Source organism: Tropicibacter sp. S64 (assembly GCF_049803835.1).
GTDB lineage: Bacteria > Pseudomonadota > Alphaproteobacteria > Rhodobacterales > Rhodobacteraceae > Pacificoceanicola.
Window position 1 is genome coordinate 1 of the sequence record NZ_JBNAGK010000021.1, and the last position, 56,968, is coordinate 56,968.

Sequence of the window (56,968 nt, forward strand, 5' to 3'; positions counted from 1 at the left end):
GGTTGCGACAAATGCCCTATCTTGCTGGAAAGCAAGGAGAACGGACATGGCCCACACAGAGCTGGATTTGCGTGAGAGACGCGCCATCGAAGACATGCTGAATGCAAAAGTACCGGTCAGCAAGATCGCCGCAGAGATCGGTCGGCATCGTTCGACCGTCTATCGCGAGATCAAACGGAACTTTTTCACCGACGAAGAGCTGCCGTATCTGAACGGCTACTATGGCATGGTCGCGCAGCGTGAAGCATCAAAGCGCCGTGCTCGCAGACGCAAATTGATCCGCCTGGAAGCATTGCGCACGCACGTCGTCGGTCGGCTCATCGAAGGCTGGACGCCAGAACAGATCGCGGGCCGTCTCGGTTTCGAAGACCAGCCTGTTCGGGTCAGCCACGAAACGATTTACGCCTATGTCTACAGCAAGGAGGGGCAGTCGGAAGACCTGGCACGCCACCTTCCCAGCCGACGCAGGAAACGCAGGCTACGCTATGCCAGGCGACCCAGAGGCCAGGTTTTCCCGCCGGATCGGTCCATCCATCAACGCCCTGAGTACGTCGCCACCCGTGAAACCTTTGGCGAATGGGAAGGCGATCTGATGATCTTCGAGCGGTCTCAGGGCAAGATGAACGTCGCCTCGCTGGTCGAGCGGAAGACCCGGTTTGCCGTCTTGTTCCGCAACAACGACCGCAGTTCGACACACTTCATTAACAAGCTGATGGATGTGATGGAGCCCCTTCCCCAACCCGCGCGGAAGTCGATCACTTTCGACCGGGGCTTCGAGTTCCGCGAATGGCGCAAGTTGAAATCCGGCATTGGAACGGAAAGCTGGTTTTGCGATCCGCAAGCGCCCTGGCAAAAAGGATCAGTTGAGAATTTGAACAAACGCGCCCGCAGGTATCTGCCGCGTGATACCCAACTCGCGGCGCTGTCAAATCGCAAGATGAAGGCGATTTGCGACCGCCTGAACGGTACGCCCAGAAAGTGCCTTGGTTGGCGCACCCCCACCGAGGCCTTCAGAGCCGAGATGATGAAACTGAGATAGCGGAAAACGTCGCAACGACCCTTGAGCCTTCATTAGACTGTCCCACATCTGCAAATCAGAAGTGTGAGGTGCTCCCGACAGTGTTTCAACGCAGATGGTTCCGCCAGCCTCTCACTTCCTGCACGAGGGATAGTCCTGCGAGCAGAGCCGCGGGCAGGAGTGTGACTGCCGCTGAAATGGGAAACATGTTCCGGGCCCATATGTCCGGAATATATCGACACTGTGAAAACCGCTCGTCGATATGCCCCACGAGACAGCGCGTTTGCAAAAGGGCATACAAGCCTGCCGAGAAAATCGGATAGAGAATCAGGAGAGCGCTGGTGATGTTCAGCTTTTTGCGAACACGGGATTGCTTGGTGAAATAGGCCCAAAACGCTGATATGACCGCAGGCGTTGAAAAGACAAAGCCTGTGATGAATACGAAGAAGACTTCATCTGTTTGAACCGGGTACATTTCCACGACGTCTCGCTTGAGATTTCAGTGCCCCGGCAGCGGCTCTTCAATCCTGCTGCCGGGATGCGTTGACGACGCCCCTCACCCTTCTTTCCGCTCCGCAACGACCTTGCAGAAGTTGTCGATCATCGTATGGCCGAAGTTCGTGCCAAACGACTCCGGGTGGAACTGGACGCCGAAGATCGGCAGGTCGCGGTGGCGGAAGGCCATGAGCTCGGCGCCGTTGGCGGCGAATTCGTCGGTTTCCTCGGCGTAGGCCGTGGCTTCGAGCACGTCCGGAATGCCGCCCGCCGGGTCCGCGATGATCGAGTGATAGCGCATCACCTTCGAGCCGTTCGGCACGTTCGTCAGGATCTCGTCCACCACGCGGATGTCGAGGCCGCTGACCTTGCCGTGCACCGGCAGCGCCGCCTGGCGCAATTTGCCGCCGAAGAGGTGGAAGATCCCCTGGAAGCCAAGGCAGACACCCAGGATTGGTAGCCCCTTGGTACCATGGTTGAGGATCACCTCGGCGTTGCGTCCGAAGTAGGCTTCATCCTCGGCGCTGCCCGGTCCCGGACCGATCAGCGCGCCGTCGAACTCCCCGGCCTCGAGGCGCGGCAGGAAGTCGTCGTCGTTGCGCACGAGGGTGAGCTCCACCTCGGGCTTTTCCTCGAGCATGTGCAACAGGTTGAAGGTGAAGCTGTCGTAGTTGTCGATCAGCAGGATGCGCAGTGTGTCGGTCATTTCCCCTGCCCCTCGAATTTGGCCAGCGTCTTGCGCATGCCGTCGAGCTTGCGCTGCACTTCCTGGTATTCATGCGCCGGGCGGCTGTCATATACCACCCCGGCGGATGTCTGGGCGAAGCACTGGTCGCCGTCGCAGAACAGGCTGCGGATCGGCAGGCAGAAGTCGCAGTCGCCGTTGAAGCCGAAGCGCCCGACCGCGCCGCCGTAGGGTCCGCGCGGCTGGCCTTCGTTGTGGTCGATGATCTTGACCGTCTCGATCTTCGGCGCGCCGGTGACGACGCCGCCGGGCAGGATGCAGCGCAGCACGTCGAAGCCGGTCTTGTCCCGCGCCTTCACGCCGACGACGTTGGAGACGATGTGCTGCACATGGCTGAACTTGATGAGATACATCAGGTCCTCGACCACCACGGTCCCCGGCTGGCAGACCATGGAGATGTCGTTGCGGTGCAGGTCCACGAGCATGTTGTGCTCGGCGATTTCCTTCGGATCGGAGAGCAGCTGGCGGGCGAGCTTCACGTCCTCCGCATCGTCGACCCCGCGCCGGATGGTGCCGGCGGTGGGCGTGGTCAGGATGCGGCCGCTCTTGCAGCTGATGAGGATTTCCGGGCTGGCGCCGAAAAGCTCCTGATCGCCGAACTGGAGATAATACATGTAGGGGCTGGGGTTCACCTCGCGCAGGTGCTTGTAGGCGGTGAACTTGTCGCCCTTCACCTCGAAGTAGGACTTCATGCCCACTTCCGCCTGGAAGGAGTAGCCCTCGCAGATCTTCTTCTGCGTATCGGCGACCTTCTTGGTGAAGCTCTCTTCCGTCTCGGAGCAGCCGAGATAACGCGTCTCGACCGGCCCGCCGGAATTCTCCAGCGGCAGCCTGGCGAGCAGGGCACGGACCATGTCCGAACGGTCCTCGTCATAGCTGTAATAGCTCAGCGATTGCGTCACCGTGTCGAGGATCAGCCCGTCGAGGTAGAGGCCGAGGCGGAAGGGCTCGAACACCGGGTGTTCGGCCAGCTTCATGCTCGGCTCGAAATAGTTCATCGCCTCGTGGCAGAAGAGGCCGATCAGCCCCCCCTCATGCGAGCGCCCGCCGCGGTTCATGTCGAGATTGTCCGACAGATACTCGTAGGGGTTGATCCCCGTGATCTCGAGCTTGTCCGTGGCTGTGCCGAAGCAGCGCTCCATGATCTCCGGCTTGCCGGTGACGGTGAGCGTATCGCCCCGGGCGCTGAGCAGCAGCGCGGGCGAGAAGCCGAGGACGTGGAAACGGTCCTGATGGCGCGGATGCGAGATGCTTTCCAGAAGGTAGCAGGTCTCATGCTCCTGCTTGATGAGCCAGAACAGGTCGAGCAGGGATACATCGTGCCCGAGGGTCACATCCTTGGGGGTAAAGGGGACCCAGTCCAGGGTCATCTTCGCCGTGCTCGCGTTGGTCATGGTCTCGTCTCTCTTTGGAGGGTCGAGGTGTTATTCGAGGCGGGCGGTGGGATGTCAAGGAGCGGGGGGTGGGGGGCGAGAAAGCAGTTCCACTCCTTGAAGATAAATGCGGTATTGGACTGAGAACAATCCAAACCTAAGCGAGCGTTTAGGTAGTCTATACTTAGCGCAGACCTTTGCGCCGCAGCACATTAGACACAGTCGATTGCGAGACGTTGAGACGTCCAGCAATGTCGACCTGAGTTAAACCACGATCATATAGAGCGACGATATTCTCATCCCTCGCTGCTCTCCCATCACGGGCCTTGGGCATATAGGTCGTTGTGGCTATTAAGCCCGGCCCAACAATCTCCTGCATGGAGGTCTGGCCACGGTGTCCAACGGCAGTTGCCTTGGCGATACCTGTTTCTTTGTTGACCGTAACCGTAAATTTTTTCACTCTGGGATCTTCCCAAAGGCGATCCGTCAACGCCTCAAATTCGGACGCCAGCCCCGCACTGCTGGCAATTGGGACGAGGGATTTTCCAGACTTTTTTACTTTGGCTAGATGGCGAGCTTTGGCCATGAGAATCACCTGCTTGCTGAAAGTAATATCTCGATACCATTTTTACCAAAGTTAGCCAATGGAGTTTACGCCCAAAGTTGCCGAGCGAGCATTTGAGAACTAGTGGAAGTGCCCCTTGACCTCTCCCCCCCAAGCTGCGTTCAAGGGACAGCCCCTTTTTAGTCCCTGATCCCTTGTCCGAGCCTGCCTTGACCCTGTCCCCGCCCCCTGCCCTGACCGGACAACCCGGCGCTCCGGCCGAGTTGACGGTCATCATTGTCAGCTACAACACCCGTGCCCTGACACTGACATGTCTCGAGACGCTCTTTGCCAACACCCACGAGGCGCGGGCGCATGTGGTGGTGCTGGACAATGCCTCCAACGATGGGTCGGCGGAGGCCATCGGGGAAGCCTTCCCGCAGGTGGAGCTGATCGCCAGCCCGGAGAACCACGGCTTTGCCAAGGCGAACAATATCGTCGCGGAGCAGGCGCAAACCGAGTGGCTGCTCCTTCTGAACCCCGACACGGAGGTGCATCCCGGCGCGATCGACAATCTTCTCCGCTTTGCCAGGGCCAACCCGCAGGCCGGCATCACCGGGGGGCGGACGGTGTTCCCGGGTGGCGCGCTCAACATCGCGTCCTGCTGGATGCGCCTCACGCCCTGGTCGGCCTTCTGCATGGCGACGGGGCTGACGGCGGCGTTTCGCGGCTCGGCGGTCTTCAACCCCGAGGCCATGGGGAGCTGGCAGCGCGACAGCGTGCGCGAGGTCGACATCGTCGTCGGCTGCTTCCTGATGATCCCGAAGACGCTTTGGGATGCCCTCGGCGGCTTCGATCTCAAGTACTTCATGTATGGCGAGGAGGCGGACCTGTGCCTCAGGGCCAGGGCCATGGGCTACAAGCCCGCCATCACCCCGGAGGCGGAAATCATGCACCTCGTCGGCGCCGCCTCGGGCAAGGTGGCGCGGAAGATGCAGATGGTGGCCAAGGCCCGCACCACGCTGATCCGCGATCACTGGCCGCGCTGGCAGGTGCCGTTCGGTCTGGCGCTGTACTGGCTCTGGGCGGCGCTGCGGCGGGTGGCGAGCGGGCTCATGGCGCTGTCGGGCAAGCCGAAGCACCGGGAGGCGGCGGAGAAATGGCGCGAGATCTGGGCGGCGCGGCGGGACTGGCTGGCCGGTTACGGGAGAGGCACATGAGCGGCACCTACGACACCCCGGCGCACAAGCTGCGCCTGACCAGGCGGCAGCGGCTCTGGCGGCTGATCAGGGCCGTGCTCGACCCGCGGGCCTGGGCGCATCTGGTCAAGCTGGTGAACTATTACAACTATATCCATGTCTCGCCGCTGCGGGTGATGGAACTGGGGCCGAACCCGGCGATCAGCCCGACGGCGGAGTTCTTCAACCCCGAGCGCATCACCATCGGGGCGCGGGTGCGCATCGGCACGCGCTCGGTGATCTGGGCCGGGCCGGCGCAGGGGCGGGTGATCATCGGTGACGACGTGCTGTTCGGGCCGGAGGTGATGATCACCGCGGCGGGCTATCGCTACAACGACGGCCAGCCGGTGAGTGACCAGGCCAGCGACGAGGCCGACGTGGTGATCGGCAACGACGTCTGGCTCGGCACGCGGGTGACGCTGCTGCCGGGCACGCGCATCGGCGACGGCGCCATCATCGGCGCGCATTCGGTGGTGCGGGGCGAGATCCCGGCCATGGCGGTGGCGGTGGGCAGCCCGGCGAAGGTGGTCGGCCAGCGGCAGATCGCCTCCTCGTGACCAGGCCCGGCCTGCCCGTTCTGGCGGGCAGGGGTCGAATCCTCTAGGCTTGCGTCCATGCCATTTCAAAGCGAATGCCCATCCGCCATGTCGTTTTCCGATTTCGCCTCCGATCCCGCGCGTCCGACGCGGCGCCAGGTCCTCGCGGCCGGCGCGGGTTTCGCGCTGCTGCCCGCCCCCCTGCGGGCCGGGGCGCCGGAGCGGACGGTGGTCGATGTCGACGGCGAGGCGGCGCTCAAGGCGGCGCTGGCGAAGGCCGGGCCGGGCACCACGCTGCGCCTTGCCCCGGGGGTCTATCCCCGGGTCGGCTTCAAGGGGGTGCGCGGTGCGGCCGGGGCGCCGATCGTGCTGACCTCGGCCGATCCGGAGAACCCGGCCCGCATCGAGCGGCTGCGGGTCTCCGAAGGCGCCTTCCTCGGCTTCGAGCGGCTGGTCTTCGACTACAGCTACGCGTCGGACCACGATTACAACTTCAAGGCCTTCTCCCTGACCAATGTCACGGACACGGTCGTCACCGACTGCACCTTCGAGGGCGACACCGCCAGGGGCACGGGCACATCCGCGGACGGCTACGGCTGGGCGTTCTGCCTCGGGCTGACGCGCTGCCAGCGCACGGTGGTGCAGCGCAACCTGTTCCACGGCTTCACCACCGGTCTGATCTGCGCCGACTGCAGGCACATCCAGGTGCTGGCCAACCGCATCCACTCGATGCGCGTCGACGGCATGAACTTCTCCCAGACCCCGGACCTGCGCATCGAGGGCAATCACATCTCCGATTTCCTGACGAGCCCGGAGGACAAGGGCCACCGCGACATGATCCAGTTCTGGACCATGCGCACCAAGCGTCCGACGGAGCGGGTGGTGATCCGCCGGAACCTGCTGAACTCCGGCCACGGGCCCTGGAGCCAGACCATCTTCTTCGGCAACGAGGAGGTGGACCAGAAGCGCGCCGGGCGCGAGATGTTCTACCGCGATGTGCTGATCGAGGAGAATGTCATCATCAACGCCCATATCCACGGCGTCCGGATGACCCATGCCATCGGCGTGACGATCCGCAACAACACGCTGATCCGCAACCGGCTCTCGGTGGGCCGGGAGAAAAAGCCCGGCCTCTACGTCCCGACGATCTGGGTCAACAAGCGCTGCGAGAACATCGAGGTCCTGCGCAATGTCGCGGCCGAGGTGCCCGGGGCCCGGCGCGAGGGCGGCTGGGACGTGCGCGACAACGCCCTGATCCAGGACCGGCGGCGGGGCGTGGCGAACCACTACGACGCGCTGTTCGTCAATGCGATCGAGGGCGATCCGGACGATCTGCGCAACTTCTTCTACCGCAAGGGCGGCGCGCTCGACGGGGCCGGGCTCGGCGCCAGCTGGCTGCAGCCCGAAAGGTGAGACCGCGATGACCCTCGCCGATACCCGCATGCCCGGCGCCCTGCCCCTGCGCGGCCCGGGCGCCGCCGCACCGGACCGGACCCCGGACCGGGAGCGTCTGTCGATCTTCGTCGTGCTCTATCTGGTCTGCGTCGCGCTGCCGCTGTTCTTCCCGCTCGGCCCGCTGTCGATGAGCAATCTCAAGCTGCTCCTGCTGATCCTGACCGCGCCGTTGATGCTGCGCACCTGGATGGGCCATTTCGGGCGCGTGCGCCTGCCCGACATCCTGTTCCCCGCCTTCATCTTCTGGACCTTCCTCGCGGTGCTGAAGAACAACCCGTCGATGGCGGTCGAGAGCACCGGGTCGGCCGGCACGGAAATGCTCGGCGGCTATTTCGTCGGGCGGGCCTTCATCCGCACGCCGGGACAGTTCCTCGCCTTTGCCCGGGGCCTGATGGTCACGGTGCTCTTCCTGATGCCCTTCGCCATCCACGAGGCGCTGACCGGGCGGCTGCTGCTGGGCGAGATCCTCGCGATGGTGCCCGGCATGAAATCGGTCACCACCAACGTCAGCAACATGCGGTTCGGCCTCGACCGGGCGCAAACGGTCTTCGTCCACCCCATCCACTTCGGCCTGTTCTGCTCGATGGCGCTCTCCCTCGCCTTCGTCTCCCTGAAGGACGAGATGCCGAAGATGCGGCGCTACGTCCTCTCGCTCGTCATGGCGATCACCGGCTGCCTGTCGCTGTCGAGCGGCGCCCTGCTGGCGATCCTGCTGTTCGCCGGCCTCGTCACCTGGCGGTGGATGCTGGACCGTGTGAAGGCGCGCTGGTGGGTGCTGATCGGGCTGTTCGCGCTGGCCTATGTGGTCGTCGACCTGCTGTCCAACCGCACGCCGCTGCGGGTCTTCATGAGCTATGCGACCTTCTCGCCCGAAACCGCCTACTGGCGCGGGCTGATCCTGCAGTACGGCATGGAAAACGTCTGGGCCAATCCGCTCTTCGGCCTCGGCTTCAACGACTGGGCACGCCCGGGCTTCATGATCACCAGCTCCGTCGACAACTTCTGGCTGCTGACCGCCATGCGCTACGGCATCCCGGCCTTCGTGATGCTGGTGATCGGCATGCTGGTGCCCCTGCTGCGGATCATGTTCCGCACCTTCGACGCCGACCCGCGGCTGATGAACATCCGGCTGGCCTGGGTCTTCACCTTCGTCGGGCTGAGCTTCACCCTCTCGACGGTGCACGTCTGGGGCACGGCCTTTTCGCTGGTCTTCGTCATGTTCGGCGCGGGACTCTGGCTGATCTCGGCAGAGCCGGCGGCGCCGCGGGAGGAGGGAGACGGCGCCGGGGCGGAGCCGGCCGGGACCCGCACCACCCGCTTCTCCCGCTTCGCGCCCGCCGCGATCCGCCGCACAAGCGGGCAGACAGAGCGCAAACCGGACCGCTTCCGGCGCTGATCCGGCCCCGTTCCCCGGATTTCGGGTTGAGCCGCGGGGGGGCGCAGGCTATCGACCTGTGCAAGGGACCGACCGGGCCGAGCCTGCCCTTCGACCAGACTGACGTAATGGAGACGCATCGCGGCACAGGGCCCCGCGCTGGCCCCGTGCCAAGCCGCCCCGGACCGCCCCCGGATGTCCGAGCATGACCAGCATTGCCTCCCCCGCCCCCCTGACCTTCGACGTCGTGATCGCCACCCGCAACCGTCCGGATGCGCTGGCGCTGACCATCCCGCTGTTGCTGGCGCAGTCGCGCAGGCCGGAGCAGCTGATCGTCATCGACAGCTCCGACGACCACGCGCCGGTGGCGCAGGTGGTGGCGCAGACCACCGCCGGCCATGACGCTGTCCGCGTCACCGTGGTGCACTCGGAAAAGGGCCTGACCCGGCAGCGCAACATCGGGCTGGGCTACGTGACCGCCGATGTCGTCTTCCTGCCGGACGACGACACGCTGTTCTTCCCGGGCACCAGTGCCGCCATCATGGAGATCTACGAGCGGGACACCGAAGGCAAGGTCGCGGCGGTGAACCCCGCGGTCTCGCTGACCCCGCCGGAGGGCGCGCTCGACGGGGCGGGCTATGCCATGTCGGACGCCCATGTGGCGGAGGCGAAGACCGTGCCCTGGCGCACCGCCATCGGCCGGCTGATGCCCGACATCAACCCGCGCATGGTCATCGGCAAGGCGCTGGTGGACCGCGCCCCGGCGCTGCCCTGGCTGACGGAACTGGATGCCCTTCACGTCGAGTGGATGACCGGCTTCCGCATGACCTTCCGCACCGCCGCCATCAAGACGGAGGGTTTCGAGCCGGTGTTCGGCGGCTACTCGCTGTTCGAGGACACGGACGCCTCCTGGGCGGTCACCGATCATGGCTGCGTCATCGGGGCGAACCGGGGCAAGGTCTACCACCACCGCTTCCCCGGCGGACGGGCGGATCGCTATGGCCTCGGCGCCATGGGCCTCGCCAACCTCGCCTATCTCATGGCCAAGCACGTCGCCGACCGCAAGCTGAGCCCGGCGCAGCGCGCCGAGGCGATCCGCAAGACCAAGAGCTACTCGCGCCTGCGCATGGTGCTGGCCTGGGCGCGGTCGCTGAAGGGCGATGCCGGCGCGGCGGAGGACCTGCGCGGCATGAAGGCGGCGCATCCCGCCATCGACCGGCTCTTCGGCACGCCGCGGGAGCGGCTGGCGGAGACCTACCTCGACATCAAGCGCGGGCTGGGGATCGACTGAACCATGCAGAAGACCCTGCTCATCAAGGCCAAGGGCGGCCTCGGCAACCGCATGCTCTCCGCCGTCACCGGGCTGATCTTCGCCGACCTGACCGGGCGGGTGCCGGTGATCGACTGGCGCGACGGCAACTACGCGCCGGAGGGCGAGAACGCCTATCCGCTGCTCTTCGACACGCCGCTGACCGCGCCGGTGGCGCGGCTTGACGACCACGCCGGGCCGATCGACCCGCCGATCTGGCAGGGGCACCTGCGCGAAAGCCCCGTCGACCTGATCGACCGCATCGACCCGAGGCTGCACGCCGGGGCGCGGGTCTACCGCCGCTTCTGCACCGACCTGACCCGGCTCGACGCGCCGGAGGACCTCGCGGTGTTCTGGTGCTACCTGCCGAAGTTCGGACGGCTGGCCCGGCACATGAAGGCCGACGCGCGCTTTGCCGGCAAGTCCGAGGACAGTCTCATCAGGGACTACCTGAGCCGCTACTTCACCCCCAACGCCCGCGTGCGCGAGGCGGTGGCCGCATACAAGGCGCGCTTCGGTCGCCCGCTGATCGGCGTGCACGTGCGCTACACCGACCGCAAGATCGCGGTGGAGCCGCTGGAGGCGGCGCTCGACGCGGCGCTGAAGACAAGGCCGGGGGCGCAGATCTTCCTCGCCACCGACAACGTCGAGATCCAGCGCCGCTTCGCCGCGCGCTACGGCAACATCCACTTCACCGACAAGTACCTGCCGGAGGACGGCGCGCGGCTGCACCTGCCGCAGGCGCAGATCGAGAAGCAGCGCGAGGCAGAGAACGCGCTGATCGACATCCTGCTGCTGTCGCAGTGCGATCACCTCGTCTGCTCGCGCTATTCGACCTTCGCGGAAACGGCGATCCTCTATGGCGACCTGCGGACCCGGATGACCGACGTGGACCGCCGCAACCCGCTGGTCGTCGCCAAGCGGCTGCTGCAGCGCTACGTCTGAGGGCCGGGGAGTGACCGCCGCCGCCGCCGTCCTGATCCCGCATTACAACGACCACGCGCGCCTCGCCCGCTGCCTCGATGCCCTCGTGCCGCAGCTGGACGCCGCGCCAAGGCCGGTGGAGGTCATCGTGGTCGACAACCGCTCCGATCCGGCGCTCGGCGCGGCCTTCACCGACCGCTGGCCGCAGGTGCGATTCGTCCTGGAGACGGAAAAGGGCGCCGCCCCGGCGCGCAACCGGGGCGTGGCGGAGAGCACCGCCGAATCCCTGTTCTTCCTCGATTGCGACTGTGTCCCGGCGGAGGACTGGCTGGCCTCGGCCTTTGCCGTGGCGGGGCGCGCGGCGCTGGTCGGGGGGCGGATCGACGTCTTCGACGAGACCCCGCCGCCGCGCTCCGGGGCCGAGGCCTTCGAGGCGGTCTTTGCCTTCGACAACCGGCAGTACATTGAGAAGAAGGGCTTTTCCGTCACCGCCAACCTCGTCACCCGGCGCGCGGTCTTCGAGCGCATCGGCGGCTTCCGGGCCGGGATGTCCGAGGATCTCGACTGGTGCCACCGCGCCACCGCCGCCGGGTTCGACCTCGTCTTCGCCGAAGCGCTGCGCGTCGGCCATCCGGCACGCGCCGACTGGCCGGCGCTGCGCCGCAAGTGGCTGCGCCTGACCGAGGAAACCTGGGGGTTGCAGCAGCACGGCCCGGTGCAGCGGCTGCGCTGGGGCCTGCGGGCGCTGGTCCTGCCGCTCTCGGCGCTGGTCCATACGCCGCGGGTGCTGCGCTCGGACCGGCTCGCTTCGGGGCGGGAGCGCCGCGCGGCGCTCGCCACCCTGGTCCGGCTGCGCCTGGCGCGGGGGGCCTGGATGCTGGGCCAGGTATTTTCGCGCTGAACTTCTGAGCACAGCCGCGACCCGAGGCTGCAATTGGAAGGCAAATGCCGCATCCCTGTGCAGCATTTGCGCAGCGACCCGCCAAAACCGGAAAAATTATAAAAAACCGGGTGCATATGCGGTTAAGGAATGCTATCAAATCGTTAAGACTTGTCCCGTTGCCTTATGCGCCGGGATGTGACCCGTTGAGAGGGATTAGGACCATGGCTGTTGGTTTTGCTAAATTTCTTGGAGTTCTGGGCCTTTCTGCCCTGGCTGCCGGTGGCGCTCAGGCGTTGACGACAATCGATTCGGTTGCGGTCAGCGGGGGCGGTGCAGTTTCCACCCAGACTGGCGCAAACTTCGTCAACGTGATCTTCGACTGGACGAGCAACCCGGCATCGGGCTACGCGAAGTTCACGTCCGACACCACGTTCAACATCTACCTGGCGAGCTACACCGATCCGACCCCGGGACAGCTCACCGGCTTCATCATCCTGCAGGACGGCGGCACCCGCTACACCACGCAGCACACCGCGTGCAACAACACGAACGTGCTCCTGCCGATCCGTGGCAAGTGTAACTTGGTGACCAACGATCCGGGCGCGTCGCTGACCTCGCACCTGCCCACGACCGCAACGCCCTACATCACGCTGGCGGCCGGCACCTATTACCTCGGTGGCTATGACGGCAACGATGCCGCGGGCACCGTGGAGTTCCAGATCACCGAAGGCGCCTACCAGGAAATCTCCCCGGTTCCGCTGCCGGCGGGTGGTCTGCTTCTGGCCGGTGCGCTGGGTGGCATCGCCGCCCTGCGCCGCCGCAAGGCCAGGAAAGCCGCCTGATCCGGGCGACAGCCTCGAGACCATCATGAAAAAGGCGCCCGTCGGGGCGCCTTTTGCGTTTCCGGGGTTCCGGGCGCGGGGGCCGCGCCCTGTCTTCAGTAATAATCGTAGCCGTAGCTGCCGCTGGAGAACTTGCACTTGTTGAGAACCACCCCGAGGACGTTGGTGTGCGAGGCGATCTCGCGCTCGCATTCGTCGATCTCCTTGATCGAGGTGTGTTCCGCCGCCGCCACCAGCATGGCGCAGTCGACGTGGCTGAGGAAGCCGATGGTGTCGTCGTTGACCAGCAGCGGCGGCATATCGAAGAGCGTCAGCGTCGGGGCATAGGTCGCCTCGATCTGCCGCAGCACGTCGCCGACCTGCGGTGCCTGCAGCAGGTCCGAGGAATTCGGCACGGCCTTCTCGTTGGTGGCCACCGCGAAGCGGTCGGCGATCCGGCAGGCGTTGTCCGCGAAGGACTCCGCCCCGCGCAGCACCTCCGCGATGTGGTAGTTGCGCCGGATGCCGAGCTTGTCGGCCAGGCTCGGCCGCCGCATGTCGGCCTCGATCAGGATGGCGGAGACGTCGTTGCGCCGGGTCAGGCTGAGCCCGAGGTTGAGCGCCACGGTGCTCTTGCCGCAGCCCGCGGTCGGCGAGGTGATCGCCAGCCGCTTCCAGCCGTTCTCCAGCATCATCTTCAGCGTCCGGGTGCGCATCAGGTCGAAGGCGGCGCTCTCCGAGCCCTTGCCGGTCTCGACGATGCGGTTGCGCTCCGCGGTCTTGGGGTCGAGCGCATGCCGGGGCAGCGCCTCCCAGTTGGCGGTGATGTCATGCCGGACCGCCTGCCCCAGCACCGGGTGCGGGGCAGCGCCGTCCTTGGTGCCCTGCCGCTCGGCACGGGCCTTGGCGATGGCGGCTTGAATGCGTTCCATCCGGGGGCCTCTTGGTTCAGGAGAAGACTGCGAGCTTCAGGGAGTTGATCTGGCTCAGGATGCGCTGGATCAGGTCGCCGCCGAAGGACACCCCCGGCCCCATCACCACCCAGGCCCCGCCGAGCCCGATCAGCACCACCACGGCCAGCGCCGAGACGCGCACCATGCGGCGGCGGCGGAGCTGCGCCCTGGTCTCGATGTAGGGTACGGTGGCCAGCGCCGCGATGCCGAGCTTGTCGCCGAGTTCCGACGGCCTCCGGATCGCGCTGTTCATCATCTCCAGCAGCACGATCAAGCCGAGCGCCAGCATCAGGCCGCCGCCGACCCCGCCAGCCAGCAACAGCGGGCGGTTCGGGCTGACCGGGTCCTGCGGCGCGATCGCCTGTTCGACGAGGGAGATGCGCTGGCCCTTGGACAGCGCCTCGATCATGTCGCCGGTCTCGGCGCGGGCCTTGTTGGCCACCGCCTGATTATACTGGGTCTGCAGGTTGCTGTAGTCGCGGCGCATGGCGTCGAGCGTCACGGTGTTGCCCGGCGTCGACTGGATGGTCTGGACGAGGTCGGCCATCTGCTTTTCCAGCTCGATGCGCTGGCGCTGGATCGCCGCGATCTGGGCGTCGATGTCCGCGAGCTGCAGCTCGAAGGGCGTCGGCGGGGCCACCGCATCCGCAACCGCGCCGCCGGTTTCCCGGGCCATCTGGCTGTGCTGCTCGGCCACCACCTTCTCGAGCGCGTCGATGCGCGCGCGCAGCACCGCCACCTTCGGATTGTCGAGCGAGAGCACGGCCACGGAGTTGGCGTATTCGCGCTGCAGCGCCTGCAGCTGCCGCTCCTCCACGGTCAGCTGCGGGCCGGCTTCGGCCAGCGGCACGGTGCCGGTGTTCTCGAACAGCTCGACCAGCCGGTCGCGGCGATCCTTCAGGGCGGCCTCGCTCCGGTCCAGCGTCGCGAGGCGCTCCTGCACCGAGGCCTGCTGCGAGCGGCGGAAGTCGAGGCTGTCCGGCAGGCTGTCGAGGTTCTCTTCCTGGAAGGCCAGCATCCGCGCCGAAAGCCGCGACATCTCCTGCCCGAGGCGGTCCACCTCCTGGGTGAAGAAGTCCAGCGTCTGGCCGGAGACCGTGGTCCGCATCGACACGTTTTCCTTCAGGATCAGCGTGACGATCTCGTTGGTCACCGTCGCCGCCTGCTGGGCGCCGGAGGCGCGGAAACTGACGTTGACCAGCGTGGCCTGGCCGCGGGCGCCGCCCTGCAGGTTGATCCGGATGCGCTTGCGCAGGTCCTCGACCTTGTCGCTCGCCGCCATCTGCGTCACGCCGGCATAGAGGCCCAGCCGGTTGGCCATCTCCAGCAGCACCTCGCGGGTCAGGATGCGCTGCTCGATGATCTGGATCTGTTCGGTCGCGGCGGTCTGCACCGTGGAGGCGGCCAGCTCGTCCGGGATCTGCTCGGATTCCACCAGCAGGCGGGCGTTGGCCTCGTAGACCGGCGGCAGGGTCTTGGCGAAATACAGGCCGACGCCTCCCCCGATGGCGACCAGGATGATCAGCCAGGGAAGCCTGCGCAGCAGGATGCGCCAATAGTACCCAAGATCCATCACTCGGCCCTCTTACCGATACTCGCTTCCCGCTCTTCGGCGGTCGGGACCAGCCGCGGCGAGGAGCCGGCGCCAAAGAATACACCGTCGTCCAGCACCGCCTGAACACTTTTTTCCGACACCGCGTCCTCGCCGGAGCCGAAGGAATAGAGCAGCGACAGCTCGGCGAGCTGGTTGACCAGCCGCGGCACGCCGTCGGTCATGCGGTAGATCAGCGCCACCGCGGTATCGGAGAACAGGTCGGGCTTGCCGCCCGCGACCTCCACCCGGTGGGCGATGTAGCCGCGGATCTCGTCGGCGGACATCGGCCCGAGGTGGAAGGACACCGCCACCCGCTGCGCGAACTGCGCCATGTCCGGGCGCCGCACGATGTCGCGCAACTCCGGCTGACCGGCCAGCACCAGCTGCATCAGCTCGTCCGCGCCGGAGTTGATGTTGGTCAGCATGCGCAGCTCCTCGAGGGACTCGCGCGTGAGGTTCTGCGCCTCGTCGAAGACCAGCACCACCCGGCGCCCGGCGGCATATTCGGCGATCAGGAACTGTTGCAGCCGGTCGAACTGGGCGACGTAGCCCTCTCCGGGGAGAATCTCCAGCCCCAGCGCCTGCAGCACCCATTGCATCAGCTCGCCGCGGGTGCCGTGGGCATTGGCGACGAGGCCGATGCTCAGGTGCGGATCGGCGGAATTGAGGAAGTGGCGCAGGAGCGTGGTCTTGCCCGCCCCCACCTCGCCGGTGATCAGGGTGATCGGCGCGCAGGTCAGCAGCCCGTATTCCAGCAGCGTCCAGGCGCGTTTGTGCGCCGGCGTCCAGAAGAGGTAGTCCGGGTCCGGGGTGAGCGAGAAAGGTCGTGAGTGAAGCCCGAAATGATTGAGGTAAAGCTGCAGGTTATTCATGAAACGGTCGGTTCCGGGCTACGCGTAATGAAAGGTCAGGCTCATCGAGGACGGTGCCCGGGGATGCAAGGTTTTTCCAGTCCGGTATGACATACATTCTGGACCCGGTACAGGCAATGCGGCATGACCCCGCCCCCGCCAGGGACCACCCCGCCGCGCATCCGGCGTGGTTCCGCCCAAAAATCCGGCACCCTGCCCGGACCGGCCCGGCGGCGCCGGACCCGGCGGCACCCGGAGCAAAGCCCCGGAAAACGGAGATTTGATGCCGCCCGGAGCCGGTTCGTTGTCGACAACAGGGGCCGATTGCCCATAGTTAGGGCCGCAAGATCAGGGCCGTTTCCGCAAATTGAATGACTGTAAAAATGCTTAGACTTTTCAAACTTCTTCCCGTGCTGCTCGTTTCGGTGACCCTGCTTTCCGGTTGTGAAAGCGACGAGGAGAAGGCCGAGCGCTTCTACCAGTCCGCGCTGACCTACCTCGAGGAACAGGACGTCGACCGCGCCCTGATCGAGCTGCGCAACGTGTTCAACCACAACGGCTTCCACAAGGAGGCCCGGCTGCTCTATGCCGGTCTGAACTACGAGCGCGGCAATTACCCGGAGGCTTACGGCCAGTACCTGCGGCTGGTCGAGCAGTACCCCGACACCGTCGAGGCCCGCGAGCGGCTGGCGCTGATGGCCCTGGAGCGGCGCAACTGGGACGAAGCGATCCGCCACGGCGAGCAGGCCATCGCGCTTGGCCCGGACCGGGTGGATTCCCGCGCCATCGCCACGGCGCTGAGCTACCGCACCGCCGTCCTGGCCCGCAACGAGGACGGCCAGGCCACCGCCGCCGAGGCCGCCCGGACGCTGCTGGAGGAGGCCCCGGACGCCATCGCGGCCCGGCGCGTGGTGATCGACGACCTGTTGCGCCGCGAGGACTCGGCGGCGGCGTTGGAGCAGGTCGACCTGGCGCTGAAGACCGTCCCCGCCTCGCTCGAGTTCAACATGATGCGGGCGCAGCTGCTGGCCAACCTGGGCCGGATCGAGGAGATCGGGCCGCATCTGCAGTCCATGTACGCGCTGTTCCCCGGCAACGAGGACATCCGCACCTCGCTGATCCGCTGGTACATCGCGCAGCAGGACTTCGCCGGGGCCGAGGCCTTCCTGCGCGCCGAGGCCGGCACCCCGGCGGAGGACCCGGAGGGCAACATGGCGATCGTCGAGCTGCTGCAGCGCACGCAGGGCCCGGACGCCGCCAAGACCGAGCTCGACCGTCTGATCGCGGAAGCCGGAGAGGGCGCCCCGGGCGAGCTCTACCGCGCCGCCCGCGCCTCGGCGGATTTCGCCACCGGCAAGCAGAGCGAGGGCATCGCCGCGATGCAGGCGGTGATCGAGGGCGCGCAGCCTTCCGACCAGACCCGCCGCATCCGCGTGATGCTGGCCCAGATGCTGGTCTCCACCGGCAACGTGGTCGGCGCCCGCGAGCAGGTCGAGACCGTGCTGCAGGAGGACCCGACCCATGTCGGCGGCCTGAAGCTGCGCGCCGCCTGGATGATCCAGGACGACAAGCCCGGCGAGGCGATCTCCGACCTGCGCACCGCGCTCGACCAGAGCCCGCGCGACACCGACATCCTGGCGCTGATGGCCGAGGCGCACCTGCGCGACGGCAGCCCGGAACTGGCGCAGGAGCGCCTGTCCATGGCGGTGCAGATCTCCAACAACGGCCCGGTGGAATCGGTGCGTTATGCCCGTTACCTGGTCAGCCGCAACCGCCTGCAACAGGCGGAAAGCGTGCTGATCGCGGCCCGCAAGAATGCCGAAGGGAACGTGGAAATCCTTGGTCTGCTTGGGGAAATCTACCTGCGCCAGCAGAAATGGCCGCAGGCGCAGTCGATCATCGACACCCTGCGCCAGATCGACACGCCACAGGCGAGCCAGCTTGCGCGGGTCTACCAGAGCTCCATCCTGCTCGGGCAGAACCGCATCGAGGAAAGCCTCGACTACCTGCGCTCGCAGATCGACGCGGACAATGGCGCGGATCTCTCGGCGGTGATCCAGCTGGTGCGCACCCAGGTGCTGACCGGGCGGCTCGACGAGGCCCGCGCCTATGTCGACGAGCAGCTCGAGGCGAACCCGGACAGCATCCCGCTCGAACTGCTGAGCGCCAACGTGCACGCGCTGCAGGGCCAGCTGAAGGAGGCCGAGGACATCTACCGCGACCTGCTCTCGCGGCAGCCCGACATCGAACCGGCGATCCTGCAACTGCAGGTGCTGCTGCGCGCCACCGACCGCGAAGACGAGGCCGAACAGCTGGTCAGCCGCAGCCTGGAGCTGCTGCCGAAGTCCCGCCGCCTGCGGCTTCTTGAGGCCTACCGCCTTGAAAAGCGTGGGAAATATGAGGATGCCATCGCGATCTACGAAATCCTCTACGAGGAACAGACCTCGGATGTGGTGGTGGCCAACAACCTTGCCTCGATGCTCTCGAACCACCGCGACGACCCGCAGGACCTGAACCGCGCCTATGCCATCGCCCGCCGCCTGACCGGCTCCGAGGTGCCCGCCTTCCAGGACACGCTGGGCTGGATCCTGTTCCAGCGCGGCGAGGTCGAGGAGGCCATCGTGCAGCTCGAGGCCGCGGCCAAGGCGCTGCCCGAGGAGGCAAGCGTCGCCGCGCACCTCGGCCTCGCCTATGCCGAGGCGGGCCGGACCGAGGAGGCGAAGACCGAGCTGCAACGCAGCCTCGACCTCGGCGGCGGCGAGGGCGCGCCCTGGCGCAAGCAGGCCGAGGAGGCGCTGAGCGCGCTCTGACGCAAGGCTTCGCGCCACGCCGGACCCACGCAGGACCCGGCCGCCACAATTTCGCCACATTTCCGGGCCGCGCGCGGCCCGGGACATTGTACGCCGGGGGCGTTCCCGGCATACAGGGTGCGATTTCTGCCCGTCGCGGTCCGGCCCGTGACGTCTGCCACAGTCCCGGGGGACCCATCATGACGATTTTCCGCGCCTGTCTCGCGCTCTGCCTCGCGCTGCTTGCCCTTGGCACGACAGCCGAGGCCCAGGGCACCTACCGCATCCAGCGCGGCGACGTGCTGCGGGTCGAGGTGCTGGAGGACGAGGGATTGAACCGCGAGCTGCTGGTGCTGCCGGACGGCCGTGTCTCGATGCCGCTGGCGGGCAACATCCTCGCCGCCGGACGCACCGTCACCCAGGTGCAGCGGGCCATCACCGCGGGCCTTGCGAACAACTTCTCGATCACGCCGACGGTCTATGTCGGGGTCAGCAGGATCAAGGAGCCGGAGCCGCAGCAGGAAGAGGCGCCGGAACTGTACCGCATCTACGTGCTGGGCGAGACCGGCAAGACCGGGCTGATCGAGGTCGAGCCGGGCACCACGGTGCTGCAGCTCTTTGCGCAGATGGGCGGCTTCACCAACTTCGCCGCGAAGAAGCGCATCCAGCTGCGCCGCCGCACCGAGACCGGCGAGCGCATCTACACGCTGAACTACAAGCACATCGAGCGCGGCCAGAGCGGCGCCGGGCTGGCCACGGTACAGGACGGCGACGTCTTCGTGGTGCCGCAGCGCCGCCTGTTCGAATGACGGCCTGACGGCGCACCATGGCCGCGCTGCGTGCCCTCCCTGCCGTCGGCCTTGTCCTGGGGCTGGCCCCCCTGCCCCTTGCGGCGCAGGACGCCGCGGATTCGGGTGGCGTCTGGCTGCGCTTCGCCGTCAGCCAGCGCCTGGAGGCGACGCGGAACGCCGACCTCACGCCGGGCGCGGATGGCACCACGCTCACCTCGAACACCGGGCTGGCCTTCAGCCTGTCGAGCGAGACCCGCACCGATTTCATCGGCCTGACCGTCGGCGGCACGCTGCGCCACGTCTCCTCGCCCGATCCGGACAAGGATGTGGAGTTCGCGCTGAAGGCACCGCGGGCGGAGCTGACCTATGCCCGGATCGGGGCGGGCTCGCGCTTCGAGACCGGGCTGAGCGCACGGGTCGAGGATGTTTCCTACCTGCGCAGCCTGTTCGACTTCCTCGACGAGGACGGCACCCTGCCCGATGGCATCGACACCGTCGAGCAGCTGATCGACAGCGTCGACCGCGAGGAGAACGGCACCCGCCGCAGGCTCGCCGCCCATGCCATGCTGCGTTTCGGCATCGACGGGCCGGTGGAGGGCGGACTGCGCCTCGCCGCCACCCAGGTGGACCACTTCCAGACCGACCCGACGCTGTTCTTCGACAACCGCAGCTATGCGCTGAACGGCGATGTGAAGCTGGCGCTGACCGAAACGCTGACGATGACCGGCACCCTCGGCTACACGCTCTACGAGGAGGACGGCAGCCCGGCGCGGGAGACGATCGCGCTCGGGGTGGGCCTCACGCAGCAGCGGCCCCGGGGCAAGCTCACGCTGGGCCTCTCGGCGCGGCAGGTGGAGGAAGGCACGGGCTTCACGCTGAACACCGGCTGGTCCGGGGACCTGCCGCTCGGCTCCTTCGGCATCACGCTGGGGGCCAGCCGCAGCGCCGAAGGGTCGGACTCGCTGACCGGCACCCTCAGCTATACCCGCCCCCTGCCCCGCGGCTCCCTCTCCGCGCGGCTGCAACGCGGGCTGACCAGCGGCACGACGGACAGCGAGGCCCTCTTCACGCAGGCCTCGCTCGGCTACAGCCACGACATCGGCCCGCTGACCGGGGTTCAGGTGAACCTGTCGTGGCTGGACAGCGAAACCCTCGCGACCGGCGAGACCAAGACCCGCGGCGAATTCGGCCTCGCGGTGACGCACAAGCTGCCGCAGGACTGGTCGCTGAACGCCGGGTATCGCCGGGTGATGCTGCGCGAGACCACGGCGGGCAGCGGCTGGGCGGAAAGCGACAGCGTCTATGTGTCCATCGCGAAGGTCTTCGCGCACCGGTTCTGAGCCGGCCTGCGAGGGTCCGCTCCGCCAGCGAGGCGGCGGCACCGCCGATCCCCCGCGTTTTGACAGGAACCGGCCCGAACCCTAGGCTTGGCCCCATGGCTCCGGCGGGTGCGGACCTTTGATTTCAGGGACACTTGGCCGCCCGGCCCCGCGCGGGCGGCGGGAGATTTGATCGGATGGATTTGACACGGCTCGCCGCCTGCGGCCTCTTCGCGCTTGCCCTCGCCCCGCCCGCCGCCGCGCAGGACGTTTTCACCGGCGGGGTGACGATCTCCGATGGCAACGCCGCCGAGGCGGACCTCTTTGTCACGGATGTCAGCGTGCTGGGCGGGGACGTCTGTATCGGGGACGGTTGCGCCAGCACCGAGACCTTCGGCAGCGATGTGACGCTGAAGCTGCGCGATCCGACCCCCTCGATCACCTTTGTCGACACCTCCGACCCGCCTTTCCCGGACCGCGAATGGAAGCTTCTGGTCAATGAGCCCGACAGCGGCGGGCTTGAGCGGTTCTCGATCAAGGACGGCGAGACCGGCAACATCCCCTTCACGGTGCAGGGCAATGCGCCGGAGAATGCGCTTTGGGTCGCCTACAACGGCCATCTCGGCAATGGCACCAGCCTGCCGCAGTCGAATCTGCATATCGTCAGCGGCAGCGGCCCGTCGATCCGGCTGGAACAGGACGGCACGCAGGGCGCGGCGCAGAACTTCGAGATGTATGTGGCGGCGGGCGGCTTCGTGATGCATGACGATCTGGCGAACACCTTTCCGTTCCGGGTGAATGCCGGGGCGCGGAGTTTTGCGCTGTCGGTCTTCGACGATGGCGATATCGGGATCGGCCCCTCAAGCGCCGCCGCCCCGCTGCATGTGCAGCGCGACGATGGCACCGCCCGGGTGCTGGTCGAGAACACCTACCTGAGCCCCGTCGCCGTGCGCGAGATGTTCAAGATGTCGAACAACGGCGGGTCTTACTTTACCCTCGACAACACCGACAGCGGCACCACCTGGTATTTCACTCACGAACAGGCCCCGCCCAACCGCTTCATCATCACCGATGGCGTGGCCGACGGGCCGGAGATGACGCTGACGGCGGAAGGCGATCTGACCATTCAGGGCCAGCTCTTCACCGCCGGGAGCTGCGCGGCCGGGTGTGACCGGGTGTTCGACGCGGGTTATCCGCTGCCGAGCATTGCCGAGCAGGCGGCGATGATGAAGACGCTGAAACACTTGCCGAACGTTGGCCCTACCCCCGAGGACGGCCCGTTCAACCTGACGCAGATGACCGGCGGGATGCTGAACGAGCTGGAGAAGGCGCATCTCTACATTGCCGAGCTGGAAGAGCGCGACCGGATGCGCACCGCAGAGGCCGAACGGATGAACGCCCGCATCGCGCGGCTCGAGGCGCTGGTGGAGACACTCGCGGCCCGCTGACGGGGGCAAGGGTTTGACAGGGCGGACCCGCACCTTGTTAACTGGCCGGATCAGATCGCGGGTGTCCGGCCCTTTCGAATTCCGATCACCGTGCCAGCACCTCCGGACGTCAGGCAGGCACATCATTTCCGGGAGCCTGACGTGACATTTCGCCAAAGCGCCTTTTCCGCCCTCTGCATCGGTGCGGCCCTCGCTGCCCCTGCCTTTGCGCAGGACATCTTCAACAGCGGCGTCGAAATTCAGGATGGCAATTTTGGAGTGGCCGATCTCTTCGTCAACGATGTCAGCGTCCTCGACGGCTATACCTGCGTCGGTGAAGACTGCTCGGCCTCCGAGCCCTTCCTCTCCGCATACGTTCTGAAGCTCAGCAGTACCCAGCCCGGCATCCAATTCAACGACACCTCCACGTCAACCAGCCCCGACAACGAATGGCGCCTCCGGATCAACGATCCCGACCCCCTGACCAATGGCGGGATCGACCGCTTTGCCATCGAGGATGCCACCGCCGGAACCATTCCTTTTACCATCGAGGCAGGGGCGCCCGACAATGCCTTCTGGATGAACAGCGCGGGCAGTATCGGCCTCGGTACTCTGCTGCCGCAGGACCGGGTACACGCGGTCGACACTTTCGGCCCCAGCTTTCGCTTCGAGCAGATCGGCACCTGGCTGGTGCCGCCGCAGACATGGCGGCTGATCGGGCAAACCGCGTTCAGCATTGCGGACGTGACTGCAGGCACCACGCCGATCCGACTCGAACGGGCGGCGCCGGACAATGCGCTGTACGTCGATGATGCGGGCGGCGTGGGGCTTGGCACCGGAACGCCCGCCGTGCCGCTGCATATCGCGCGCGACGACGGCACCGCCAGCCTGACGGTCGAAAACACCGGCGGCGATGCGGGTGTGGCGCGCGAGATGTTCAAGATGGCCAGCAACGGCGGGTCTTATTTCACGCTCGACAACACTGGCAGCGGCACGACGTGGTATTTCGTGCATGAAAACGCCAGCCCCAACCGCTTTATCATCACCGACGCCGTCGCGGACGGGCCGGAGATGACCCTGACCGCGGAGGGGGTCCTGACGGTGCCCGGCGGGTTTGTCGTCGGCTCCACGACGCTCAACGTGCCCGATTACGTGTTTGCGGAGGATTACGCGCTCCGGCCCCTGTCCGAGGTCTCCCGCTTCATCACCGAGAACGGACACCTGCCGGATGTCCCCTCGGCGTCGGATGTGACCGAGCACGGGCTGGATCTGACCCGGATGCAGCTGGCGCAGCTGCAAAAGATCGAGGAGCTGACGCTTTATATTCTCAAGCAGCAGGCGCTCATCGACGCGCAGGCCGAACGGCTGGCCCGGCTTGAAGGGCTGTTGCCGCGGGACTGACCCGGCGGCGACCCGCGATCCCCTTTCGTGCTATGGTTGCCGCATTGGGAGGCCGGTGACGGCCTCTGCACCCCCCCGATTGCCCGCTCAAAGGAAATTGCCATGCCCCGGATTTTGCAAAGCCCCTGCATCGCCGTCCTCGCCGCACTCCCCTGCTCCGGTCTTGCCGAAGTGCTCTCGACCACCAATCCCAGCATCCTGGACAACCTGTGCGTCGGTGCGAATTGCGCCATCAGCGAAGCCTTCAACAGCAATTACAACCAGATCGAGATCAAGGCCAACAACACGCGGCTCCTCTTTGACGATACCTCGAACTTTGGCGGCTTTCCGTCGCGCGACTGGGCGATACAGGCCAATGACACGACCTCGGGCGGCGAAGACCAGCTGATGTTCATCGACGCGTCGACCGGGCTGGAAGTCATGACGATCAAGGCCGCCGCGTCTTCTTCGACCCTGGTGCTGGGCGCGGATCGCAAGGTCGGCATCGGCACCGAGTTGCCGCAGGCCGATCTGCACATCGTGACGGCCAGCGCCAACAAGATCCGGATGCAGGATACCTTTGGCGGCTCGGAATGGATGATCACCTTCGCCAATGGCGGCTTCCACCTGCAGGACAGGGGCACCCTGAATTACCCGTTCCGCATCGCCGACAATGCGCCGGAAGGGGCATTGTGGGTCAGGTTCGACGGCAGGATCGGCATGGGCACGACCAACCCGCAATCCCCGCTGCAGATCAACTCCGCCGACACGGCCACCGACGGCCAGCAGGGGATCATCGTGCAGAACGTCAGCGGTGTCCCCGGCCCCCGGGGCCTGTTCACCATGCGCAACAATGGCGGCTCGTATTTCTCGCTGGAGAACACGGGGGCCGGAACCACGTGGTATTTCACCCATGAGGACAGGACCCCGCACCGCTTCATCATCGCCGATGCGGTGCCGGATGGGCCGGAGATGACGCTGAGCGCCGATGGCGTGCTGACGGTGCCGGGCGGGTTCGTGGTGGGGGCCACGGCGCTGACCGTGCCGGATTACGTCTTCGATGCGGATTACGCGCTGCGCCCGCTCTCCGAGGTCTCGGGCTTCATCGCCGAAAATGGCCACCTGCCCGAGGTGCCCTCGGCGGCGGAGGTGACCCGCGAGGGACTCGACATGGCGCGGATGCAGCTGGCGCAGCTGAAGAAGATCGAGGAGCTGACGCTCTATACGCTGGAGCAGCAGGCCATCATCGAGGCACAGGCGCGGGAGAATGCCGCCCTCGCCGACCGGCTGGCGCGGATCGAGGCGCGTCTGGCGCGGGACTGAGCCGGCGCAGGGCGGCCGTGCTCGCGGTCTTGTCAGGCAAAGGGCGGCGAAAAGCGGTTCCCACTTGCCCCGATGCCCTTTAATATCGCGTGGATCTTCGAAATTTCCGGCCCCCGCCGGGCGCAGCTTTTGCGGCTCACCACATACCCGAGGTGCTGATGTCCTTTTCCGAAAGTCTTTCCCGGTCCCCCGTGCAGGGGCTGAACCCCGCCGGGCTGCTCTGGTTCGTCCTGCTCTGCCTCGTCGCCCTGCCGGTGTTCTGGCTCGGCTTCGTCTCGCTCGGCAAGGCCTGGATGACGCCGGAGTACAGCCATGGACCGCTGATCCCGCTGATCTCGCTCTACCTGTTCCTGCGCGAGCTGCGCAACGCGCCGCCCGCCGATCCGCTCCAGCCCGTGAACCGGCTGCCCGGGGTGATCGTGGTCGGCCTCGCGCTGCTGCTCGGCATCTTCGGCAACCTCGTGCGCATTCCGGACGTGGTGACCTATGCCTTCATCATCTGGGTCGGCGGCGTGGTGCTGACCTGCATGGGCTGGCAGCGCGGCAGGACCCACCAGCTGCCCGTCCTGCATCTGATCTTCATGCTGCAGCTGCCGCAATTCCTGTACTGGAAGCTGACGATCGCACTGCAGCTGATCTCCTCCGAACTGGGCGTGATGTTCATCCGCATGGTCGGCATCCCGGTCTTCCTCGAGGGCAACGTGATCGACCTCGGGGTCTACAAGCTGCAGGTGGCCGAGGCCTGCTCCGGCCTGCGCTACCTCTTCCCGATCCTGTCGTTCAGCTACCTGACCGCGATCCTCTATCGCGGCCCGTTCTGGCACAAGGCGCTGCTGTTCCTCACCGCCGCGCCGCTGACGGTGTTCATGAACTCCTTCCGGATCGGCATGATCGGCATCCTGGTGAATTACTTCGGCATCGAGCAGGCCGAGGGCTTTTTGCATGTCTTCGAGGGCTGGGTGATCTTCGGCGCCTGCGTCGGCATCCTGTTCCTGCTGGCGGTGGTCCTCCAGCACACCACGCGCAGCCCCAAGACGCTGGCCGATACCATCGACCTCGACTTCCAGGGGCTGGGCGGGGAAAGCGCCAAGGTGCTGGCGCTGACCCCGAGCCGCGGCCTGATCGCCGCCGCCGCCGTCTCGGCGCTGATCGTGGGGGGCTGGTACGCCGCCCCTGCCCCGCAGGGCGAGCGGGTGATGCGCGAGAACTTCCTGTTCTTCCCCAAGGAGATCGAGGGCTGGCGCGGGCAGAGCCTGCCGCTGGAGGAGGACGTCGTTCAGGTGCTCAAGGCCACGGATTACGTCAACACCACCTATATGGCGCCGGGTGAGGCGCAGCCGGTGAACTTCTTCTCGGCCTTCTACCAGAAACAGACCGAGGGCGCGGGTATCCATTCGCCCGAGGTCTGCCTGCCGGTGGGCGGCTGGGAGATGGCCTCGCTGCAATCGGTGCCGGTGTCCTTCCCGGGCACGGTCTACGGCGATTTCACGGTGAACCGGGCGGTGATCCAGAAGGGTCTGTCCAAGCAGATGGTCTACTACTGGTTCGAACAGCGCGGCGCGCGGATGACCAATGACTATGCGGTGAAGGCGGGCGTGGTCTGGGACGGGCTGACGCGGCAGCGCTCGGACGGGGCTTTGGTGCGCTTCGTCACCCCCATGGGCCGCGACGAGAGCGAGTCAGACGCGGAGGCGCGGCTGCAGCGGCTGATGGCCGAGGTGCTGCCGAAGCTGCCGCGGTTCATTCCGGAGTAGGCCGGCAGGGCGCCGGCTTGCTTTCACGGCCTTGAGGCGCGACAAGACGGATCACGCCTGCCCTGCCCCGAGAAAGGACCGCACGCCCGTGACCGGCCTCGCCCCCGCTTCCCGGAACGGGAGTCCCCCGGAGCGGTGGGTCTGGCTGTCGCTTGGCCTGCTGTTCCTCGCGGTTGAGGTCGTGCTGATGCTGGCCGACCGGGGGCTGATCGGCTCGCCGCTCTGGCGGCCCCTCGCCTATCAGTACGGCGGTTTCTGGGCGGGGCTGCTGCACGGCTGGACCCCGAACTACGCGGCGCAGCCTGTCCTGATGTTCCTGAGCTACATGACGCTGCACGCGGGCTGGCAACATCTCCTCGGCAACCTCGTGGCCATGGGCTGGCTCGGCCTGCAGCTGGAGGGACGGCTCGGCGCCGGGCGCTTCGTGCTGCTGTTCGGGATTGCGGCGGTGGGCGGCGCGGTGGGCTTCGGCCTGCTTTCGGCCAGTCCCCGGCCCATGGTGGGGGCCTCGGGGGCGATCATGGGGCTGATCGCGGTCTGGATCGCCGCCGACGCGCAGGCGATGCGGGACGAGGGAGCCTCGCGGCGGCGCATCTGGGGCATGGTGCTGGGGCGCACGGCGCTGATCGCGGCGCTGAACGGGCTGGCCTGGGTTCTGGAAGCCGGCGGGCTGGCCTGGGAGACGCACCTCGGCGGCTTCGTCGCGGCGTCGCTGGCGATGGCCCTGGTGCCGGGACTGAGGCCGAGGGGATAGCGCGGCCCCGATTTCTTCAAAAGAAATCGGACCGAAATCTTTTGAAGATTTCGGAGCGCGGCGTCACGGCGTTTCTGGTTTGACCTTGAACCATCGAGCGGCACGCATGTCCCGAGAATACAAGGTATGGCAGGGTATGCGTGCCTCGCGTTCAACCGGAAACGCGTTAGTGCCCGGTACCCCGCAGCACGACACCCACCGTGGCCACGAGGATCTTCAGATCCTGCCCGAGCGAAAAGCGGCGGTTGTACGCGGTGTCGAACTGCGCCCGCTCGGCGAAGCCGGTTTCGTTGCGGGCGCTGACCTGCCACAGGCCGGTGATCCCGGGGCGCAGGTCGTAGTAGTCGCGCGCCGGGTAGAAGTCCCGCTGGCTGACCATCATCGGGCGCGGGCCGACGAGGCTCATGTCGCCGCGCAGCACGTTCCACAGCTGCGGCAGCTCGTCGAGCGAGCACTTGCGCAGGACGCGGCCGACACGGGTGATGCGCGGGTCGTTCTTCAGCTTCTGATGGTGGTCCCATTCGGCGCGGGCCTCGGCGTCGCCGTCGAGATGGGCCTTGAGCCGCGCGTCGGCGTCCGGAACCATGCTGCGCAGCTTCCACATGCGGTAGACGCGGCCATGCCGGCCGACACGCATCTGGGTGTAGAACGGGCTGCTGCCGTCGCAGGCGACCAGCAGCATCATCGGCAGCATCACGAGCAGCACCGCCGGGGCGGTGACCAGGACCAGCAGGATGTCGATCAGGCGCTTGCCGAAGGCGCGGTAGAGCCCGGGAGAGGCTGCGGAGGGGGGCGCCTCGTCATGGGTCTTGGTGAGGCCGGTGTCGCTCAGGGACAGCCGCTCGGCATCTGTATAGGCATAGGCCGACATGAAATCATCTTCCCCCGAAGTCCGATGCCGCGTCCCGTTGTCCGGGCATCCCGTGCTGAAAATCGTTAACCACTCATCCGCTTTCGATCACACCTGCCGCAATAGGCAAAGGATCGTTTCGACTCGTCTTTCCCCCCTGCCCGTGTCCGCACGGATCGGGAGAGGCCCGCAGCGCTCAGTCGAGGCGCCCGGCCCAGGTCCCGGCTTCCCGCGGCCGGTAGAAGACCAGCATGACCGCCGCGACGACCGGCCAGACCATGCACAGCAGGTATCCGATCGCCGTGTAGACCGGCGTGCTCTGCCCGCGTTTCTTCTGTTCCTGATAGGTCAGCGTGACCGCCATGATTGTGCTCAGGCAATAGGCCGCCGTGACGATTGTCCAGAAATCCATGATCCCAACCTGTTCTTTCCACCCTGACGCGATTGCCGGTCAGGGCTTCCGCAGCGTAACAGCCTTCAATGCCTTTGTTGCCAATACGGCCCCTCTTCCACCACAGTTTGTTAGCGATTGCTTAATTAAATTGCAAGAATTCCTGGCCGCGCCCGCCCGGAAGCGCAAAGCGTTGCCGATGCGCCCCGTTCAGGGCGCGCCGCGCCGCTCATGCCACTTCCGGCAGAAGCCGAGGAAGGCCATTTCCGGGTTGCGCGGCACTTCGGAGGCCCAGCGGCGCCATTCCTGCTCGATCATGCGCACGTCCCAGCCCGGTGCGGCGGCGCGCGCCATGTCGTAGACATCCGGGTCGAGTTCCGGGATGCGGACCATGTCGGAGATGTCGGGGCCGACGGTGCCGCGGGAGCGGGCGATGAGATGGTCCTTGTCCTCGTCGATGCGGATTTCGTAGTCGGGCATGTGGCCGTATTCCTCGTCCTCCTTGGCGATGGCGGAGACGAGGCGGCGGAATTCGCGCAGGGTGGAGCCGGAGCCGCATTTCTTCTGCAGGATCTCCATGGAACAGCGCCATTCGCGCTGGCGGCCGCAGTGCTTGCGGGCAAGCTCGTAGATGCGCCGCTCCAGCGGCTTGCGCAGGCGGAAGTACTCGCGGGAGAGGGTCAGCACCTCCTGGGCGCGGATGGCGTTGAACACCCAGTCCGACAGCTTGACCTCGACCTCCTGCATGCGCCCGTCGCGGGTCTCGCGCACGATCCTTGCCCGTTCGATGAGGCCGAAGGTCTCGAAGATCTCCTGACCGCCGGTGGTGATGTTGGTCGAGATGCGGGTGCCGGCGAGGCGTTCCATGGCGGCCTTCAGCAGGTTGTAGCCGCGCCCCGTGGTCATGCGGTTGGTGGCCTTGAGCAGGTCGGCGGCCTGGAAGCGGATGACCTGCTGCGGCTCCTTGCCCTCGTTCATGCCCTTGATGAGCGAGGAGATGCAGTAGATCAGCACGTCGCGGTCGTGGACGGTGGCGAGTCCGTCGACGGAGGGTTTGATTTCCACCGTCATGCCGTTGTGCTCGTATTTGCGCGGACGGGTGTCCGGTTTGGTGCTGAGCGAGAAGATCGGGTGCTCCATCGACCCCACGTCCCCCTTGGGCGCGGCATCGAGGATGTCGCAGACGAAGAAGTCTCCCTGCGGGTGGCGGTCCGGCAGGAGCGGATAGTCGGTGGTCATGGCAGCTTCCCCTTCGACACTTCACACACGGGGCAGCATAGAACGACACTTCACACACGCCAAGACCCAAACGACACTTCGCCCACGCTCAAACGACACATCACACACGGATGCAAGAGAGAAAGCGACTCGGTTTCAAGGGGTTACGGTCAACGGCGGAAGGCCTGCGGCGAATCGGAGCGGGAATCACCACTCTGCACACGGGGAATCACCACTTTGCACACGCAGAATCACCACTTTACACACGGGGGGTGTTTGCAAGCGGTTGGATTTGTTCCGGAAAAAGCCGATTCGCGAGGGCGTAACACTATATCTAACACATATATAACACCCCAGACGCCTCACAGAGGCTGTCGAGGACACGCCTCCGGTGCTGTCGGGACACCTCGCAGGGGCCGACGGGACGCGTTGACGGGGCCGTGCCGGGGCCGGGAAAGGGTCGGATCCTGCGATGTCCCGCCCCTTCCGGCCGTCCGGAGACCGTCAGCCCTTGTCCTTTTGCAGGAGGAGGACCGCGTGCTCGAGCGTCTCGCCCAGCCCCCAGCCGCGCGCGTCGGCGATGGCGCAGAAGGCCTCGATGGTTTCCGGCGTGGTCTTGATGTTGAACTGTGCGTTGCGCCCGGTGCGGCGGCGGCGCGGGGGCTTCTTCTCCGCCGCTGGGGTCCGGGTCCCCTGCCCCGCCGGTTTCGTCTTCGGTTTCGGGGTCTGTGCCGGTCTGGCCGGCTCGCGCGAGCGGAAGCCGGTGGCCTCCGCCAGTTCCCGGGCCTTCTCGCGGGCCTCCGGTTCGGGTTTCGGCTTGGCCTTCGGAGTCCAGTCGGCGGGATCGAAGCCGTCGAGTTCGTCGTCGAAGCCGAGGTCTGCGCGTTCCTTCATCATCCGACCTCCGCCATGCGGCTGGATTTCAGCCAGGACAGCACCTCGCCCGCGAAGCTGCGGGCATTGGCCTGGGCCTTGTCGATGTTGCTGACGAGGGCGGGATCGAGCGTCGCCAGCGTGCCGCCATAGTCGAAGAGGTCGCGGAAGGCGGCGCGTTCGACGATCGGGGTCTGGAAGACCTCGATCCCGGCGCGGGCGAGCTGGGCCTGCACGTTCTTCATTGCGCGGGAGGTGACGGCGGCGCTGGTGCGGGTCAGGGCGACGCCGTGCGGGATCTTGCGCCGGGCGAGGCGCTCCTGGTTGCGGATCAGGCGGATGGTCTTCGCCCCGCCCTTGGCGTCCATGGAGGAGCCCTGCAGCGGGATGACCACCAGGTCGGACATGCCGATGGCATTGGCGACCATCAGGCTCGCGGTGCCTTCGAGATCGACGATGACGAACTGGCTGTCCTGGGCCGCCTCGTCGATGCATTCGACGATGCTCTCCTCGGTCACGTCGCTCTGGATGGTGATGTTGTCCGGCTTGCCCGGCAGCCCGGCCCATTGCGAGATCCAGCGCTCGGGATCGGCGTCGATGACGGTGACTCCGGCCCCGCGCTCGGCGAGTTCCATGGCCAGCAGCAAGGCGGTCGTGGTCTTGCCCGCCCCGCCCTTGGGGTTGGCGAAGGATATGATCGGCATGAGAACTGCTCCCTCATGTATGTGTTTTGTTATGGGGGGAGAGTAGCCGGTAGCTATCCGCTACTCAACTGTTACCTGCAGGATATCGGGTAGCTACCAGATACCGAGAAGATATCGGATAGCTACTGGTTAGCTTTTTGATATCATTGAGATATCATTGAGATATCATTGAGATATCATTGTGATAGCTCAGTGGTAGCCGGGTGATACTGAATAGATAGCTTCATGGTATCCGGAAGATGGCGTCATGATGTCTGAAAGGCTGCCGCTGAACGCACCCCGCCTCGTCCTGCAAGGCTGCTTGAGAGTCCTGGGCCCGCGCGATACTCCCGGAAAAGACCGGCATCCGCCGGGGCCGATTTCCCGTGGAGCCCTTCTCCCATGATCATTTCGCACAAGCACCGCTTTGTCTTCTTCCACAATCCCAAGGCCGGGGGCACCTCCATCCGCCGCGCCATGGAGCCCTTCCACGACATCGGCTTCGGTCTGTGGCACGCCGATCCGGCGCAGACGCGGGGCGTCACGGTCGACCGGGCGCATCTCGGCATCGACGAGTTCGCCGGGTATTATCCCGAGCTCTGGGCGCAGGTGCGGGACTACGACCTCTTCTGCCTCGTGCGCGATCCGCAGAGGCGCTTCCTGTCCTCGGTCTCCGAATACTGCCGCACCTTCACGGACACGGACCTGCGCCTTGTCAGCCCCGAAGAGGGCCGGGACATGGTGCTGCGGGTGGTGGGCACCCTGGCGGCCAAGGGTGTCGCCGAGAACGTCGTGGACGACTTCACGCTGACCCATTTCCGGCCCCAGCACCTTTACTGGCATTCGGCGCAGCGGGGGGTTGCGGTGACGGCTTATGAAACCGGCGATATCGCCGCGCTCTTTGCCCGGCTGTCCGGGCGCACCGGAACCGCGCTCGAGGCGCGGCAGGAACGCGCGGCACAAACCTACGACCTGCCGAAGGCGGCGCAATGGCTGCACGCGGCGAAGGGCCTGCAGGGGGCGCTGAAGCGCGTGCCGGGGGTGTCAGCGGTGCTGGACCGGGGCAAGGCGCTGGCAAAGGCGCGGTATGCCACGGGGCAGGGGCGCAGGCTGGCCCTGTCGGAGGCGGACGGGCAGACGATCACGGATTTCGTCCGGGACTTCTACGCGCGGGACTACGCGCTCTGGCCGGAGGGTGTGCCGCCGGCGCCCTGAGACCAGGGATCGGCGATCCCGAACTCCGCGAGCTTGGCACGCACGGCCTCGATGCTTTCCGCGTCGCCCTTCCAGGCGAGCTTGAACACCGGCACGGCGGCCAGTTCCTCCGGGGAGGGCAGGCGGGCCGGATCGGCGGCCCCGTGCAGCAGCCACTTGAGGTGATGCGGCCCGTCGGCGCTCAGCGCGGGCACCCGGCGCCAGGACCGGGCCGCTGCGGACCCGCCGCGCATCGCGGCGAGGAAGCTGAAGTGCACGGCGAAATAGGCGATCGGATGCGGGCGACGGGCGATGTAGCGCCCGAACCAGTCCTGCCAGCGGTTGGCGATGGGGTTGCCCGGCACCGAGGCCAGGAACCACGACGACACCCGGCGATAGGGGATGTCCTGCCGGAAGGCGAAGAAGCCCTCGTCCATCAGCGCCCCGAGCCAGTCCTCCAGCGGTTTCATCGGCAGCAGCGTCGCATCCGACCAGATGCCGCCGTGCCGGGCCATGAGCCGCAGCCGGATCACGTCGCTGCGGGTGGCGATGGGCAGGGCCGGATGGATATCGGACATGTCGACCCACTGCTCTTCGGTCTCTTCGGTGATCTCCACCACCTCCCAGCCGGGATTGAGGTCCTGCCAGCGGTTGCGGATCGCCTGCACGAGGGGCGGGGCATTCTCGAACCCCTGCTTCCAGTAGAGGAAGATGCGCCTGGGCAGGGCCTCGGGCAGCGGTTTCGGCGCGGGCAACCGGGCAAGGTCCCGGGTGAACCTGCCCATGTCGAAAGGCGGTTTCGGGTGGTGACGGCGGTGCAGGAAGCCGCAGCCCAGCATGTAGAGCGGCATCGCCCCCCGGAAGAAAAGCCGGGACATCATGTGTCGGGGCTCCGGTGGGCAGGGCGGGGCATGGCGGTCTCCGGTGGTCTGGTCACGGGGCAGGGCGGCGGGCGCGGACAGCAGACATCAGCCGCCGGGGATGCGCAAGGCGGCGATTGCCCCGTTTCCCGGATTGTCGTGCAAGACCGCCGCTTTGGCAGGCGCCGGGGCCTGTGCCCCCGCGCAGGAAGGCCGCCCCGGCTTGTCGGCATCCCGCATTGCCCGTATGGACGGACCCGGGAAACCGATATCTGCGGCCGCGAAAAGGGATATGTCATGAAGATCGCCGTTGCCGGCCTTGGCTACGTGGGCCTGTCGAACGCCGTCCTGCTGGCGCAGAACCACGCCGTGACGGCGGTGGATGTCTCCGAGAGCCGCGTCGCGCAGGTCAACGCCGGGACATGTCCCATCGTCGATGCCGATCTCGAGGATTTCCTCGCCAACCGCAGGCTGAACCTGACCGCGACGACCGATGCGACAAGCGCCTATGCCGATGCGGAGTTCGTCATCGTGGCGACACCGACGAACTACGATCCGAAGAGCAACTACTTCGACACCTCCAGCGTCGAGTCGGTGATCGCTCAGGTCATCGCGGTCAACCCGCGCGCCACCATCGTCATCAAGTCGACCATCCCCGTCGGCTACGTCCGTCACATCCGCCGCGAGATGGAGACCGACCAGGTGATCTTCTCGCCCGAGTTCCTGCGCGAGGGCCGGGCGCTGTACGACAACCTGCACCCCAGCCGGATCATCGTCGGAGAGCGGTCCGAGCGGGCGCAGACCTTCGCGACCCTGCTGCTGGAGGGGGCGGAGACGAAGGACGTGCAGATCCTCTTCACCGATCCCGACGAGGCGGAGGCGATCAAGCTCTTCGCCAACACCTACCTCGCCATGCGCGTCGCCTTCTTCAACGAGCTCGACAGCTACGCCATGGCCGGCGGCATGGACACGCGGCAGATCATCGACGGCATCAGCCTCGATCCGCGCATCGGCGGGCATTACAACAACCCGTCGTTCGGCTATGGCGGCTACTGCCTGCCGAAGGATACCAAGCAGCTCCTGGCGAACTACAGCCATGTGCCGCAGAACCTCATCCGCGCCATCGTCGATGCGAACCGCACGCGGAAAGATTTTCTGAGTGATCAGATCCTGATGAAGGGGCCGAAGGTCGTCGGCATCTACCGCCTCGTGATGAAGGCGGGGTCGGATAACTTCCGCCAGTCGTCCATCCAGGGCATCATGAAGCGGCTCAAGGCCAAAGGCGTCGAGGTCATCGTCTACGAGCCGGTGCTCGAGGAGGACGATTTCTTCCGCAGCCGGGTGATCCGCGATCTCGACGCTTTCAAGGCGGAGGCCGACCTGATCGTCGCCAACCGCCTCACGGACGAGATCCGCGACGTCGCGGCCAAGGTCTTCACCCGCGACCTGTTCGGCGCAGACTGACGGCGGGGCGGGGATGGTCGCGCTTGCCTCCACCACCACGACCCACCGCGACGACATCCAGGGCCTTCGGGCCATCGCCGTGCTGTCGGTGGTGCTGTTCCACGCCTGGCCTGCCGCTTTGCCCGGGGGCTTCGTCGGGGTCGACATCTTCTTCGTCATCTCCGGCTTCCTGATCACCGGCATCCTTGCAAGGGACATCGGCGCGGGGCGTTTTTCCCTCGCGGATTTCTACCGCCGCCGGGTGCGGCGCATCTTCCCGGCGCTTTTCGTGGTGCTGGCGGTGACGCTGGCGGTGGGTTGCCTGCTGCTCTCGCCGCAGGAGCTGATGGCGCTGGCGAGGAACACCGTCACCTCGACGCTCTTCGTCTCCAACGTCGATTTCTACCTGACCACCGGTTATTTCGGCCGCTCCGCCGAGTTGCAGCCCCTGCTGCACACCTGGTCCCTGGCGGTGGAGGAGCAGTTCTACATCCTGTTTCCGCCTGTCCTGTGGCTGGTGATGCGTTTTGCCCGGCGGCTCCTGATGCCGCTCCTGCTGCTTTGCCTCGTGGCCTCGCTGGGGCTGTCGGAATGGGCTTTGGGAAAGTCCCCGACGGGGGCCTACTTCCTCACGCCCTTCCGGGTGTTCGAATTGCTGATCGGCGCCGCGCTGGCGCTGGCCCCGCCCCCCTCCGCACGGGTGCCGGTTGCCGCGCTCTCCGGGCTGGGCCTTGTCCTGCTCGCCGGCTCCGTCGCCTTCATCCATGAGGGCATGGGCTTTCCCGGGCTGATGGCCCTGCTACCGACGCTCGGCGCGGGGCTGGTGCTCTGGGCCGGGCGGTCCGGCCCGAACGCCGCCGGGGCGCTGATCTCCTCGAGGCCCTTCCTGTTCTTCGGGGCGATCTCCTATTCGCTCTACCTCTGGCACTGGCCGGTCTTCGCCTTCCTGCGCATCCGCCTGATGCCCGAGCATCCCGGTTTCCCCGCGGCCTGTGCCGCGCTGGCGCTGATCGTGTCGCTCTCGTGGCTGAGTTACCGCTTCGTCGAGCAGCCCTTTGCGAAACGGCCCATCACCGCCGCGCCCTTCCTGCGGGCGGGGCTGGCGGGCATGGGCCTCATGGTGCTGGCGGGCGGCGGGGTGCTGGCGGGGCAGGGGCTGCCCGGGCGCTTCCCGGAGGCGGCGCTGCGCGCCTTCGCCGCCGAAGAGGATTTCAGCCCGCTGCGCGCGAGCTGCCATCGCGGGGCGGGGCAAAAGAGGCCCTATGAGAAGACCTGCGTGACCGGGGCGGAGGGCACCCCGGCGCGTGTGGCGGTCTGGGGCGACAGCCACGGCGTCGAGGTCGGCTACGAGCTGGGCCAGCGGCTGGCCGGGGAGGGCAAGGCGCTGCGGCTGCTGACCGCCTCCTCCTGCCCGCCGGTGATGGGGCTGGACCTCGCCGACCGTCCCGATTGCCGGGATGCAAACGCCGGCTGGCTGGCGGGGCTGGTGCAGGACGGGGACATCGAGACCGTCGTGCTGCTCTCCGACGCGGTGCAATACCTGCCGCGGGTCGACGCGCAGGCTTTCGAGGCGGGCTTCCGCGAGACCGTGCGGGCGCTGACCGATGCAGGCAAGCGGGTGATCCTCGTGGCGCAATTGCCGGTGATCGGCATGGAGGCGCCGTCCGTCGCGGGTCACGCGCTGGCACGGGGAGCAGACCCGGCGATGATCGGGCGCGACCGGGCGCAGGTGGAGGCCGAGCACGCGGCCTGGACCCTCGTGCTGGCGGATGTCGCGGCTTTGCCCGGGGTCACGCTCTACGATCCGCTGCCGCGCCTCTGCGCTCCGGACCTCTGCCCGCTGGTGGATGCTGACGGCACGGTGCTCTATTTCGACCCCTCGCACGTGACCCGCGCCGGGGCCCGCTCCCTTGCGGGCGATCTGCAAGGGTTGTTATCAGGGGGGTTCTAGCCCCTTCCGGAGCCGACCCCATGCCCCAGCCCACCGTCCTCGTCACCGGCTCCTCCGGCTTCATCGGCTATTTCCTCTGCGCCCGGCTGCTGGCGGACGGGTTCCGCGTCATCGGCATTGACAACCTGTCGGATTACTACGACGTCACGCTGAAGGAGCGGCGGCAGGCGATGCTCCTGCAGAACCCCGGCTTCGCGGTGGTCAACGACGACATCGAGAGCCCCGGGCGGATGATGTCCCTGTTCGAGGAGCATGAGCCCGATTACGTCATCCACCTCGCCGGTCAGGCGGGGGTGCGCTACTCGATCGACAACCCGCGCAGCTATCTGGAAAGCAACATCACGGGCACGTTCGAAATTCTGGAGGCGGCACGGGCGCATCCGCCGAGGCACATGCTCTTTGCCTCGACCTCCTCGGCCTTCGGGGCGAATACTGAGATGCCCTACCGGGAGACCGACAAGGCTGATCACCAGATGTCCTTCTACGCCGCGACGAAGAAGGCGACGGAGAACATGGCGCATTCCTATGCGCATCTCTTCGGGCTGCCGATCACCATGTTCCGCTTCTTCACGGTCTATGGCCCCTGGGGGCGGCCGGACATGGCGCTGTTCAAGTTCACGAAGGCGATCCTGAAGGGGCAGCCGATCGACGTCTACAATTACGGCGACATGAAGCGGGACTTCACCTACGTCGAGGACCTCGTGCAGGCGATCCGCCTCTTGATGGACGCGGTGCCGGAGCGGCCCGGGGACGGCGTGGTGGAGGAGGGCGACAGCCTCTCTCCGGTGGCCCCGCACCGGGTGGTCAACATCGGCAACAACGCCCCGGTGCAGCTCACCGACTACATCGCCGCCATCGAGGCCGCGACGGGGCAGACGGCACAGCGCAACCTGATGCCGATGCAGGCGGGGGATGTCCCGGCAACCTGGGCCGACACGGCGCTGCTCCAGAAGCTGACGGGGTATTGCCCGCAGACGGACGTGAAGGACGGCGTGGCGGCGTTTGTCGCGTGGTACCGGGAGTATTACGGGGTTTGAGCGCGGCACAGTCCCGGACCTGATCCGGGACCTCATGGTTCTGGGAGGGACACAGGGATGGCTCCACGCTCCCGTATGAAAGGGATGACCCTGTGCCTGAACCTTCTGGCGGCCGGCGCATCGGCGCAAACGGACCCCACGTCCAACGTCTTCTTCGGGTTTGACTTCGTTCTGCATCCCATCGCGGTGAAATGGGCCTGCGGCGGCGCGCGGGAGGGAGATTTGTCCGGGATCGAGGCCCTTGCCGCGGCTTTTCCGAAGGACGCGGAGGCTACTGACCTGCACAGCCTCGTCGAGGCCTTGTCAGACGTGCCAGAAGGGCAGGCGGGTCTGTCGCGGCTTCTCGGGTTCGCGGTGTCAACCCGGCAGGTGTCGGACCTCTGCGCGGCGGCGCGGCCTTTGACCCTGGATTGGCTCACACCGGAGGGGTGGGCCCGGGGCGATGAAGACGCGGTGCCTCCGGAGCAACGCGCCGCCTGGGAGGCGTTTTACCGGGTTGTCGAAGGCTTGAGGTGATCCCGGACCCGATCACGCTTCGGGAGACGGAAGCTTTTTCGGCCGCATCCTGCCAAGCGCGTCCATTTCCATGGATCGGCGGCCTTGTGCTGCAAGATATTCCCGGGCTGTCCGGACCCCGCATCGGTCTTCGACCGTGATGACGTAGCTGTTCCCCCCCGGGCCAGCGACACAGATGTTGCCCCCCGGACCAGCGACAAACCGGACGAGACAGCTGCGATACGCTGCATGATCCACGCCGTGTCTGGCACAAAACGCGGGAAAGGCGGCGCGGAAGAGAGGGATGATGTTTTCCAGTTCACTCCCGTCGCAGGCACCGGTCACCCTGCCGCTCAGGAAGTCGACGACGATAAATCCATCCGCTGTCGCGGCTGCCTCCGCATAGACCGCGCTGTGGATCACCTGGTGCGGAACGACGAAACTCAGCCCGCCGGAAAGCGAGGCGGCGTAGTTGTGCGCAACGCTGTGCAGCTTGCCGTGTTTCATGGCTTCCCGGCGCAACGGACATGCCCTGAGGGGGCTCCGTCCGCTACCCTCAGTTCTTGTGATACCCCGAGCCATACCGCCCGTAGGCGCTGTACTTGCCGTCGTAGCCGTAGCGCTTCATGCCGCGGGGGCTCACGTTGTTCAGCACGAGGCCGCTGACCGGGCGGTTGACGCTCTCGAACATCGACAGCGCCTCGGAGACCAGCGTCTTCGACGTGCTGTCCCATTTCACCACGAAGACCACCGCGTCCACCTGTTGCGCCACGATGCGCGCGTCGGGCACCACCAGCACCGGCGGGGTGTCGATCAGGATGTGGTCGTAATGCTCCCGGGCCTCGGTCAGGAAGGCCGCGAACTTCTCGGAGGCGAAGACATCCGCCGCGTTCACCCGGCTTTCCTCGCCGAAGAGGATGTCGATGCCGATGGCCGCCTCGTGCACCACCGCCTCCGCCAGCGTGGCGGTGCCGGTCAGCACGCTGATGATGCCCTCGGGCTTCTGCACCTCGAAATAGGCGGAGAGCATGCGCCGCCGCACGTCGCCCTCGACCAGCAACACGCGCTTGCCCATGCCCGCGAGGTTCTGCGCCAGCGCCATGGACACGGTGGTCTTGCCCTCGCCGGGGATCGACGAGCAGACCAGCAGCACCTGCGGCGGATGGTCGAGGTTCGACAGCAGCACCGAGGTGCGCAGGTTGCGGACCGCCTCCGCCGCCGCCGAGGAGGGTTTCTCCGCCAGGTAGGTCAGCACGCCCTTGCGGCGCCGGGACGGGATGCGGGGCACCTCGCCGAGCACGGTGTAGCCGGTGAAGGCCTCCAGCGCCGAGGCATGGCGGAAGCTGTTGCTCGCCGCCTCGCGCAGGAACACCAGCGCCGCCCCTGCCAGCAGCCCGAGGAAGGTGCTGAGCGCGAGGATGCGCGACTTGCGCGGCGAGTAGGGGAAGACCGGGATCACCGCCTGCGACAGGATGCGGCTGTCCGCCTGCTGGATGCCCTGCTGCGCCGAGGTCTCCTTGAGCCGGGCGAGGAAATGCTCGTAGAGCAGGCGGCTGGCCTCGGCCTCGCGGGTCAGCTGCTGGAGGGTGATGAGGTCCTCGTTCTGCTGCTCGATGCGGGCCTCGAACTCGGCCTTGGAGGCCTGCAGCGCCTGCATCTGGCTGTCGATGCGGGAAATTTCCTGTCCGGCGCGGGTCGCCAGCGCCTCGAAGCGCTCGTCGAAGGCCTGCGCGATGGCGGGCTGGTCGATGCGGGGCAGCATGGCCCTGAGCTGGCTGTCGCCGGTCGCGGCGGCCTTTTCCTCGGGCGTGGCCGCGGCCTCGACCTGCGCCAGCTTCGCCGCCGCCGCCTCGCGCCGCAGGGCGGTGTCCTCGATGCGGTCGCGCATCTCCTTGAGCTGGCGCTCGCTGGCCTGCAGCGCCTCGGGGCTGACCAGATCGGTGCCGGTGCTGAACACCTTGGCGCGGGTTTCCGCCGCCTCCAGCTCGGCCTGCAGCTCGGTGACGCGCTCGGTGAGCCAGCCCGTGGCCTGCTCCGTCGCGTCGAACTTCACGTCGAGCTGGTTGCGGATGTAGAGCGAAACCAGCGTGTCCGCGAGCAGCGCCGATTTCTTGGCATCCTCGGTCTCGACGGTGATCTGGAAGACCAGGCTGTCGGGCACGGTGCGCACCGAGACCGCGTTCAGCAGGCTGTCGATGGTCAGCTGGCGCCGGAACAGCCGGGTTTCCTCGTCGCTGCGGGTGCCGCCGGCGACCGGCATGCCGAGCAGTGCCTTGACCGTGGTTTTCAGACGGCTGACCTGCGAGGGCGGCTGCAGCGAGGTGTTGAACTCCGGGTCCGAGACCAGGTCGAGCTGGTCGACCACCTTGCCCGCGAGATCGCGGCTGCGCAGCACTTCCACCTCGGTGTTGACCACCGCGCTGTCCCGCGCCAGTCCGCCGACGACGCTGTCGAGGTTCACCACCTCCTGGTCGCGGTTGTTCAGCATGACCACCGCGGTGGAGCGGTAGAGCGGGGTGGCCAGCGCATAAGCGTAATAACCGCCGATGAGGACCGCCGCCACGACAGTGGCGAGGATGATCAGCTTGCCGGTCCAGAGCACCTGCAGCAGGGCGCGCAGGTCGATGACGGCCTCGTCCTTGACCTTGCCGGCCTGGGCGGACCCGTCGCGGTACGCGGCAGCCGGACGGCCGGCTGAGAAATTGGTGTTCATGGCGTTCCGTCCAAGGTCTGCGTCCTGCCCGCGCAAGGCGGCTCCGGGTCACGCATGGTATAATCGTTTCGCCCCGTCACATCCAGCCAAACTCCCCCCTGCCTCCCTGAGCGGCAACCTGCCGCACAATGCGCGGGCAATGGCCACGTGCCCGGTGGACCTCCTGCGCGTGGCATGGTTTTATGCCCTGATCCCCGCGCCGGGCCGCCTAGACCCGCCCATGATGGCAGGGGGATCGGGGAAGACAGATATTTCGTAACGCCGTGTTCAGATTGAATTGCCACACTCGGACCAATCGCGATTTACAAGCAAGGCCGTTTCGGACATTTTCCGGCCCGAAACCGGATGCGCCCCGGCCTGTCGGCGGCCAATGCCACCCGCAGACCGCTGCACGGAGACCAGATGGCCAAGAGTGAACAAGCGCGCCGCGTCCTGATCGTGGTCGAGAACCTGCCGGTCCCGCTGGACCGGCGGGTCTGGCTCGAGGCGACGACACTCCAGGCGGCGGGTTACCAGGTCTCGGTGATCTGTCCGATGGGGCGCGGCTGGGACGCGCCGTTCGAGATCATCGACGATGTACACATCTACCGCCACCCGGCCCCGCCCGAGGCGCATTCCGGCGCCGTGGCCTATGCCCGCGAATACCTGTCGGCCATGTGGCACTGGTTCCGCCTTGCCCGCGTGGTGCGGCGCGAGCGCGGCTTCGACGTCATTCACGGCTGCAACCCGCCGGACCTGATCTTCCTCCTGGCGCTGCGCTACCGCCTTTCGGGCGTGCGCTATCTCTTCGACCATCACGACGTCTGCCCCGAGCTCTTCGAGGCGAAGTTCGGCCGCAGGGGGCTGTTCTACAAGGTCATGCTGCTCTGGGAGCGCATCACCTTCGCCTTTGCCGACGTCTCCATCGCCACCAACGAGAGCTTCCGCAAGATCGCCATCCGCCGTGGCCGCATGAAGCCGGAGAACGTCTTTGTCGTGCGCTCCGCGCCCCGGATCGAGAAATTCCGCCCCGGCCCCGGCGACAGCAGCAGCCGCAAGGGCGCGAAGACCCTCCTTGGCTATGTCGGCGTCATCGGCCAGCAGGAGGGCATGGACCTGCTGCTCGCGGCCATGCAGCACCTGATCCGCGATCTCGGGCACGCCGACGTGCACCTCGCCATCGTCGGCTTCGGCCCGCATGTGGACGTGGTGAAGGCGGATGTGGCGGCCCGCGGCCTGCAGGAGCATGTCACCTTCACCGGGGCGCTCTACGACGAGGCGCTGCTCAAGGTGCTCAACGAGATCGACATCGGCGTCGCCCCCGATCCGAAGAACCCGATGAACGACATCTCCACGATGAACAAGGTCATGGAGTACATGACGCTGGAAAAGCCGCTGGTGCAGTTCGAGCTGACCGAGGGCCGGGCCAGCGCCGGCGACGCCTCGCTCTATGCAAAGGCCAACGATCCCCAGGACTTCGCCCGCTGCCTCGCGCAGCTGATCGAGAACCCGGACCTCAGGGCCCGGCTCGGGGCGCAGGGGCGTGCGCGGGTGCTCGAATCGCTGTCCTGGGATGCCTCCGCGCCGAAGCTGCTGGCGGCCTATGACCGGATCTTCGGCATGGTGAAGCGGGACACCGTCGCCAACCCCGGGGCGCAGAAGCAGGCGGAGAGTTCCTGACAGGGGACCCCTGCCGTCGGTGCTATTCGGTCACGAAGTCGGCGAAGGCGTCGAAGCAGCTCTGTTCATTGGAGCAGTCACGGCCGCCTCTCGTTGGGAGCAGGCTGTCGATGGCGTGAAGGGAGCGCACCGGCTCCCCACCCTTTGTCACATACACATGGCTGGTCCAGGGGCCTGCTTCCAGATGGTCGCCGTGGCCCGCGGTTGTCATGTCGCCGAAGCCATTGGCAAGGAGGGCGGGGCGCTGCTCTTCCGGGAAGGGAAGCAGCAGCGCTTCGAGGACCTCCGGCGGGATCGGCTGATCGATGTCGTCCGCGAGGTCCTGATGCAGGGCCGTCACCCCCGGCACCCGCCGCTCAGCCAGCGCGAGGCAGGATCGCACCGCCTCGGATGGCTCCGGGCCGGAGATGATCCAGATCGTGCCGCTCTCTGCCTCCAGCGCGGCCTCGACGTCCCTGCGGGGTGGCGGGGGCGGCTCCATGCCCTTGAGGTTTGCGACGAAGGCGATGCTTTCCGGCGTGACGAAGGCGACATCGCCGCAGAGGACAGTCTCGGCCAAAGCCGGGGTGGTGGCGAAGAGGAGGGTGGTCAGGATGGCTTTCATCGGGTGGCCTCCGTGTAGAGCGCCCGGAAGCGGGCGGTGACGGCCTCTTCGGAGTAGAGGCTTTGAACGCGGTCGAGGGCGGCCTTGCGCATGGCTTCGGCCTCCTCGAAGGGCATCGCGTGCAGGCGGTGCAGGGCGTTCAGGATGTCGATGACGGCCGTGCCGGTCTCGATGGCGCCGCCGTCGAAGAAATCCGGCAGATTGCATTCCGCGCTCATGGCGATGAGCGTGTCCGTCTGCGCCGCCTCCAGCACGGTCATGGGCAGGCCTTCACTCATGGAGGGCAAGAGGAAGACCGCCGCGCGGGCGTAGCTGGCGGCTTTGTCTTGCCCGTATTGCGGGCCTGCGTAGAGGGTGCGGGGGGCGGTTTTGACCTGTGCCTCGAAGTCGCTGTCCCCGTCGATCCAGCCGCAGAAGACCAGATGCGCGTCTGACTCCGGCACCTCCTCGCAGAACTGTCTCCATGCGCTCAGCAGCGCGGGCCAGCCTTTCTTCTCGTGGATGCGGGCGAGGAAGAGCCAGACCGGGGCATCCGGCGGCACCTGAGCCTCCCACGGCGCGGGGGCGTCCGGCGCGGGGGAGGGGGGGACGAAGTTCGGCACGATTTCGGAGCGCAGGCCGGGCAGGTGGGCGTCGAGGTCGCCGCGTTCCTTCTCCGTCAGGACGTGGATCGCGAAGGCGCGCCTGAAGGCGGCTTTCTGGTAGAGCGCCGAGACGGCGGCCTTCATCTTGCGCGAGCGGGAGAGAATCCACGGCTCCAGCATGCCGTGCGGCGAGATGATCCCGGGGGTGCCGCGCGACATGGCGAGCAAGCCCGCGAAGACGTGGAACATCCAGATGCCGTGGATGTGCACGAGGTCGTAGCGGTTTGTCAGCATGTGCAGCGCCATGCCCGGGGCGAGGCCGTAGCGGGCGGGGCCGAAGGTGCGGAACTGCTTGCAAGTGACGCCTTCGGGCCAGTCCTTGCGGGCGCTCTCGTCGGTCCCCGAGGCGAAGGAGAGGACGGTGATCTCCAGCGCGGGGTCCTTGGCGAGGCCATGGACCAGCAGGCGCACCGCCTCGGTCACGCCGCCGCCCGCCGGGGAAATGAAGGGCAGGAGGATGGCGAGCCTCACGGCAGACGCTCCAGGAGGGTGTAGTCATCGGCATAGGCGGCGAGGACGGCCTTGGCGAGGGCCGGGGTGGGCGCGGCCTTTGTCCCGCCTGCGTTGGTGCGGGCGGCGAGGGAAAGGCGGTGCCCGGCGATCTCGATCTCCTGCCCTTCGATGGCCTCGATCCGCAGGAGTTGCCCGATCATCAGCGCGCCGTCCTCGTCGCAGACGTAATGCGACTGGCTGCGGAAGACCGGGTCGAGCCGGTCGCGGGCGGCGGGGCCGATCGCGGCGATGTGTTCGGCGCAGGCCTCGGGGCTGGCGAAGGTTTGGGCAAAGGCGGTGGCGGCGGGGGAGGCGGGGACCGACGCGCTGCCGCCTTGTCTTGCGAAGTGGAAGGCGGAGAGGAAGCGCTCCAGCGGGTCGCGGCTGATGGCGAAGGAGGGGGCGGCGGCGAAGAAGGCCGGGTCCGAGGCGCGGTAGAAGCGCGCGCTGCGGTGGCCGATGTGGCCGCCGTAAAGCTGGGTCGAGACGGTGGTGCCGGCGTTCTTCGGGATGTGGATGAAGATCACGCCCGCGCGGCGGACTTCCGGGCGCAGCGGCAGGCCGAAGCGGGCCGAGGTCCAGCGCTTGAGCGGCACGGGTGCGTGAAAGGCGAAGGCCTCGATCAGCCGCGTGCGGGTTTCGGGGGAAAGGCGGCTCATGCGGGCTCTGCCAGTGTGGCCACCGCCTCGGCGAAGGCGGCGACATCGCCGCGCGGGGCGCTGGCGCTGGCCCCCTCGCAGAGGCTTTGCCAGAGCGTCTCGTCCCGGTCGATCAGCGCCATGAACCCGGCGAGGGCCTGCGGGCTGTCATGCGGGAAGGCGAAGCCGTTGACCCAGGGCTGCACCAGATATTCCCGCGCGCCGCAGGCCTCCGAGAGGAGGACCGGACGGGCGAGGGCCTGCGCCTCGATCACCACGTTGCCGAACTGCTCCTCGATGCTGGGCAGGATCAGCGCGAGGCTGCGGGCAAGGGTGCGGGAGATCTCCACCGTCTGGATGAAGCCGTGGAAGGTGATTTTCTCCGCGATCCCAAGGGTTTGTGCCTGCGCCTTCAGGGCGTCCTCCAGGGGGCCGTTGCCGCAGATCTCCAGCCCGCGCGTGCCGCCCTGCGCCCGGTAGAGGGCGTAGGCACCCAGCGCCATGGCGAGATTCTTCTTCCCGACGAGGCGGGCGACGATGACGAAGGGGCGCTCGGCGAAGGCCGGTTCCGGCGTGCCCTCCGCCTGCGCCCGCATCCGGGCAATGGAAAGCGTGTTGTAGGGGCCGGAGACGGGGCGTTTGCGGAACCCGAGAAAGCGGAAGTAGTCCTGCGAGCGCACCGGCGTGCCGATGGCGCCGTGATAGGGCCGCAGAATCAGGCTCTTGAGCCATTCACCGAAGGCCCGGCGCGGCTTGTCGTCGAATTTCGAGCAGCCCATGGTGAAGACCCGTGCCCCGGCGAGCCGCAGGAGAAGCGCGGTGGCGAAGACCTCCGGGCGCTCGTAATGGCACAGGAACCAGGTGGACCGGCGCAGGCGCCAGGCGGTGCGCAGCAGGGCGCGGGTGCGGGCCATGAGGCCGGGTCTGGCGGCGAAGGCGAACAGCGTGGTCTTCTCGAAGCCCGGCCGCTCCTCGGTCTGCCAGTCGTAGACCGGGGCCTTGTCGAGGATCTCGACGCCCTGCACCTGCGCCTCCGGAAAGCGCCGGGCCACGGCTTCGAGCCGGTCGGCGTGCATCGGGCCGATGTTGTTCCACAGGAAGACCAGCCGCTTCGGCGTCATGTCGCGGTGTCCCGGACGGGCAGGGCAGAGGGGGCTTTCATGGGCGGGCTCTCCTGCGGGCGGCCTCGGGACGGTCGGCCCATGGTTAAGCCGATTGCCCCGGGGCGTGCAACATCGCGCGGGCTTCGGGGCGCGCGGTGTTGCGGCGGGTGGGCATCCAACGTGCGGTGGTGCTTCGGATTGTTAAGAAAAAGGCAGGACTTTGCCTCGCATCCACCAGCGGGGAGAGGGCTCCGCCGGTGACACGCAGTGCACATCCGGAAGGGACATCATGGCCGATCATTTCAGCAAGTTCACCCGCAGCATCACCTCGCCGCCCTTCGGGGGCTACACGATCGTGCCGAACGACGGCGCCGACCTGCCCACCGTCACCCGGGCCCTGAACATCGGCGTCGCGGGCACCGTGCATGCCACGCTGCTCGACGGCAGCGACGTCACGCTGAACATCGGCGCCGGGAGCCTCTTTCCCATGCGGGCCACGCGGATCTGGGCGACGGGCACCACCGCGGGCAACATCGTGGGGCTCTACTGATGATCGGCGTCGGCATGGGGACGATGGTGAGCGCCGATGCGCTCATCGGCGGGCAGGACATCCTCACGGTCCTCGGGGCCGGGGATGTGATCACCGCGCAGACCGTCATCCTCTGATCCCGTTTCGCGCCGGATGCCCGCGGGCGGTCCGGACAGGCCAGCCTTTTCAAGGGAGTCCATGACAATGGCTTTTGCAATTCCTTCGCTTCCGATGACCGGGAGCAGCCTCAAGACCTCGCTCGACGGCCTGCGCCAGCGCATGCCGATCCGGGTGTCCTCCGTCTCCGAGCTGGCCGCGCTCACGGATTTCGCCGCGGGCGACCTGTGCCTTTCGCCGGAGGGTGCCTTCGAGCTGGTTTCGGGCTCCGGCCTGCCGGCGGGCGCCACGGTGATCGACGTGCCGGGCGGGCTGCAGGCGGTGCTGCGGGCGGGCGAGCCGCTGGCCTCGGTCGAGGCGGTGCTGGCCGACACCCGTTCCACGGCCTTCCTCGGCACCGGCCGTTGCCTGACCACCCGCGAGGACGGCTTCGTCTACGCGGTGGCGGACGATCTCGCCACCGACCACCACGTGGTCACCGCCGGGGGCGTGAAGCTCTATGTCCGTCCCGGCGAGGCCGGTTTCAACGTGCGGGCCTTCGGCGCGAAGGGCGATGGCGTGAGCGACGATTCTGCGGCGGTGAGCGCGGCTTTCCGCGCGGCGGTGGCGGCGAAGCGCACGCCGATCGCCGGCTCCAACCCGGTGAACCTCAACCGCATCCATTTCCCGGGGGGCGAGTACCGCCTTGCCAGTCCGCGCAGCCTGATGGATGCGGTCGGCACCGGGCGCAGCCTTGGCCTGACCTACGAGGGCGACGCCACCGGCACTACGATCCACTTCGCCTACACCGGCGACGACTACCTGTGCTACAACGCCAACGAACTGCTCTGGGTGCGCTTTCGCAACCTGCGCTTCACCTGCAGCTCCGATGTCGCGAAGTTCATGCATGTGGACGCCAGCGGCGGCGCGCAGGACATGCTGTTCGACAACTGCGGCTGGCAGGGGACCTGGCAGAAGCTGTACCACCTGCAGGGCGGCAACAACAACTCCGAGTGGAAGTGGACGAACTGCGGGATCGCGGCGACGATCCGCGACGTGGTGCTGGAGATCCCGGCCACCGGGGCCTCGGACCAGTTCCTCAACTACTGGTTCACGAACTGCAAGCTGTGGCTCTACGACGGCCAGATGATCCGGGCGCACATGGGCGGGCATTTCCACTTCGTCAACTGCGACTGGTCCGGCCACAACCCGGGCATGACGCTGAACACCTCGACCCATGGTGCGCCGCTGTTCGAGCTGCTGGGGGCCAGCCACAGCCGTGGCGTGTGCAGCCTGACGGTGACCGGCGGACGCATCGAGCACAAGAACACCGCCTCCAAGCTGATCTACTGCGAGTGGCCCTACGGCACGGTGAGTTTCCGCGATTTCGACTGCGGCTCCAACACGCCGGCGGGCTATGACACCGTCACCCACGCCGAGTTCGCCTGCGGCAACACCGGCGGGGCGAACGTGCTGTTCGACAATTGCGACCTGATCGGCCGGCACAGGTATTCCAACGGCACAAGCGGCTGGCAGTACGAGCACAATGCCCGCTACACGCTCTGCACCATCCGTCACACGAAACCCGACAACTTCCTGGTCTTCGACCGGGGCAGCAATGTCGGCGGGACCTGGCTGGTGGGGCTGGAGCGTTGCAAGTCGACCTCCGCCAATCTCACCGGCGGCGAGATCATGGTCTGGGATGCGGTCTATGGCGCGCGCTACGCGGCGAACAGCCATTTCGGCAAGCGCTCCTTCGTGTTCCGCAACGGCTCGGGCAAGGGCACGCCGACGACCACCGGCACCTTTGCCGCGACGGTTCCGGCGGGGGCGCTGATCACCCGGGTGGCCTTCCGCAACTCGGGCCTGCTGACCTCCTCGATGAGCGCGGATTTCCAGGTCGAGGACGGCGCGGGAACGGTCATCGCCGCCACCAGCGGCGTGCCGCCGCTGAACACCGCCTGGGCGCTGGATGCGCCGGTCTGCTATGTCGTGCCGGCGGGGCAGGAGCGGCTGGTTCTGCGCAACACCCAGGGCACCGCCAACCAGCAGGCCACGTCGCTCTTCGTCGAGGTGGAGTTCGTCGTCTGAGCGCGGCTCCGGGCGTTCCGCTTGCCGGGGAAAGGCTGTAGAAGGGGGGCAGGAGGCCCCCCTTTTCGCGTCGGGGGCAAGGCGCGGGGGCGTGATGGCAAGATACCAGGATCTGTCCCGGTTCCGGGTGCCGGAGGGGTTTCGCGGGCGCTCGGGGCTGACGGTCCAGCTGTGGTGGATCGTGCAGGCGGTGCTGATCGGCCTGTCTCCGCAGCCGCTCTACGGCTGGCGGGCCTGGCTCTGGCGGCTGTTCGGAGCCAAGGTCGGGCGGGGGGTGAAGATCCGGCCTTCGGCGCGGGTAACCTATCCGTGGAAGGTGACGCTGGGCGATCATGTCTGGATCGGCGACCGGGCGGAGCTCTATTCGCTGGAGCGGATCGAGATCGGCGACAACGCCTGCATCTCGCAGGACTGCTATCTCTGCACCGGCTCGCACGACCACCGCAGCCTCGATTTCCGCTATGACTGCAAGCCCGTCCGCATCGGGGCCGAGGCCTGGCTGGCGGCGGGCTGCTTCGTCGCGCCGGGGGTGACGGTTGGGGAGGGCACGGTGATCGGGGCACGCTCGCTGGTGCTCAAGGACGTGCCGGGCGGGCGGCTCTGCGCCGGCAATCCGCTGCGCGATCTGGGGGTGAGGTCCGGTCCGCGCAGCGGCAAACTCTCCGGGGGAGAGTTTGAGGACCGAACGGGCGGAGCCCCGGGGTAGTCCGGTCCGCGCAGCGGCAAACTCTCCGGGGGAGAGTTTGAGGGCCGAACGGGCGGAGCCCCGGGATAGTCCGAGGCGGGGCGGGACCGGACAGGTGGATTGCCGGAGGCCAAAAGCGACGGAGAAAGGTGTCGAATGACGTTCATCGCGCCCTACGAAGATGTCCGGATGATGCATGAGGACGGGCGTTCGGTCTTTGATGAGCGCCAGAAAGAGGCTCTCCGAAGGTGTTTCCTGCGTCCCGAGGGGCGCGGCGATCGGCCCGTTCTCGACCTGTCGCCGGAATTTCCCGGGGCCTTCACGCCGGACCTGATCTGGTGGGAAGTCACCGGACTGCTCTTCGTGAAGGAGGCGCGGCAGGCTGATCGCCCCCTGAGGCTGCCGGAGGCCTGTCAGGCCGGGCTCCTGAGGACCGGCGACCGGGGAGACTTCGTCGTCTTCGCCCTTGCCGGGCTGGAGGAGATGTTTCGGGCCGTGCTGATCTACGACCGCTCGATGTTCGCGGCCATCAAGACGGTCTCGCTGTCGCGGGACGCCGGGCCGCGGGAGGTTCTTGCCTGTTCCGATGCGGGCAGCTTCGACGATCTGGAACGTCTCAGGCCGGGGTATAGGGCGTTGCGCAGCTGGGTGCCGAAACGCGCCTGCCTGCGGTCCGACTGGCCGTTCGATGCCTTCGTGTTCGACGACCTCCTGTATCTTGCCGAAGCGGTGCCGCTTGAGGACAGCGGGCTGGTGCCGACGCGGTGCGAGGTGGAGCTTCACCGCGGCCGCGTCCCCCCCCTCGGCCTGACTCGCCGCGGTTCGGGCCCCGATTTCTTCAAAAGAAATCGGTCCGGACTCTTTTCAAGAGTCCGCGCCCTTCCCCTCCAGGATCGCGACAAGCCCGTCCAGCATGGCTTCTTCGGAGAAATGCGCCTCGACGTGGGCCCGCGCCGCCATGCCCATCGCCTGCCAGCGCGCCCGGTCGGCCAGCGCCCGGTGCAGTCCGGCGGCGAAGGCGTCCGCCGTCGGCGCCTCCATCAGCCATCCGGTCTCTCCGTCCAGCACCGTCTCCGACGGGCCGCCCGCCGCATGGGCCAGCACCGGCTTGCCCAGGGCCATGCCCTCAATCACCGACAGGCCGAAGGGCTCCGGGTCGAGCCGGCTGTTCACCGCCACGTCGCAGAGCGCCAGCCAGGGGAGGACGTCCGATTGCGGCCCGGGCAGGTGCACCCGCCCCGCAAGGTCCGGCTCCGCCACCCGCGTCCGCAGCTCCGCCCCGAAGGCGCCGTCGAGCGGTCCGCCGCAGATCAGCAGGTGGGCGTCCGGCACCCGGGCCAGCGCCTCGACCAGCACCCCGTGCCCCTTGCTCCGGATCATCCGGGCGAAGAGGCCGAAGAGCGGCGCATCCTCGGGAATGCCGAGGTCCGCCCGGCGCAGCTGCCCCGCTCCGGCGCCGGGGGCGAAGGTCTGCGTGTCGATGCCGAGGTGCAGCACATGCCGGGGGAAGGCGCCGGGACCGAGGGTGCCGTCGGTGAAGTGCGAATTGGCCACCGGGATCAGTGGCCCGTGGCGGAACAGGGCGCGGTAGACGCGGCGGTTGAGGTCGAGCGGGTAGCCGCTGCCGACCGCGTTCGGCATCATCCAGAACGCCCGCGTGCCGGACCCGCGCGCCGCCCGCGCCGCCAGAAGGGTGGCGAGCGGGCTTTGCAGGATCAGGCCGCCGATGCCGCGGGCCCGGATCTCGCGGGAGAGCTGGCGGGCGAGGCGCAGCTGCGCGGCGCCCCGGGTCATGAGCGCCCGCGCCTTGCCCAGGGCCCCGCCGCCCGGCTGCGGGATCGGCGCGGGCAGCACGAAGACCGCGATGCCAAGCGCCTGCCAGCGCGTCCGCAGCGCCGGGTTGTCCCGCAGCAGGGTCGCGCTCAGCCGCCAGCCGCGCCGGGGCAGGCCCTGCGCCAGCGTCTCCCAGACCCGCATCACGCCGTAGCCTTCCGTGCCTTCGAGCAGGAGGAGCAGATGCTTCGGGTCCGGGGCCGCGCTCATGCCGGCTTCTTCTTGCGGCGGTTGCGGATCAGGCCGAACATCGCGGTCACCAGTTCGCGGTTGACCAGCCAGTTCGCGGCGAGGAAGGCCAGCACGGCCACGGCGGTTTCCAGCAGCGGCAGCAGGATGGCGGTGTCCTCGTGCATCGTCACATGCCGCCAGGGGTCGATCATCAGCAGCACCGCGACGATCACGAGGTAGCTGCCGAAGCAGCGGGCGAAGAAGCCCGCGACCCGTGGCATGGAAATGCCGATCAGCCGCGCCGCCAGCGGGAAGGACAGCAGGCCGCTGGCCATGCGCTGCCCGGCGACGGCCAGGGCCGCGCCATTCATGCCGCCGAGCGTGCCGCCGATCCAGGCGCAGACCACGACGAAGCCCGCGTCCCAGAGCAGCACCACCATGCGCCAGCCCCAGGCGCCCTGGGATTCGAACACCGTCCCGGCGAAGTTCGAGGTCAGCCGGATCGGCAGGGCGACGGCGACGGTGACGATGACGAGGATGCTCGGGTCCCACTTGCCGCCCCAGACGAGGTGGATCATCACGGGGCCGAAGCCGATCACGCCGATGCTCAGCAGGCTCATCATCAGCGTCGTCGCGCCGCCGATGCGCAGGTACTGGCGTCTGAGCTGCGGCATGTCGGCCTTGAGGTTGGAGAAGATCGGCAACAGGGTCTGGTTGACCCCGACGGAGATCATCGTGGTCAGGTTCACCAGGAGCACGAAGCCGAAGTAGTAGTAACCCAGCTCCTCGGGGCTGAGGATGTCGGCCAGCACGAGGTAGTCGCCGTTCATCCCGAGCGAGAGCAGGAAGCCCGAGGCGAGAACCCAGCGCAGCTCCACCAGCATCCGCAGGAAGGTCCGGGGCGTGAGGCGCCAGCCGATCCGCGTGTCCGGGGTCCAGCGGCGCAGGAGCCAGGCGAGGTACAGCATGGAGAGGGTCGTCGCCGCCGCCATGGTATAGCCCCCGGCGCCGAGCGCGGCGGCGCCGACCAGCACCGCGTAGTAGAAGAGCGAACGCCAGACCTCCATCATGCCGAGGTCGCGGAAGCGCAGGTCGATGCTCAGCGAGGCCATGTAGATCGTGGTTACCGCCTTGAGCGGCAGGCTGAGGCTGGCCAGGGCGATCATCCAGAACAGCGGCCGGATCTCGTAGATCTGGTTGAACACGAGACCGACCACGAGGAAGATCCCCATGCCGATCAGCCCGAGCCAGAGCGCGAAGGCGGAATAGGTGGGCAGCAGCGCGTCGTATTCGTCCTGCCGCGAGATCAGCACCTTGCCGACGCCGGCGCTCTGGAAGCCGTTGACGAAGATCAGCGCCGTGGTGAGCATGGCGAAGACCGCGTAGGTCTCGACCGCCAGCAGGTAGCCGAGCGCGATCTGGCTGGCGAAGGACAGCCCCTTGGAGACCGTCAGCGACAGTGCGGTCCAGGCCATGCCCTTGGCGGCGGTGCGTCCGGAGGCCTGCGGCCTGGGGGCGGGTGTTTCGCTCATGGTCAGATCTTCACCGCGCGGGTCAGGTGGTCCCAGACCGGGAGGCCGGCGAGATACCCCGCCGTGTCGATCTCCACCGGGGTTTCGGAGGCCGCGGCCCAGCTGTCATGGGCGGCGATCAGGGCTTCGATGGCGGCGGTGTCGGTCTTGTCGCCGTCCAGCACGTCGAAGCTCTGCGCAACTTCGGCGAAGGGGGTCTCGGCCTTGAGCCAGCCCGTCATGGTGTGCGCCTTGCGGCTGTAGGCGACGAAGAGCACCGCCTTGCCCAGGGTCAGCGCATTGAGGCAGCCGTGCATGCGCGCCCCGACGAAGAGATCGACCTTGCCGATCACCTCCGCGATCGTCGCAAAGGACATCGGGCCTCGGTAGACGGTGACCTTTTCGGCCACCTCCGGTTTCAGCGCGGCGTGGAGCCGGTCGAGCGCCGCCGGATCGTCCTGGGTCGAAACTCCGGCCTGCGAGCGCACGTGCGGGATGAAATCGACGTCGTAGCCCCGGGCCACGAGATCCTCGGTGATCCGGGCGAAGCGGGCGAGGCTCTCCTCGCCGTATTCCTTGAGCAGGAAGGGGGTGAAGTTGATGCCGATACGCCTGATCCGTCGCCGCTGCACCGTGGTGTGCGGGCGCAGGGAGAAGATCGGATCGGGGAAGACCTCGGTGTTGCCGGTGACGCCATGCCCGGCGATGTACTCCGCCGTGCCCTTGTCGCGCACCACCAGCAGGGCGAAGCGCCCGAGGTGGTCCGTCAGCGTCCTGCGGTCGGCCGGGGACAGCACCTCGAAGCGCTCCATGTTGGCGCCGAACATCATCACCGGGATATTGCGGCGGGTGGCGTAGCTCTCGAAGCCGAGCCAGTCCAGCGGCAGGGCATTGCCGAACATGGTGTAGATGTCGCCGCCGACCGAGACGAACAGGTCCGCGTCCCTGGCGTGGCGCGAGGCAAAGCGCGGCGTCCAGCGCGAGACGAACAGCCCGCTCTTGCGCAGCACCCCGCGCAGGATGCGCTTGGCCTCCAGCATCGGCACCACCTCGACGCCCGGCAGGTCGGCGAGCAGGGCGCGGTCCTCCTCCGGATGGTAGCTCTGGACGATGAAATGCAGCTCATGCTGCGGAAAGGCGCGGGTCAGGAAGGCGATGGAGCCGCGGATGATGATCTCGCAGCCGATGTTGGTCAGCAGCTGGTAGGAGAAGACGATTTTCTTCCGGGAGGTCATGGGAGGTCCTGGGATAAGTCAGAAGCGGAAGGTCTGCACGGCGAGACGGTGCGAGATCGGCACCACGGCCCCGGCTTCGGGGTGGCCGCAGGCGATCATCATCACCGGGAAGAAGCGGTCATCGACGCCCAGCGTGCGGATCACCCGGCGCGCCATCTTGTGCGAGACGCAGAGGTTGAGACAGCACGCGCCGATGTTGCGGGCATTGAGCGCGTTCACCAGCGCACAGGAGAAGATGCCGGCATCGACGAAGGGTTCGAACAGCTCGTATTCCTCGACGAAGGCGGTGGTGTCGGCCAGCACCACCAGCAGCGTGCCGATGCTCTGGTCGAAGCCCTTGTTGCCGGCCTGCAGGTTCAGCATCCTGCGGACCATGCCGGGGTCCTGCACCACGGCCACGGCCCAGGGCTGGCGGTTGCAGACCGAGGGGCTGAAGTTGGCAAGCGCGATGGCCTCGTCGATCAGCGCCGGGTCCACCGGCTCGGGGCTGAAATTGCGCAGCGAGCGGCGGGTGCGGACGAGGCGGTCGTAGGTCTGCCGCTCGGAGTCCGTGACGGCGGGGCGCACCGGGATCGTGCCGCCGAGCGCGGGGTCCACGTCCGCCCGCCCGCGCGTCGCCTCCGCGACTTCCGCGACCAGCGGATCGCTGGCGCCCTGGCTTTCGTGCCAGCGGACATAGCTGCCCAGCACGCTCTGCCCCACGGCGATGGCCGGGGCATTGGCGGGGGTGTCCGCGCTGGCCGCCATCTCGCGGCGCAGGTGGTCGATCTTGGCGCGGCCGAAGGCGTGCCGCACGGCGGGCAGCGACAGGCCCTTCTCCACCGTATGCGCCTCGCGCATGATCCAGGCCCGCGAGGCGGTCTGGTCATAGCCGCGCGGGAAGGCGCCGGAGTGCCGGGTGTAGTGCCGCGCCCAGTGGAAGACCTTGATCCAGCACAGGACGATCCGCGTCAGGCGCAGTTTCCGAAGGCGTTTCATGCTCTAAAATCCGTCATGCTGGAAGAATGGCGGCCCTCGACGCCGATGACCGTCGGCGTCCGGCAGGGGCTCCGGGTTGGAATGTCGGTCGTGCCATGGCCTAGTCCGGGGGCGTCCGGTTGCGCAAGGGAAAAGAGCCGGGGCGGGGCGACACGGGGCGGCGGGGCTTCGGGATGGGTCAGAATGCGGGCAGGGCCGGGCCGGGTCAGCGCGGTCTGCCGCCAGGCACCGCCCTGCCGGTGTGGTGCTGATGCCTGCGCCCGGTCCGGATGCGCGACAGCACCAGCCACAGCCCGAGCAGGAACAGCGCCGCGGCGGGGGCGGAGATGATCCCGAGCAGCGGCCCGCGCCCGATGATCGGGGCGAAGCCCGCGACGATGATGGCGGCCATGGCGATCAGCGGGCGCTCGGCGCTCTCGTAGATGTCGTCGAGGCTGCGCACCGCCCAGCCGATCAGCCCCATGCCGATCACCGCGCCGACGTAGTGGAAATCGGCGAAGAACTCCGTGGGCAGCGGGGCGGAGATGTTGACGAAGCTGTATCCGGCGGCCTCGGCGGCGTCGGAGCCGGTGGGCGGCTGCTTGCCGCCCCAGATCGACCGCGGCACGAAGAACAGCAGCGAGGACAGCAGCCGCGCGCCCCAGGTCAACCCGCCGCTCTCGACGAGGCCGATGACGTTGACCCCGGCCTGCACCCCGTCATAGTCGCCGTGCAGCATGGCCTCGAGCGGCGAGGTGAAGGAGACGTCGAAGTTCAGGCTCTCGGAGCGGCGGTTGTAGGCCTGCAGGAGCGGGAAGAGGAAGAACATCAGCAGCGGGGCGGAGGCGAAGAGCGGCGTCTTCCAGCGCCGGAACCAGCCGCTGGCGCAGCTCATCAGCACGGCCATGATGGTGGCGATGAGCCAGAAGCGGGCGAGGGCGGGGGGGAAGTTGGCGATGGCGAGCGTCAGGCAGGCGATGCCGAAGGCGGCCCAGGTCCAGCGGTTGCGCAGCCCCATGCGGAAGAGGACGAAGCCCGAGACGATGATTGCGGACATGGCGAGGCTGCGCGTCAGGGTGAAGGCCAGCCCCATGTCCGCCGCGCCGCTGCCGGTGACCAGCCGCACGACCGAGGTGGAGTAGCGCGTGCCGATGAAGGAGAACAGCCCGTATTTCTGCACGTTGAGCGCAAGGTAGGCCAGCGCCAGCAGGCAGACGAGAAACGTCGCGCGGGAGATCCGCGCCGGGTGGGCGGGTGGCTCCGTCGCGTCGGCCTGCGGCGGCGTGCTGCGGCTGCCGGTCTTGAGGAAATAGCCGACGGCGAAGGCGATGGTGGAGACGAAGACCAGCAGCGCCGAATCC

General features: G+C 67.2%; 50 protein-coding genes (1 of these 50 cut by a window edge). 26 read left to right on the forward strand and 24 right to left on the reverse strand.

Going from position 1 to position 56,968, the window contains the following annotated elements; genetic code table 11:
• Positions 1 to 46 precede the first annotated feature (46 nt).
• Positions 47 to 1,039 carry an IS30 family transposase gene (locus ACP159_RS23790; RefSeq protein ID WP_425101343.1) on the forward strand — a complete coding sequence of 331 codons (993 nt, stop codon included), beginning with the start codon at positions 47 to 49 and terminating at the stop codon, positions 1,037 to 1,039.
• A gap of 85 nt (positions 1,040 to 1,124) precedes the next feature.
• Here the strand turns inward: ACP159_RS23790 and ACP159_RS23795 are convergent, their stop codons facing one another.
• The 4 genes from ACP159_RS23795 to ACP159_RS23810 all read right to left on the reverse strand — a co-directional run bounded on the left by ACP159_RS23795 (position 1,125) and on the right by ACP159_RS23810 (position 4,217).
• Positions 1,125 to 1,499: a hypothetical protein gene (locus ACP159_RS23795; RefSeq protein WP_425102225.1), complete on the reverse strand. Its 375-nt coding sequence runs from the start codon at positions 1,497 to 1,499 to the stop codon at positions 1,125 to 1,127.
• Between the two features lie 75 nt (positions 1,500 to 1,574).
• Positions 1,575 to 2,219: an anthranilate synthase component II gene (locus ACP159_RS23800; protein WP_425102226.1), complete on the reverse strand. Its 645-nt coding sequence runs from the start codon at positions 2,217 to 2,219 to the stop codon at positions 1,575 to 1,577.
• Complete coding sequence (locus tag ACP159_RS23805) at positions 2,216 to 3,652, reverse strand: anthranilate synthase component I family protein (protein ID WP_425102227.1); 1,437 nt, start codon at positions 3,650 to 3,652, stop codon at positions 2,216 to 2,218. The genes ACP159_RS23800 and ACP159_RS23805 overlap by 4 nt, the downstream gene beginning before the upstream one ends.
• A 163-nt stretch (positions 3,653 to 3,815) precedes the next feature.
• The gene (locus ACP159_RS23810; RefSeq protein ID WP_425102228.1) at positions 3,816 to 4,217 is read right to left on the reverse strand and encodes a helix-turn-helix domain-containing protein; all 402 of its coding nucleotides are present in this window, start codon (positions 4,215 to 4,217) and stop codon (positions 3,816 to 3,818) included.
• A 188-nt stretch (positions 4,218 to 4,405) separates the two neighbouring features.
• Here ACP159_RS23810 and ACP159_RS23815 point away from each other — a divergent pair, with 188 nt between their 5' ends.
• The 8 genes from ACP159_RS23815 (at position 4,406) to ACP159_RS23850 (ending at position 12,737) form a co-directional block, all read left to right on the forward strand.
• A complete protein-coding gene (locus tag ACP159_RS23815) occupies positions 4,406 to 5,395 on the forward strand; it encodes a glycosyltransferase family 2 protein (protein WP_425102229.1) in 990 nt (329 codons plus the stop codon).
• Entirely contained in the window at positions 5,392 to 5,970 is a 579-nt protein-coding gene (locus tag ACP159_RS23820) for an acyltransferase (RefSeq protein WP_425102230.1), read from the forward strand. Before ACP159_RS23815 ends, ACP159_RS23820 begins: the two co-directional genes overlap by 4 nt.
• 87 nt (positions 5,971 to 6,057) lie before the next feature.
• Complete coding sequence (locus ACP159_RS23825) at positions 6,058 to 7,362, forward strand: hypothetical protein (RefSeq protein ID WP_425102231.1); 1,305 nt, start codon at positions 6,058 to 6,060, stop codon at positions 7,360 to 7,362.
• Positions 7,363 to 7,369: 7 nt separating this feature from the next.
• On the forward strand, positions 7,370 to 8,800 hold the full coding sequence (locus tag ACP159_RS23830) for an O-antigen ligase family protein (RefSeq protein ID WP_425102232.1): 1,431 nt from the start codon (positions 7,370 to 7,372) through the stop codon (positions 8,798 to 8,800).
• Positions 8,801 to 8,984: 184 nt separating this feature from the next.
• Entirely contained in the window at positions 8,985 to 10,070 is a 1,086-nt protein-coding gene (locus ACP159_RS23835) for a glycosyltransferase family 2 protein (RefSeq protein ID WP_425102233.1), read from the forward strand.
• A 3-nt stretch (positions 10,071 to 10,073) separates the two neighbouring features.
• The gene (locus tag ACP159_RS23840) at positions 10,074 to 11,033 is read left to right on the forward strand and encodes a hypothetical protein (RefSeq protein ID WP_425102234.1); all 960 of its coding nucleotides are present in this window, start codon (positions 10,074 to 10,076) and stop codon (positions 11,031 to 11,033) included.
• Positions 11,034 to 11,043: 10 nt separating this feature from the next.
• Entirely contained in the window at positions 11,044 to 11,913 is an 870-nt protein-coding gene (locus ACP159_RS23845; RefSeq protein WP_425102235.1) for a glycosyltransferase family 2 protein, read from the forward strand.
• 275 nt (positions 11,914 to 12,188) lie between these two features.
• Complete coding sequence (locus ACP159_RS23850) at positions 12,189 to 12,737, forward strand: VPLPA-CTERM sorting domain-containing protein (protein WP_425102236.1); 549 nt, start codon at positions 12,189 to 12,191, stop codon at positions 12,735 to 12,737.
• Positions 12,738 to 12,832: 95 nt separating this feature from the next.
• Here the strand turns inward: ACP159_RS23850 and ACP159_RS23855 are convergent, their stop codons facing one another.
• Genes ACP159_RS23855 through ACP159_RS23865 form a run of 3 tightly spaced genes read right to left on the reverse strand, consistent with a single transcriptional unit; the run spans position 12,833 to position 16,135 of the window.
• Positions 12,833 to 13,648 carry a CpsD/CapB family tyrosine-protein kinase gene (locus ACP159_RS23855; RefSeq protein ID WP_425102237.1) on the reverse strand — a complete coding sequence of 272 codons (816 nt, stop codon included), beginning with the start codon at positions 13,646 to 13,648 and terminating at the stop codon, positions 12,833 to 12,835.
• 16 nt (positions 13,649 to 13,664) lie between these two features.
• Positions 13,665 to 15,242, reverse strand: coding sequence for a GumC family protein (locus tag ACP159_RS23860; protein ID WP_425102238.1), 1,578 nt, complete (start codon positions 15,240 to 15,242; stop codon positions 13,665 to 13,667).
• Positions 15,242 to 16,135, reverse strand: a complete 894-nt coding sequence (locus tag ACP159_RS23865) for an ExeA family protein (RefSeq protein WP_425102239.1) — start codon at positions 16,133 to 16,135, stop codon at positions 15,242 to 15,244. Before ACP159_RS23865 ends, ACP159_RS23860 begins: the two co-directional genes overlap by 1 nt.
• 362 nt (positions 16,136 to 16,497) lie before the next feature.
• On the opposite strand from ACP159_RS23865, the gene ACP159_RS23870 reads away from it, so the two are divergent.
• The 8 genes from ACP159_RS23870 to ACP159_RS23905 all read left to right on the forward strand — a co-directional run bounded on the left by ACP159_RS23870 (position 16,498) and on the right by ACP159_RS23905 (position 27,651).
• A complete protein-coding gene (locus ACP159_RS23870; RefSeq protein ID WP_425102240.1) occupies positions 16,498 to 18,924 on the forward strand; it encodes a tetratricopeptide repeat protein in 2,427 nt (808 codons plus the stop codon).
• Between the two features lie 179 nt (positions 18,925 to 19,103).
• Positions 19,104 to 19,712 (forward strand): polysaccharide biosynthesis/export family protein, encoded by a 609-nt coding sequence (locus ACP159_RS23875; RefSeq protein WP_425102241.1) that lies wholly within the window; start codon positions 19,104 to 19,106, stop codon positions 19,710 to 19,712.
• 17 nt (positions 19,713 to 19,729) lie between these two features.
• Complete coding sequence (locus tag ACP159_RS23880; protein WP_425102278.1) at positions 19,730 to 21,034, forward strand: hypothetical protein; 1,305 nt, start codon at positions 19,730 to 19,732, stop codon at positions 21,032 to 21,034.
• Between the two features lie 176 nt (positions 21,035 to 21,210).
• The gene (locus ACP159_RS23885) at positions 21,211 to 22,461 is read left to right on the forward strand and encodes a hypothetical protein (protein WP_425102242.1); all 1,251 of its coding nucleotides are present in this window, start codon (positions 21,211 to 21,213) and stop codon (positions 22,459 to 22,461) included.
• 141 nt (positions 22,462 to 22,602) lie between these two features.
• Entirely contained in the window at positions 22,603 to 23,841 is a 1,239-nt protein-coding gene (locus ACP159_RS23890; RefSeq protein WP_425102243.1) for a hypothetical protein, read from the forward strand.
• 102 nt (positions 23,842 to 23,943) lie between these two features.
• Complete coding sequence (locus ACP159_RS23895; protein ID WP_425102244.1) at positions 23,944 to 25,143, forward strand: hypothetical protein; 1,200 nt, start codon at positions 23,944 to 23,946, stop codon at positions 25,141 to 25,143.
• Between the two features lie 191 nt (positions 25,144 to 25,334).
• Positions 25,335 to 26,897 carry a VPLPA-CTERM-specific exosortase XrtD gene (xrtD, locus tag ACP159_RS23900; protein WP_425102245.1) on the forward strand — a complete coding sequence of 521 codons (1,563 nt, stop codon included), beginning with the start codon at positions 25,335 to 25,337 and terminating at the stop codon, positions 26,895 to 26,897.
• Positions 26,898 to 26,985: 88 nt separating this feature from the next.
• On the forward strand, positions 26,986 to 27,651 hold the full coding sequence (locus ACP159_RS23905) for a rhomboid family intramembrane serine protease (RefSeq protein WP_425102246.1): 666 nt from the start codon (positions 26,986 to 26,988) through the stop codon (positions 27,649 to 27,651).
• 166 nt (positions 27,652 to 27,817) lie between these two features.
• Here the strand turns inward: ACP159_RS23905 and ACP159_RS23910 are convergent, their stop codons facing one another.
• The 5 genes from ACP159_RS23910 to ACP159_RS23930 all read right to left on the reverse strand — a co-directional run bounded on the left by ACP159_RS23910 (position 27,818) and on the right by ACP159_RS23930 (position 31,687).
• A complete protein-coding gene (locus ACP159_RS23910) occupies positions 27,818 to 28,522 on the reverse strand; it encodes a sugar transferase (RefSeq protein WP_425102247.1) in 705 nt (234 codons plus the stop codon).
• A 175-nt stretch (positions 28,523 to 28,697) separates the two neighbouring features.
• Complete coding sequence (locus ACP159_RS23915; RefSeq protein ID WP_425102248.1) at positions 28,698 to 28,913, reverse strand: hypothetical protein; 216 nt, start codon at positions 28,911 to 28,913, stop codon at positions 28,698 to 28,700.
• 189 nt (positions 28,914 to 29,102) lie between these two features.
• A complete protein-coding gene (locus ACP159_RS23920) occupies positions 29,103 to 30,131 on the reverse strand; it encodes a replication initiator protein A (RefSeq protein WP_425102249.1) in 1,029 nt (342 codons plus the stop codon).
• Between the two features lie 483 nt (positions 30,132 to 30,614).
• On the reverse strand, positions 30,615 to 31,004 hold the full coding sequence (locus tag ACP159_RS23925; RefSeq protein WP_425102250.1) for a hypothetical protein: 390 nt from the start codon (positions 31,002 to 31,004) through the stop codon (positions 30,615 to 30,617).
• Positions 31,004 to 31,687: a ParA family protein gene (locus ACP159_RS23930; protein ID WP_425102251.1), complete on the reverse strand. Its 684-nt coding sequence runs from the start codon at positions 31,685 to 31,687 to the stop codon at positions 31,004 to 31,006. Before ACP159_RS23930 ends, ACP159_RS23925 begins: the two co-directional genes overlap by 1 nt.
• Positions 31,688 to 32,068: 381 nt before the next feature.
• Between ACP159_RS23930 and ACP159_RS23935 the strand changes: the two genes are divergently transcribed.
• The gene (locus ACP159_RS23935; protein WP_425102252.1) at positions 32,069 to 32,881 is read left to right on the forward strand and encodes a hypothetical protein; all 813 of its coding nucleotides are present in this window, start codon (positions 32,069 to 32,071) and stop codon (positions 32,879 to 32,881) included.
• Here the strand turns inward: ACP159_RS23935 and ACP159_RS23940 are convergent.
• Positions 32,842 to 33,738: a capsular polysaccharide synthesis protein gene (locus tag ACP159_RS23940; RefSeq protein ID WP_425102253.1), complete on the reverse strand. Its 897-nt coding sequence runs from the start codon at positions 33,736 to 33,738 to the stop codon at positions 32,842 to 32,844. The two genes, ACP159_RS23935 and ACP159_RS23940, sit on opposite strands and share 40 nt — an antisense overlap.
• Positions 33,739 to 34,017: 279 nt before the next feature.
• Here ACP159_RS23940 and ACP159_RS23945 point away from each other — a divergent pair, with 279 nt between their 5' ends.
• The 4 genes from ACP159_RS23945 (at position 34,018) to ACP159_RS23960 (ending at position 38,667) form a co-directional block, all read left to right on the forward strand.
• Positions 34,018 to 35,184, forward strand: coding sequence for a nucleotide sugar dehydrogenase (locus ACP159_RS23945; RefSeq protein WP_425102254.1), 1,167 nt, complete (start codon positions 34,018 to 34,020; stop codon positions 35,182 to 35,184).
• Positions 35,185 to 35,197: 13 nt separating this feature from the next.
• Positions 35,198 to 37,114 carry an acyltransferase family protein gene (locus tag ACP159_RS23950; RefSeq protein ID WP_425102255.1) on the forward strand — a complete coding sequence of 639 codons (1,917 nt, stop codon included), beginning with the start codon at positions 35,198 to 35,200 and terminating at the stop codon, positions 37,112 to 37,114.
• Between the two features lie 20 nt (positions 37,115 to 37,134).
• The gene (locus ACP159_RS23955) at positions 37,135 to 38,151 is read left to right on the forward strand and encodes an SDR family NAD(P)-dependent oxidoreductase (protein ID WP_425102256.1); all 1,017 of its coding nucleotides are present in this window, start codon (positions 37,135 to 37,137) and stop codon (positions 38,149 to 38,151) included.
• A 75-nt stretch (positions 38,152 to 38,226) separates the two neighbouring features.
• Positions 38,227 to 38,667: a hypothetical protein gene (locus ACP159_RS23960; RefSeq protein WP_425102257.1), complete on the forward strand. Its 441-nt coding sequence runs from the start codon at positions 38,227 to 38,229 to the stop codon at positions 38,665 to 38,667.
• 12 nt (positions 38,668 to 38,679) lie between these two features.
• Here the strand turns inward: ACP159_RS23960 and ACP159_RS23965 are convergent, their stop codons facing one another.
• Entirely contained in the window at positions 38,680 to 39,153 is a 474-nt protein-coding gene (locus ACP159_RS23965; RefSeq protein ID WP_425102258.1) for a hypothetical protein, read from the reverse strand.
• Positions 39,154 to 39,202: 49 nt separating this feature from the next.
• On the reverse strand, positions 39,203 to 41,359 hold the full coding sequence (locus tag ACP159_RS23970) for a GumC family protein (RefSeq protein ID WP_425102259.1): 2,157 nt from the start codon (positions 41,357 to 41,359) through the stop codon (positions 39,203 to 39,205).
• Positions 41,360 to 41,761: 402 nt separating this feature from the next.
• Here ACP159_RS23970 and ACP159_RS23975 point away from each other — a divergent pair, with 402 nt between their 5' ends.
• Entirely contained in the window at positions 41,762 to 43,018 is a 1,257-nt protein-coding gene (locus ACP159_RS23975) for a glycosyltransferase family 4 protein (protein WP_425102260.1), read from the forward strand.
• 22 nt (positions 43,019 to 43,040) lie between these two features.
• Here the strand turns inward: ACP159_RS23975 and ACP159_RS23980 are convergent, their stop codons facing one another.
• Genes ACP159_RS23980 through ACP159_RS23995 form a run of 4 tightly spaced genes read right to left on the reverse strand, consistent with a single transcriptional unit; the run spans position 43,041 to position 46,517 of the window.
• Positions 43,041 to 43,622: a hypothetical protein gene (locus tag ACP159_RS23980; protein ID WP_425102261.1), complete on the reverse strand. Its 582-nt coding sequence runs from the start codon at positions 43,620 to 43,622 to the stop codon at positions 43,041 to 43,043.
• A complete protein-coding gene (locus tag ACP159_RS23985; RefSeq protein WP_425102262.1) occupies positions 43,619 to 44,737 on the reverse strand; it encodes a glycosyltransferase in 1,119 nt (372 codons plus the stop codon). The genes ACP159_RS23980 and ACP159_RS23985 overlap by 4 nt, the downstream gene beginning before the upstream one ends.
• A complete protein-coding gene (locus ACP159_RS23990; protein ID WP_425102263.1) occupies positions 44,734 to 45,417 on the reverse strand; it encodes a hypothetical protein in 684 nt (227 codons plus the stop codon). Before ACP159_RS23990 ends, ACP159_RS23985 begins: the two co-directional genes overlap by 4 nt.
• The gene (locus ACP159_RS23995) at positions 45,414 to 46,517 is read right to left on the reverse strand and encodes a glycosyltransferase (protein WP_425102264.1); all 1,104 of its coding nucleotides are present in this window, start codon (positions 46,515 to 46,517) and stop codon (positions 45,414 to 45,416) included. Before ACP159_RS23995 ends, ACP159_RS23990 begins: the two co-directional genes overlap by 4 nt.
• Positions 46,518 to 46,788: 271 nt before the next feature.
• Between ACP159_RS23995 and ACP159_RS24000 the strand changes: the two genes are divergently transcribed.
• The 3 genes from ACP159_RS24000 (at position 46,789) to ACP159_RS24010 (ending at position 49,921) form a co-directional block, all read left to right on the forward strand.
• Positions 46,789 to 47,049, forward strand: a complete 261-nt coding sequence (locus tag ACP159_RS24000) for a spike base protein, RCAP_Rcc01079 family (RefSeq protein ID WP_425102265.1) — start codon at positions 46,789 to 46,791, stop codon at positions 47,047 to 47,049.
• 210 nt (positions 47,050 to 47,259) lie between these two features.
• Positions 47,260 to 49,215 (forward strand): glycosyl hydrolase family 28-related protein, encoded by a 1,956-nt coding sequence (locus ACP159_RS24005; RefSeq protein WP_425102266.1) that lies wholly within the window; start codon positions 47,260 to 47,262, stop codon positions 49,213 to 49,215.
• Between the two features lie 94 nt (positions 49,216 to 49,309).
• The gene (locus ACP159_RS24010) at positions 49,310 to 49,921 is read left to right on the forward strand and encodes a putative colanic acid biosynthesis acetyltransferase (RefSeq protein WP_425102267.1); all 612 of its coding nucleotides are present in this window, start codon (positions 49,310 to 49,312) and stop codon (positions 49,919 to 49,921) included.
• Between the two features lie 843 nt (positions 49,922 to 50,764).
• On the opposite strand, the gene ACP159_RS24015 is transcribed toward ACP159_RS24010, so the two are convergent.
• The 5 genes from ACP159_RS24015 to ACP159_RS24035 all read right to left on the reverse strand — a co-directional run.
• Positions 50,765 to 51,943, reverse strand: coding sequence for a glycosyltransferase family 4 protein (locus tag ACP159_RS24015; RefSeq protein ID WP_425102268.1), 1,179 nt, complete (start codon positions 51,941 to 51,943; stop codon positions 50,765 to 50,767).
• On the reverse strand, positions 51,940 to 53,436 hold the full coding sequence (locus ACP159_RS24020; protein WP_425102269.1) for an oligosaccharide flippase family protein: 1,497 nt from the start codon (positions 53,434 to 53,436) through the stop codon (positions 51,940 to 51,942). Before ACP159_RS24020 ends, ACP159_RS24015 begins: the two co-directional genes overlap by 4 nt.
• A gap of 2 nt (positions 53,437 to 53,438) precedes the next feature.
• A complete protein-coding gene (locus tag ACP159_RS24025) occupies positions 53,439 to 54,650 on the reverse strand; it encodes a polysaccharide pyruvyl transferase family protein (protein WP_425102270.1) in 1,212 nt (403 codons plus the stop codon).
• A gap of 18 nt (positions 54,651 to 54,668) precedes the next feature.
• Positions 54,669 to 55,628: a nitroreductase family protein gene (locus ACP159_RS24030; RefSeq protein WP_425102271.1), complete on the reverse strand. Its 960-nt coding sequence runs from the start codon at positions 55,626 to 55,628 to the stop codon at positions 54,669 to 54,671.
• Between the two features lie 205 nt (positions 55,629 to 55,833).
• Positions 55,834 to 56,968, reverse strand: the 3' portion of a protein-coding gene (locus ACP159_RS24035; protein WP_425102272.1) for a hypothetical protein. Its footprint extends 269 nt past the window's final position; 1,135 of the gene's 1,404 nt are visible here — the last part of the coding sequence; its start codon lies beyond the right edge, outside the window; the stop codon is at positions 55,834 to 55,836.

Bases quoted from the DNA above. Each gene is read 5' to 3' on its own strand.
- ACP159_RS23790 (WP_425101343.1), top strand. From the start codon at position 47: ATGGCCCACACAGAGCTGGATTTGCGTGAGAGACGCGCCATCGAAGAC.
- ACP159_RS23800 (WP_425102226.1), bottom strand. From the start codon at position 2,219: ATGACCGACACACTGCGCATCCTGCTGATCGACAACTACGACAGCTTC.
- ACP159_RS23805 (WP_425102227.1), bottom strand. From the start codon at position 3,652: ATGACCAACGCGAGCACGGCGAAGATGACCCTGGACTGGGTCCCCTTT.
- ACP159_RS23810 (WP_425102228.1), bottom strand. From the start codon at position 4,217: ATGGCCAAAGCTCGCCATCTAGCCAAAGTAAAAAAGTCTGGAAAATCC.
- ACP159_RS23820 (WP_425102230.1), top strand. From the start codon at position 5,392: ATGAGCGGCACCTACGACACCCCGGCGCACAAGCTGCGCCTGACCAGG.
- ACP159_RS23825 (WP_425102231.1), top strand. From the start codon at position 6,058: ATGTCGTTTTCCGATTTCGCCTCCGATCCCGCGCGTCCGACGCGGCGC.
- ACP159_RS23830 (WP_425102232.1), top strand. From the start codon at position 7,370: ATGACCCTCGCCGATACCCGCATGCCCGGCGCCCTGCCCCTGCGCGGC.
- ACP159_RS23835 (WP_425102233.1), top strand. From the start codon at position 8,985: ATGACCAGCATTGCCTCCCCCGCCCCCCTGACCTTCGACGTCGTGATC.
- ACP159_RS23840 (WP_425102234.1), top strand. From the start codon at position 10,074: ATGCAGAAGACCCTGCTCATCAAGGCCAAGGGCGGCCTCGGCAACCGC.
- ACP159_RS23855 (WP_425102237.1), bottom strand. From the start codon at position 13,648: ATGGAACGCATTCAAGCCGCCATCGCCAAGGCCCGTGCCGAGCGGCAG.
- ACP159_RS23860 (WP_425102238.1), bottom strand. From the start codon at position 15,242: ATGGATCTTGGGTACTATTGGCGCATCCTGCTGCGCAGGCTTCCCTGG.
- ACP159_RS23865 (WP_425102239.1), bottom strand. From the start codon at position 16,135: ATGAATAACCTGCAGCTTTACCTCAATCATTTCGGGCTTCACTCACGA.
- ACP159_RS23870 (WP_425102240.1), top strand. From the start codon at position 16,498: ATGCTTAGACTTTTCAAACTTCTTCCCGTGCTGCTCGTTTCGGTGACC.
- ACP159_RS23875 (WP_425102241.1), top strand. From the start codon at position 19,104: ATGACGATTTTCCGCGCCTGTCTCGCGCTCTGCCTCGCGCTGCTTGCC.
- ACP159_RS23880 (WP_425102278.1), top strand. From the start codon at position 19,730: ATGGCCGCGCTGCGTGCCCTCCCTGCCGTCGGCCTTGTCCTGGGGCTG.
- ACP159_RS23885 (WP_425102242.1), top strand. From the start codon at position 21,211: ATGGATTTGACACGGCTCGCCGCCTGCGGCCTCTTCGCGCTTGCCCTC.
- ACP159_RS23895 (WP_425102244.1), top strand. From the start codon at position 23,944: ATGCCCCGGATTTTGCAAAGCCCCTGCATCGCCGTCCTCGCCGCACTC.
- ACP159_RS23910 (WP_425102247.1), bottom strand. From the start codon at position 28,522: ATGTCGGCCTATGCCTATACAGATGCCGAGCGGCTGTCCCTGAGCGAC.
- ACP159_RS23915 (WP_425102248.1), bottom strand. From the start codon at position 28,913: ATGGATTTCTGGACAATCGTCACGGCGGCCTATTGCCTGAGCACAATC.
- ACP159_RS23920 (WP_425102249.1), bottom strand. From the start codon at position 30,131: ATGACCACCGACTATCCGCTCCTGCCGGACCGCCACCCGCAGGGAGAC.
- ACP159_RS23925 (WP_425102250.1), bottom strand. From the start codon at position 31,004: ATGAAGGAACGCGCAGACCTCGGCTTCGACGACGAACTCGACGGCTTC.
- ACP159_RS23930 (WP_425102251.1), bottom strand. From the start codon at position 31,687: ATGCCGATCATATCCTTCGCCAACCCCAAGGGCGGGGCGGGCAAGACC.
- ACP159_RS23935 (WP_425102252.1), top strand. From the start codon at position 32,069: ATGATCATTTCGCACAAGCACCGCTTTGTCTTCTTCCACAATCCCAAG.
- ACP159_RS23940 (WP_425102253.1), bottom strand. From the start codon at position 33,738: ATGTCCCGGCTTTTCTTCCGGGGGGCGATGCCGCTCTACATGCTGGGC.
- ACP159_RS23945 (WP_425102254.1), top strand. From the start codon at position 34,018: ATGAAGATCGCCGTTGCCGGCCTTGGCTACGTGGGCCTGTCGAACGCC.
- ACP159_RS23950 (WP_425102255.1), top strand. From the start codon at position 35,198: ATGGTCGCGCTTGCCTCCACCACCACGACCCACCGCGACGACATCCAG.
- ACP159_RS23955 (WP_425102256.1), top strand. From the start codon at position 37,135: ATGCCCCAGCCCACCGTCCTCGTCACCGGCTCCTCCGGCTTCATCGGC.
- ACP159_RS23960 (WP_425102257.1), top strand. From the start codon at position 38,227: ATGAAAGGGATGACCCTGTGCCTGAACCTTCTGGCGGCCGGCGCATCG.
- ACP159_RS23965 (WP_425102258.1), bottom strand. From the start codon at position 39,153: ATGAAACACGGCAAGCTGCACAGCGTTGCGCACAACTACGCCGCCTCG.
- ACP159_RS23970 (WP_425102259.1), bottom strand. From the start codon at position 41,359: ATGAACACCAATTTCTCAGCCGGCCGTCCGGCTGCCGCGTACCGCGAC.
- ACP159_RS23975 (WP_425102260.1), top strand. From the start codon at position 41,762: ATGGCCAAGAGTGAACAAGCGCGCCGCGTCCTGATCGTGGTCGAGAAC.
- ACP159_RS23980 (WP_425102261.1), bottom strand. From the start codon at position 43,622: ATGAAAGCCATCCTGACCACCCTCCTCTTCGCCACCACCCCGGCTTTG.
- ACP159_RS23990 (WP_425102263.1), bottom strand. From the start codon at position 45,417: ATGAGCCGCCTTTCCCCCGAAACCCGCACGCGGCTGATCGAGGCCTTC.
- ACP159_RS23995 (WP_425102264.1), bottom strand. From the start codon at position 46,517: ATGACGCCGAAGCGGCTGGTCTTCCTGTGGAACAACATCGGCCCGATG.
- ACP159_RS24000 (WP_425102265.1), top strand. From the start codon at position 46,789: ATGGCCGATCATTTCAGCAAGTTCACCCGCAGCATCACCTCGCCGCCC.
- ACP159_RS24005 (WP_425102266.1), top strand. From the start codon at position 47,260: ATGACCGGGAGCAGCCTCAAGACCTCGCTCGACGGCCTGCGCCAGCGC.
- ACP159_RS24010 (WP_425102267.1), top strand. From the start codon at position 49,310: ATGGCAAGATACCAGGATCTGTCCCGGTTCCGGGTGCCGGAGGGGTTT.
- ACP159_RS24015 (WP_425102268.1), bottom strand. From the start codon at position 51,943: ATGAGCGCGGCCCCGGACCCGAAGCATCTGCTCCTCCTGCTCGAAGGC.
- ACP159_RS24020 (WP_425102269.1), bottom strand. From the start codon at position 53,436: ATGAGCGAAACACCCGCCCCCAGGCCGCAGGCCTCCGGACGCACCGCC.
- ACP159_RS24025 (WP_425102270.1), bottom strand. From the start codon at position 54,650: ATGACCTCCCGGAAGAAAATCGTCTTCTCCTACCAGCTGCTGACCAAC.
- ACP159_RS24030 (WP_425102271.1), bottom strand. From the start codon at position 55,628: ATGAAACGCCTTCGGAAACTGCGCCTGACGCGGATCGTCCTGTGCTGG.